This window comes from Cryobacterium sp. PH31-O1 (genome assembly GCF_030063455.1).
In the GTDB taxonomy this organism is placed as follows: domain Bacteria; phylum Actinomycetota; class Actinomycetes; order Actinomycetales; family Microbacteriaceae; genus Cryobacterium.
The window spans coordinates 804,234-861,904 of the sequence record NZ_JASITB010000001.1; the positions used below are offsets into that span (position 1 = coordinate 804,234).

General features: G+C 64.5%; 51 protein-coding genes, 1 tRNA gene and 1 other RNA gene (2 of these 53 cut by a window edge). 26 read left to right on the plus strand and 27 right to left on the minus strand.

Annotated features, from left to right (window positions below):
* The 3 genes from QMK31_RS03855 to QMK31_RS03865 all read right to left on the minus strand — a co-directional run.
* Positions 1–86, minus strand: the start of a protein-coding gene (locus QMK31_RS03855; protein WP_283499600.1) for an ABC transporter permease. The gene continues 850 nt to the left of window position 1, outside the view; the window shows 86 of its 936 coding nt (coding positions 1–86); its start codon is at positions 84–86; the stop codon falls past the left edge of the window.
* Complete coding sequence (locus tag QMK31_RS03860; protein ID WP_283499601.1) at positions 83–1,399, minus strand: quaternary amine ABC transporter ATP-binding protein; 1,317 nt, start codon at positions 1,397–1,399, stop codon at positions 83–85. Before QMK31_RS03860 ends, QMK31_RS03855 begins: the two co-directional genes overlap by 4 nt.
* 329 nt (positions 1,400–1,728) lie before the next feature.
* Positions 1,729–3,135, minus strand: a complete 1,407-nt coding sequence (locus QMK31_RS03865) for a cation:dicarboxylate symporter family transporter (RefSeq protein WP_283499602.1) — start codon at positions 3,133–3,135, stop codon at positions 1,729–1,731.
* Between the two features lie 136 nt (positions 3,136–3,271).
* On the opposite strand from QMK31_RS03865, the gene QMK31_RS03870 reads away from it, so the two are divergent.
* Together QMK31_RS03870 and QMK31_RS03875 are read left to right on the plus strand one after the other, a co-directional pair.
* Positions 3,272–4,930, plus strand: coding sequence for a sensor histidine kinase (locus QMK31_RS03870; RefSeq protein WP_283499603.1), 1,659 nt, complete (start codon positions 3,272–3,274; stop codon positions 4,928–4,930).
* Positions 4,923–5,639, plus strand: coding sequence for a response regulator (locus QMK31_RS03875; RefSeq protein WP_283499604.1), 717 nt, complete (start codon positions 4,923–4,925; stop codon positions 5,637–5,639). The genes QMK31_RS03870 and QMK31_RS03875 overlap by 8 nt, the downstream gene beginning before the upstream one ends.
* Here QMK31_RS03875 and QMK31_RS03880 read toward each other — a convergent pair.
* Together QMK31_RS03880 and QMK31_RS03885 are read right to left on the minus strand one after the other, a co-directional pair.
* Positions 5,636–6,451 (minus strand): enoyl-CoA hydratase, encoded by an 816-nt coding sequence (locus QMK31_RS03880; protein ID WP_283499605.1) that lies wholly within the window; start codon positions 6,449–6,451, stop codon positions 5,636–5,638. The genes QMK31_RS03875 and QMK31_RS03880 overlap by 4 nt on opposite strands.
* A complete protein-coding gene (locus tag QMK31_RS03885; protein WP_283499606.1) occupies positions 6,448–7,599 on the minus strand; it encodes an enoyl-CoA hydratase/isomerase family protein in 1,152 nt (383 codons plus the stop codon). The genes QMK31_RS03880 and QMK31_RS03885 overlap by 4 nt, the downstream gene beginning before the upstream one ends.
* A gap of 250 nt (positions 7,600–7,849) precedes the next feature.
* Here QMK31_RS03885 and QMK31_RS03890 point away from each other — a divergent pair, with 250 nt between their 5' ends.
* Entirely contained in the window at positions 7,850–8,308 is a 459-nt protein-coding gene (locus QMK31_RS03890) for an SRPBCC family protein (RefSeq protein WP_283499607.1), read from the plus strand.
* Between the two features lie 315 nt (positions 8,309–8,623).
* Here QMK31_RS03890 and QMK31_RS03895 read toward each other — a convergent pair whose 3' ends face one another.
* The 5 genes from QMK31_RS03895 to QMK31_RS03915 are packed head-to-tail and all read right to left on the minus strand — an operon-like array spanning position 8,624 to position 13,576.
* Positions 8,624–9,547 (minus strand): hydroxymethylglutaryl-CoA lyase-like TIM-barrel protein, encoded by a 924-nt coding sequence (locus QMK31_RS03895; RefSeq protein WP_283499608.1) that lies wholly within the window; start codon positions 9,545–9,547, stop codon positions 8,624–8,626.
* Positions 9,547–10,785: a CaiB/BaiF CoA transferase family protein gene (locus QMK31_RS03900; protein WP_283499609.1), complete on the minus strand. Its 1,239-nt coding sequence runs from the start codon at positions 10,783–10,785 to the stop codon at positions 9,547–9,549. Before QMK31_RS03900 ends, QMK31_RS03895 begins: the two co-directional genes overlap by 1 nt.
* 46 nt (positions 10,786–10,831) lie before the next feature.
* Positions 10,832–11,872, minus strand: coding sequence for an ABC transporter substrate-binding protein (locus QMK31_RS03905; RefSeq protein ID WP_283499610.1), 1,041 nt, complete (start codon positions 11,870–11,872; stop codon positions 10,832–10,834).
* Positions 11,873–11,904: 32 nt separating this feature from the next.
* Positions 11,905–12,756, minus strand: a complete 852-nt coding sequence (locus QMK31_RS03910; protein WP_283499611.1) for an ABC transporter permease — start codon at positions 12,754–12,756, stop codon at positions 11,905–11,907.
* A 1-nt stretch (position 12,757) separates the two neighbouring features.
* Complete coding sequence (locus QMK31_RS03915; protein WP_283499612.1) at positions 12,758–13,576, minus strand: ABC transporter ATP-binding protein; 819 nt, start codon at positions 13,574–13,576, stop codon at positions 12,758–12,760.
* A gap of 167 nt (positions 13,577–13,743) precedes the next feature.
* Between QMK31_RS03915 and QMK31_RS03920 the strand changes: the two genes are divergently transcribed.
* Positions 13,744–14,505, plus strand: coding sequence for an IclR family transcriptional regulator (locus QMK31_RS03920; protein WP_283499613.1), 762 nt, complete (start codon positions 13,744–13,746; stop codon positions 14,503–14,505).
* Between the two features lie 29 nt (positions 14,506–14,534).
* On the opposite strand, the gene QMK31_RS03925 is transcribed toward QMK31_RS03920, so the two are convergent.
* Positions 14,535–15,302: a TY-Chap2 family putative peptide chaperone gene (locus QMK31_RS03925; RefSeq protein ID WP_283499614.1), complete on the minus strand. Its 768-nt coding sequence runs from the start codon at positions 15,300–15,302 to the stop codon at positions 14,535–14,537.
* Between the two features lie 110 nt (positions 15,303–15,412).
* Positions 15,413–16,447: a LacI family DNA-binding transcriptional regulator gene (locus QMK31_RS03930; protein WP_283499615.1), complete on the minus strand. Its 1,035-nt coding sequence runs from the start codon at positions 16,445–16,447 to the stop codon at positions 15,413–15,415.
* Between the two features lie 211 nt (positions 16,448–16,658).
* On the opposite strand from QMK31_RS03930, the gene QMK31_RS03935 reads away from it, so the two are divergent.
* The 5 genes from QMK31_RS03935 to QMK31_RS03955 all read left to right on the plus strand — a co-directional run bounded on the left by QMK31_RS03935 (position 16,659) and on the right by QMK31_RS03955 (position 22,529).
* A complete protein-coding gene (locus QMK31_RS03935) occupies positions 16,659–17,918 on the plus strand; it encodes a sugar ABC transporter substrate-binding protein (RefSeq protein WP_283499616.1) in 1,260 nt (419 codons plus the stop codon).
* A gap of 6 nt (positions 17,919–17,924) precedes the next feature.
* Positions 17,925–19,019 (plus strand): carbohydrate ABC transporter permease, encoded by a 1,095-nt coding sequence (locus QMK31_RS03940; RefSeq protein ID WP_283499617.1) that lies wholly within the window; start codon positions 17,925–17,927, stop codon positions 19,017–19,019.
* A gap of 113 nt (positions 19,020–19,132) precedes the next feature.
* Positions 19,133–19,924, plus strand: a complete 792-nt coding sequence (locus tag QMK31_RS03945) for a carbohydrate ABC transporter permease (RefSeq protein WP_283499819.1) — start codon at positions 19,133–19,135, stop codon at positions 19,922–19,924.
* 71 nt (positions 19,925–19,995) lie between these two features.
* Positions 19,996–22,020, plus strand: coding sequence for a glycogen debranching N-terminal domain-containing protein (locus QMK31_RS03950; RefSeq protein WP_283499618.1), 2,025 nt, complete (start codon positions 19,996–19,998; stop codon positions 22,018–22,020).
* A 182-nt stretch (positions 22,021–22,202) separates the two neighbouring features.
* Positions 22,203–22,529 (plus strand): cupin domain-containing protein, encoded by a 327-nt coding sequence (locus tag QMK31_RS03955; RefSeq protein WP_283499619.1) that lies wholly within the window; start codon positions 22,203–22,205, stop codon positions 22,527–22,529.
* Positions 22,530–22,884: 355 nt separating this feature from the next.
* Here the strand turns inward: QMK31_RS03955 and QMK31_RS03960 are convergent, their stop codons facing one another.
* From QMK31_RS03960 to QMK31_RS03970, 3 genes are all read right to left on the minus strand, one after another.
* Positions 22,885–24,609 carry a SulP family inorganic anion transporter gene (locus QMK31_RS03960; protein WP_283499620.1) on the minus strand — a complete coding sequence of 575 codons (1,725 nt, stop codon included), beginning with the start codon at positions 24,607–24,609 and terminating at the stop codon, positions 22,885–22,887.
* Positions 24,610–24,772: 163 nt separating this feature from the next.
* Complete coding sequence (locus tag QMK31_RS03965; RefSeq protein ID WP_283499621.1) at positions 24,773–25,792, minus strand: TerC family protein; 1,020 nt, start codon at positions 25,790–25,792, stop codon at positions 24,773–24,775.
* Between the two features lie 341 nt (positions 25,793–26,133).
* Positions 26,134–27,924 carry an NAD(P)/FAD-dependent oxidoreductase gene (locus tag QMK31_RS03970; RefSeq protein ID WP_283499622.1) on the minus strand — a complete coding sequence of 597 codons (1,791 nt, stop codon included), beginning with the start codon at positions 27,922–27,924 and terminating at the stop codon, positions 26,134–26,136.
* A 164-nt stretch (positions 27,925–28,088) separates the two neighbouring features.
* On the opposite strand from QMK31_RS03970, the gene QMK31_RS03975 reads away from it, so the two are divergent.
* Positions 28,089–29,435, plus strand: a complete 1,347-nt coding sequence (locus QMK31_RS03975; RefSeq protein WP_283499623.1) for a GAF domain-containing protein — start codon at positions 28,089–28,091, stop codon at positions 29,433–29,435.
* Positions 29,436–29,556: 121 nt separating this feature from the next.
* On the opposite strand, the gene QMK31_RS03980 is transcribed toward QMK31_RS03975, so the two are convergent.
* The 5 genes from QMK31_RS03980 to QMK31_RS04000 all read right to left on the minus strand — a co-directional run bounded on the left by QMK31_RS03980 (position 29,557) and on the right by QMK31_RS04000 (position 34,178).
* On the minus strand, positions 29,557–30,345 hold the full coding sequence (locus QMK31_RS03980; RefSeq protein ID WP_283499624.1) for a class I SAM-dependent methyltransferase: 789 nt from the start codon (positions 30,343–30,345) through the stop codon (positions 29,557–29,559).
* Positions 30,346–30,348: 3 nt separating this feature from the next.
* Positions 30,349–31,893 carry a putative bifunctional diguanylate cyclase/phosphodiesterase gene (locus QMK31_RS03985; protein WP_283499820.1) on the minus strand — a complete coding sequence of 515 codons (1,545 nt, stop codon included), beginning with the start codon at positions 31,891–31,893 and terminating at the stop codon, positions 30,349–30,351.
* Between the two features lie 182 nt (positions 31,894–32,075).
* Positions 32,076–32,450 carry a DUF7793 family protein gene (locus QMK31_RS03990; RefSeq protein ID WP_283499625.1) on the minus strand — a complete coding sequence of 125 codons (375 nt, stop codon included), beginning with the start codon at positions 32,448–32,450 and terminating at the stop codon, positions 32,076–32,078.
* A gap of 458 nt (positions 32,451–32,908) precedes the next feature.
* On the minus strand, positions 32,909–33,583 hold the full coding sequence (locus QMK31_RS03995) for a hypothetical protein (protein WP_283499626.1): 675 nt from the start codon (positions 33,581–33,583) through the stop codon (positions 32,909–32,911).
* A gap of 519 nt (positions 33,584–34,102) precedes the next feature.
* A tRNA-Lys gene (locus tag QMK31_RS04000) sits at positions 34,103–34,178 on the minus strand.
* A gap of 140 nt (positions 34,179–34,318) precedes the next feature.
* Here QMK31_RS04000 and QMK31_RS04005 point away from each other — a divergent pair.
* Both QMK31_RS04005 and QMK31_RS04010 read left to right on the plus strand, forming a co-directional pair.
* Entirely contained in the window at positions 34,319–35,113 is a 795-nt protein-coding gene (locus QMK31_RS04005) for an inositol monophosphatase family protein (protein WP_283499821.1), read from the plus strand.
* Positions 35,114–35,223: 110 nt separating this feature from the next.
* Positions 35,224–35,940: a GAF and ANTAR domain-containing protein gene (locus QMK31_RS04010; RefSeq protein ID WP_283499627.1), complete on the plus strand. Its 717-nt coding sequence runs from the start codon at positions 35,224–35,226 to the stop codon at positions 35,938–35,940.
* 49 nt (positions 35,941–35,989) lie between these two features.
* On the opposite strand, the gene QMK31_RS04015 is transcribed toward QMK31_RS04010, so the two are convergent.
* Entirely contained in the window at positions 35,990–36,727 is a 738-nt protein-coding gene (locus tag QMK31_RS04015; protein ID WP_283499628.1) for a trimeric intracellular cation channel family protein, read from the minus strand.
* A 54-nt stretch (positions 36,728–36,781) separates the two neighbouring features.
* Here QMK31_RS04015 and QMK31_RS04020 point away from each other — a divergent pair, with 54 nt between their 5' ends.
* The 3 genes from QMK31_RS04020 (at position 36,782) to QMK31_RS04030 (ending at position 40,068) form a co-directional block, all read left to right on the plus strand.
* Positions 36,782–37,225: an RrF2 family transcriptional regulator gene (locus QMK31_RS04020; protein WP_283499629.1), complete on the plus strand. Its 444-nt coding sequence runs from the start codon at positions 36,782–36,784 to the stop codon at positions 37,223–37,225.
* A gap of 116 nt (positions 37,226–37,341) precedes the next feature.
* Entirely contained in the window at positions 37,342–38,505 is a 1,164-nt protein-coding gene (locus QMK31_RS04025) for a globin domain-containing protein (protein WP_283499630.1), read from the plus strand.
* Positions 38,506–38,550: 45 nt separating this feature from the next.
* Positions 38,551–40,068, plus strand: coding sequence for a CYTH and CHAD domain-containing protein (locus tag QMK31_RS04030; protein WP_283499631.1), 1,518 nt, complete (start codon positions 38,551–38,553; stop codon positions 40,066–40,068).
* Positions 40,069–40,100: 32 nt separating this feature from the next.
* Here QMK31_RS04030 and QMK31_RS04035 read toward each other — a convergent pair whose 3' ends face one another.
* Entirely contained in the window at positions 40,101–41,078 is a 978-nt protein-coding gene (locus tag QMK31_RS04035; RefSeq protein WP_283499632.1) for a LysR family transcriptional regulator, read from the minus strand.
* A gap of 234 nt (positions 41,079–41,312) precedes the next feature.
* Between QMK31_RS04035 and QMK31_RS04040 the strand changes: the two genes are divergently transcribed.
* The 9 genes from QMK31_RS04040 to QMK31_RS04080 all read left to right on the plus strand — a co-directional run bounded on the left by QMK31_RS04040 (position 41,313) and on the right by QMK31_RS04080 (position 51,389).
* Positions 41,313–42,209: an FAD binding domain-containing protein gene (locus QMK31_RS04040; protein WP_283499633.1), complete on the plus strand. Its 897-nt coding sequence runs from the start codon at positions 41,313–41,315 to the stop codon at positions 42,207–42,209.
* A gap of 5 nt (positions 42,210–42,214) precedes the next feature.
* Positions 42,215–42,730, plus strand: a complete 516-nt coding sequence (locus QMK31_RS04045; protein ID WP_283499634.1) for a (2Fe-2S)-binding protein — start codon at positions 42,215–42,217, stop codon at positions 42,728–42,730.
* Positions 42,727–45,120 carry an aerobic carbon-monoxide dehydrogenase large subunit gene (locus QMK31_RS04050; protein ID WP_283499635.1) on the plus strand — a complete coding sequence of 798 codons (2,394 nt, stop codon included), beginning with the start codon at positions 42,727–42,729 and terminating at the stop codon, positions 45,118–45,120. Before QMK31_RS04045 ends, QMK31_RS04050 begins: the two co-directional genes overlap by 4 nt.
* A 10-nt stretch (positions 45,121–45,130) precedes the next feature.
* Positions 45,131–46,066, plus strand: a complete 936-nt coding sequence (locus QMK31_RS04055; RefSeq protein ID WP_283499636.1) for an XdhC family protein — start codon at positions 45,131–45,133, stop codon at positions 46,064–46,066.
* 30 nt (positions 46,067–46,096) lie between these two features.
* Positions 46,097–46,993, plus strand: a complete 897-nt coding sequence (locus QMK31_RS04060) for an AAA family ATPase (protein WP_283499637.1) — start codon at positions 46,097–46,099, stop codon at positions 46,991–46,993.
* The gene (locus tag QMK31_RS04065) at positions 46,986–48,278 is read left to right on the plus strand and encodes a vWA domain-containing protein (protein WP_283499638.1); all 1,293 of its coding nucleotides are present in this window, start codon (positions 46,986–46,988) and stop codon (positions 48,276–48,278) included. Before QMK31_RS04060 ends, QMK31_RS04065 begins: the two co-directional genes overlap by 8 nt.
* Positions 48,278–49,111: an SRPBCC family protein gene (locus tag QMK31_RS04070; RefSeq protein WP_283499639.1), complete on the plus strand. Its 834-nt coding sequence runs from the start codon at positions 48,278–48,280 to the stop codon at positions 49,109–49,111. The genes QMK31_RS04065 and QMK31_RS04070 overlap by 1 nt, the downstream gene beginning before the upstream one ends.
* A gap of 25 nt (positions 49,112–49,136) precedes the next feature.
* Positions 49,137–50,411, plus strand: a complete 1,275-nt coding sequence (locus QMK31_RS04075) for an XdhC family protein (RefSeq protein ID WP_283499640.1) — start codon at positions 49,137–49,139, stop codon at positions 50,409–50,411.
* Positions 50,412–50,657: 246 nt separating this feature from the next.
* A complete protein-coding gene (locus tag QMK31_RS04080; RefSeq protein WP_283499641.1) occupies positions 50,658–51,389 on the plus strand; it encodes a PIG-L deacetylase family protein in 732 nt (243 codons plus the stop codon).
* 222 nt (positions 51,390–51,611) lie between these two features.
* Here QMK31_RS04080 and ssrA read toward each other — a convergent pair.
* From ssrA to prfB, 5 genes are all read right to left on the minus strand, one after another.
* Positions 51,612–51,986: a transfer-messenger RNA gene (gene ssrA, locus QMK31_RS04085) on the minus strand.
* A gap of 112 nt (positions 51,987–52,098) precedes the next feature.
* A complete protein-coding gene (gene smpB / locus QMK31_RS04090; RefSeq protein WP_283499642.1) occupies positions 52,099–52,575 on the minus strand; it encodes an SsrA-binding protein SmpB in 477 nt (158 codons plus the stop codon).
* Between the two features lie 110 nt (positions 52,576–52,685).
* Positions 52,686–53,600 carry a permease-like cell division protein FtsX gene (ftsX, locus tag QMK31_RS04095; protein WP_283499643.1) on the minus strand — a complete coding sequence of 305 codons (915 nt, stop codon included), beginning with the start codon at positions 53,598–53,600 and terminating at the stop codon, positions 52,686–52,688.
* Entirely contained in the window at positions 53,597–54,766 is a 1,170-nt protein-coding gene (gene ftsE, locus QMK31_RS04100) for a cell division ATP-binding protein FtsE (RefSeq protein WP_283499644.1), read from the minus strand. Before ftsE ends, ftsX begins: the two co-directional genes overlap by 4 nt.
* A gap of 76 nt (positions 54,767–54,842) precedes the next feature.
* Entirely contained in the window at positions 54,843–55,955 is a 1,113-nt protein-coding gene (prfB, locus tag QMK31_RS04105) for a peptide chain release factor 2 (protein ID WP_283499645.1), read from the minus strand.
* Between the two features lie 40 nt (positions 55,956–55,995).
* On the opposite strand from prfB, the gene QMK31_RS04110 reads away from it, so the two are divergent.
* Both QMK31_RS04110 and QMK31_RS04115 read left to right on the plus strand, forming a co-directional pair.
* Positions 55,996–57,420: an MFS transporter gene (locus QMK31_RS04110; protein ID WP_283499646.1), complete on the plus strand. Its 1,425-nt coding sequence runs from the start codon at positions 55,996–55,998 to the stop codon at positions 57,418–57,420.
* A gap of 65 nt (positions 57,421–57,485) precedes the next feature.
* Positions 57,486–57,671 carry the beginning of a nitroreductase family deazaflavin-dependent oxidoreductase gene (locus QMK31_RS04115; RefSeq protein ID WP_283499647.1) on the plus strand. Its footprint extends 252 nt past the window's final position, so 186 of the gene's 438 nt are visible here — the first part of the coding sequence; the start codon lies at positions 57,486–57,488; its stop codon lies beyond the right edge, outside the window.

Genomic DNA, 57,671 nt, shown 5'->3' on the forward strand with positions numbered 1-57,671 from the left:
AAGACAAAAAGAAAATCAAAGGTTTCGGTGATGTAGTCAACGAACGATTCAACGAGGGAACCCAACGGCAGGCGAAAGTCGGTCATGCGCGGGCTCCTTCGGTGGCCAGGTGGGTGTCGTCGGCGGACTCGCCCAGAACGTCGGTGATCTGACTGATCGAGATCGTGGCCGGCGGCATCACAACGGGCAACGGACCGGTATTCGTGGTGACGTTGCCGATGGCGGCGAGCAGGGTGACCCGCGGAATCACGCCGAGCAGACGGTTTTTCTCGTCGACGACGGCGATGGGCAGTTCGCTCTCCACCGAGGGCTCAACCAGGTCGACCAGCGCGGTGTCGGGCAGCACCGCGGTGGCGTCATCCCGGATGATGCTGCGCAGGTCGGTCTCGCCCCGCTTGACGAGCTTGAGCACATCACGGTCGCGCACGATGCCGGCAAAACTGCGGTCGCGGTTGAGCACGAAGGTGACCGATGTCTGCAGGTCACGCATCGTGCGCAGCGCGGCCCGAGGGCCGGCCGTTTTGGTGATGACCGAACGCACCGGTTCCATCACGCTGGCGGCGGTCAGCACGCGGGCGCGGTCGACATCCTGCACGAACTGGGCCACATAGTCGTTGGCCGGGTCGGTGAGAATCTCCTCTGGCGTACCGATCTGCACGATGCGCCCGTCACGCATGACCGCGATACGGTCACCGAGAAACATGGCCTCATTCAGGTCGTGGGTGATGAAGATGATGGTTTTACCCAGAGCGGCCTGCAACTCGATGAGCTGCTCCTGCATTTCGCGGCGAATCAGGGGGTCAAGAGCCGAGAACGCTTCGTCCATGAGCAACACGTCGGTGTCGGCTGCTAAGGCACGGCCGAGTCCGACCCGCTGCTGCATTCCTCCCGACAGCTCGGACGGCAAATTCTCGGCCCAGCCGGCCAGGCCAACCAGATCAATGATCGTCTGCGCCTTGGCGAGACGTTCGTCTCGGCCCATGCCCTGAATCTCCAGGCCGTAGGCTACGTTGTCAATCACCGTGCGATGCGGCAACAGGGCGAAGTGCTGAAACACCATCGAGATGCTTTTGCGGCGCACTTCGCGCAGTTCCTTCGCCGAGATGTCCGTGATGTTGGTTTCGCCCACGGTCACCGTGCCGGAGGTGGTGTCCCACAGTCCGTTGAGCATGCGAATGAGCGTTGACTTGCCCGAGCCGGATAGGCCCATGACAACAAAGATCTCACCCTTTTTCACCTCAAAGGAGGCGTCGATAACGGCGGCAACCCCGAGCGATGAGAGTTCATCGCGGTTCTTGCCGGCTTTAAGCTTTTTGACGATCTCGTGCGGGCGACGCCCAAACGCTTTATACAGGTGGTCTGCCTTAACGGCAATGGGTGCTGTGTTGCTCTCGGTCACTCGTTCTCCGGCGCAGACCGAACGTAGTCGATTTCACGACTGACGAGGCAGAATGCTGTCTTGTCGGACGGGTAAGCATCAACCGGCCCGATCACGACATTCAGCGGGGGCTGGAGCGATCATGGGATCGCTTCCTTTGATGACAGACCATACGATCGCGACCGTTCCATCTCAAATGGTGGCTACGCGTGCGCGTCCTGGTGAAGGGGCTGTAAGACCGTAAACAACCCTAACACACCCGGATTTAGGCAATCCGAAACCGGTAAACACAGAGGTGCCGCCCGGGAGGATTCCTCCGGACGACACCCTTAGCGTGAGTCTAGTGCTCGCTATTTTAGCGGCGCGCGCTCCAACACTTCGGACTGCGCTGTCTTTTCGGCGGAGCGCTGCGTGTCGGCGGCGCTCACATGACCGTGGGTGAGCATGGTGCGCTCGTCGAAGGGTTCGAGCTTGTCGAGCACTCGATCAACCTGAACCCGGTCGATCTCCTTGGTCCAGGAGCCAATCATGACCGTGGCCACGGCGTTGCCGGTGAAGTTGGTCAGCGCGCGTGCCTCCGACATAAAACGGTCGATGCCCACAATGAAGCCAACCCCACCGACGAGCTGCGGGGCGTGGGCCTGCAGGCCGGCGGCGAGGGTGGCGAGGCCGGCGCCGGAGACTCCGGCGGCACCCTTGCTGGCGATGATCATGAAGACGAGCAGGCCGATCTGCTCACCGAGGGCGAGCGGCTGGCCGAGCGCGTTGGCGATGAACAGCGACGCCATGGTGAGGTAGATCGCGGTGCCGTCGAGGTTGAACGAGTAACCGGTGGGCACGGTTACGCCGACGACGGGCTTGGAGATACCGAGGTGTTCCATCTTGGCGATCAGGCGCGGCAGGGCCGCTTCAGAGGACGAGGTGGAGAAGATCAGAAGGTATTCCCGGCCGAGGTAACGCATCAGCTTGAAGATGTTCACGCCGGTGACGAGCTTGAGCAGTCCGCCGAGGATGACCACGATAAAGATGATGCAGGTGATGTAGAAAGCTGCCATGAGTGTGAACAGGCTGATCACGGCCTGGATGCCGGTAGCACCGACGACCGCGGCGATCGCGCCGAAGGCACCGATCGGAGCGAGCCACATGACCATGATCAGAATTCGAAAGACCAGGGCCTGCACGTGGGCGATGCCTTCGAGAATCGGTTTGCCGGCCGGGCCCATCTTCTGCAGCGCGAAGCCGGCAATGAGTGCCACGAGCAGGGTCTGCAGGATGTTGCCGCTGGTCAGCGACGAGAACAGCGTGGCGGGCACGATTCCGAGCAGGAACCCCTTGGTATCGGCAGATTCGGTGGCCTTGAAGGTGGCGTCCGTCAGGTTGATGCCCTCACCCGGGTGGATCATGTTTCCCACGACGAGGCCGATGCCGAGCGCGAAGGTGGACATGATCAAAAAGTAGCCGAGGGCCAGACCGCCGATCTTGCCGACCGTAGCTGCCTTGGCGATCGAGCCGATACCGAGAATGATCGTACAGAAAATGATCGGGGCGATCATCATCTTGATCAGTGCGATGAACAGGTCACCGAGCGGCTTGAGCGAAACAGCGAAGCCCTCCGGTCCGCCCCAGATGAGGCCGACGGCGATGCCGAGCACGACCGCCACGATAACGGCCATGTAGAGGTAGTGCGACGAGTCGATTCTCTTCTTGGTCTTGCCTGTTTTGTTAGATTTAGTACGGGTTGATGGCGTCGATGCCATGTCAGACTCCTATGTCTAGGCTTAACCTCACCCGTCAGGGGCTCCGGCTGCTGCAATGCGTACCAGACTGACTGAGGGCGCCCGCGAACACACGGTTGCGGTCATATTGTTCACGAACTCACGAGAGAGGCAGCTAGTGCGCAGGGAATGGAGCATCGCCCGACGGCTCTTTTTCGCGCACGCCCTGTTCATCGTGGTGCTCACCGTCTTCGTCGGAACGGCCTTCTTCGTCGATGCTCGCGATCGCGGCTACGACGAGACCAGCAGCCGGATGCTCGCAGTCGCCACGGCGATCGCCGACAGTCCCCTCGTACTCACCGCGAGTGAGTCAACCGATCCGAGCGCGTCGCTGCAGCCCTATGCCCTGCAATTGAGCGATGATGCCGGGCTCGATTTCATCACGATCATGGCCCCGGACCGCACGCGCTGGACCCACCCCACGCAGGCCGAAATCGGCAAGGACTACATCGGTACGATCGAACCGGCGCTGTCAGGACGGGCCTTCACAGAAATTAGCACGGGAACGCTCGGGCCATCCGTTCGTGCTGTGGTGCCGGTAACGGATGCCGACGGCTCCGTGCGCGGGCTCGTCGCGGTGGGCACCACTACGAGCAACATCACAATTGCCCTGAACGCCCGCCTGCCGTCGGTGCTCGGTCTTGCGCTCGGCCTGCTCGCATCGGGCTCGATGGTGACCTGGCTGCTCGGGCGGTATCTGCGCCGGGTGACGCTCGGCTGGGGGCCGGAGCATCTCGCGCAGGTGTTCGTGTACTACGACTCGGTGCTGCACTCGGTGAAGGAAGGGCTCGTATTGGTCGATCTGCACGGGGACCTCGTGCTGTATAACGACCAGGCGGCGCGGCTGCTCGGTATTTTGCCGAGGCCGACTGCGGGCAGCACCACGCCCCCGCCCGCCCTCGCCGAGCTGAGCCTGCCGCCGAGTCTCGGTGAGTTGTTGCAGAGCGGCCGTACCGCCCACGACGAGATCCATCTCACCGGCACCCGGGTGCTTGTCGTGAACCAGGAACCGGCCATGGCCCCATCCACCTCGATCGATGGCGGAAAGCCGATGGGTTTCGTGGCCACAATTCGTGACCACACCGATCTGCAGAACCTCGGCAGCGAGTTGCAGTCCATGCAGACACTCTCCGACGCCCTGCGGGCACAGACTCACGAGCATTCCAACCGGTTGCACACGATCGTCTCACTCATGGAACTCGGTCGCACGCATGAGGCCCTCGAATTCGCCACGGCGGATCTCGAGTTGAGCCAACAACTCGCCGACGAAATGGTCGGTTCGGTCGACGAACCCGTGATCAGCGCCCTGATCATGGGCAAGTCGGCGCAGGCCAATGAGCTCGGGGTCGCTCTGACGGTCACCGCCTCTGGCACCCTGACCCAGTCGGGGTTGTCGACCCAGGATCTCGTGACCGTGCTCGGCAACCTGGTCGACAATGCCCTCGACGCGGCGGTCGCCGGCACCGCCCCGCGGCGCGTGTCGGTTACGGTGTCTTCGACCGAGCGGGCCGTCACGATCGAGGTCGCCGACAGTGGGGCGGGTGTGGCACCCGATGTCATCGATGACGTGCTGCGGCTCGGCTTCAGTACCAAGGGTGGAGGCTCGGTGGGCCGTTCGGTCGGGGGCCGGGGGCTCGGTCTGGCGCTGGTGCGGCAGGCGGTGACGCGCCTCGGCGGCACACTCACCATCGGTCGACGTGAGGGCGCCGTCTTCACGGCGACCATTCCGGCCGTGGCGAGGTCGACCGATTCCGCGGTGGCGGTCGATTATGTCTGAGCCCGTGCTACCGCTCATTCGCGTGCTCGTCGTCGAAGACGAACCGCTCGCGGCCGAGGCGCACGCGGTCTACGTCGGTCGGCTCGCCGGTTTCGAACTGGTCGGTACGGCCGGCACCGGGCAGGATGCGTTTCGCCGGGTCGCGGCGGCTGCCGCGGCCGGCACTCCGATCGACCTCGTGCTCATGGACATGAACCTGCCAGACAGTCACGGGCTTGACGTGAGCCGGCGCATCCGTGCGGCGGGCCTTTCCACAGACATCATCGCGATCACCGCGGTGCGCGACCTCGACAATGTGCGTGGGGCGATCGCGGCCGGGGTTGTGCAGTATCTGATCAAACCGTTCACCTATTCGACCTTTGCCACGAAATTGACCAGTTACCGGGATTTTCGTTCGGAACTGAACGCGCAGGCATCCGTTGTGACGCAGTCAGCGGTCGATCACGCGTTTGCGAGCCTGCGCGCGCCGACCGATATTCCTCGGCCGAAGGGACTGTCCGATTCGACCCTGAGCCCGGTGGTCTCCTACCTGCAGGCGCAGGTCGCGCCGGTATCGGCGAGCGAGCTCATGGAACCGCTTGGCCTGTCGCGGGTGACGGCGCGGCGGTACCTGGAGTATCTCTCCGATGCGGGTCTCGTGCTGCGCACACCCCGCTACGGCACGCCGGGTCGGCCCGAGAACGAGTACAGCTGGAAGAGCGCGCGCTAGCGGTTCGTAAAGACCGGCGTGCGCTTCTCGACGAAGGCGGCCATGCCCTCGCTCTGGTCGTCGGTGGCGAACACCGAGTGAAAGAGGCGACGCTCCAAGTGGATGCCGGCGCTCAGCGTCGACTCGTACGCCGCGTTCACGACCTCCTTGGCGAGCATGGCGATCGGCGCCGATTTCGCCGCGATCTCCGTGGCGGTGGCGAGGGCATCGGCTTGCAGGTCGGCGACCGGTACGATGCGAGCGACGAGGCCGGCACGTTCGGCTTCGACCGCGCCGATGGTGCGACCGGTGAGGATCATCTCCATGGCCTTGGCCTTGCCGACGGCGCGGGTGAGACGCTGCGACCCGCCCATGCCGGGAATGACGCCGAGCTTAATCTCGGGCTGCCCGAAGGTGGCGGTATCGGAGGCGATGATGAAGTCGCAGAGCAGGGCTAATTCGCAGCCACCGCCGAGGGCATGCCCTGAGACCGCGGCGATCACGGGGGTACGCACGGCAGCGAGGCGGTCCCAGCCGGCGAACCAGTCCGCGAGGTACATGTCCATGTAACTCATGGTCGACATCTCCTTGATATCGGCGCCGGCCGCGAAGGCCCGCTCCGAACCGGTGATGATGATCGCACCGATCTCGGGATCGGCGTCGAGCCGGGTGGCAGCACCGACGACATCTTGCATGGTATCGAAGTTGAGGGCGTTCAGTGCTTTCGGGCGGTTGAGCGCAATGATGCCGACCCGGCCGTGGCGTTCGAGCAGAATATTGTCGTAGGTATCGGCGTTGATCTCGGTTGAGTTGGTCGGTGTCGTTTCGCTCACGCTATGGCCTCTCGTTCGGTTGATTCGTGCAGGGTCAGTTCGGGTGCGTTTACGCGCGGCAGATGCAACTCGCGCTCCCCCAGCGACGCGAAGTGCGCCTGCACGGCGGCGGTGGTCACGGCGTCGAGGGTACTCGGCTGCCAGGCGGGATTGCGGTCCTTGTCGATGACTTGGGCGCGAATGCCCTCGATCACATCGGGGCCGGCCACCATGCGCAGCGACACCCGGTATTCCTGTTCGAGCACCGCTTCGAGGCTGTCGAGGGTGCGCGCGCGTCGCAGCGATTCAAGCGTCACTGTGGCGGCGGTTGGCGACTTGGCCAGAATGGTGGCGGCCGCCTCGCGCGCGGCAGCAACGGGTGACGACTGCAGCCGCTCAATGATCGCGGGCAGGTCGTTTCCGGCGTAGCACTGGTCGATCCAGGTCCGTTCGGCCAGCAGCGGCGCCGGCGGAACCGTCGACGCGACGTGCTGGGCGATAGCTGCGGCAACAGGCATCCGCTTAAGAGCGTCGATGAGGGAGTCGAGCCCGGCCGAATCGACGAAGCTGTCGGCGAGGCCGAGCGCAATAGCATCCGCGCCGGTCATGGTCACACCGGTCAGGGCGAGGTGGGTGCCGAGCTCGCCGGGGGCCTGGGAGTATAGGTGGGTTCCGCCCACGTCGGGCACGAAACCAATTGTGGTTTCGGGCATGCCGAGTTTGGTGCGTTCGGTGACGACCCGGTGCGAGGCGTGCCCGCTCACACCCACTCCCCCGCCGAGAACGATGCCGTCCATGAGCGCTACATACGGTTTGGGGTAGCGCTTGATCTGCGCGTTGAGCGTGTACTCATCGGCCCAGAACTGCGCGTTCTCCTCGGGGTTGGTGCGCGCGTCGCGGTAGATCGAGACGATGTCGCCGCCGGCGCAGAGGGCGCGGTCGCCGCTGCCGGTTAGCAACACCGTGTGCACTTCGGGGTCGTCCGCCCAATCGTGCAGGGCGGCAGCGATCTCGCAGATCATTGGGTGGGTCAGGGCGTTGAGTGCCTTGGGCCGGTTCAAAATAATCCGGGCCAGGTGCCCGTCGCACTCAAGCAAGACGTCGGGCCCGTTCACAGCGGATGCCGACGGGCGGGGAGAAGGCGTGTCGATCGCGTTCCTGCTGGGCATAGATGACCTTTCCGCGACGATGCGGTGTCGATTGGGGGTTGGTGCAGGCATCGAGCTAAACCTGTGCCCAGTCTAACGACGAGAATTTGCGCGTCGCGTCCGCAGCCGGGGTACACGGCGCCGTCCCGCCTCGACGCTCGTTAGGTCTTGCATTCACAATGAGCTTTGGCACAATGCCAGCTCTCGCCTAATGCCAGTTCCCGCGTAACTGGCTAAAGTGAGGGCATTATCCGACCCATGGGAGCCGATCATGACCGACTACACCACCATCGAGCGAACGACGGTCATTCACGCGACGGCCGCCGCGATTCACCCACACCTCGTCGACTTCACCCAGTGGGTGGCCTGGTCGCCATGGGAGGGCATGGACCCCGACCTCAAACGTACTTATGGCGGCGAGCAGGGCTCGGTCGGTTCCACCTATGCGTGGGATGGCAACCGCAAAGCCGGTGCCGGAACAATGGTGGTCACCGCTGTTTCTCGCACCTCTGTCGACGTTGATTTGGCCTTCACCCGCCCCTTCAAGTCGAGCAGCACCGTGCACTTCGATCTGACCGAGCGAGATGCCGCCACGACCGTGGTCTGGACCATGCTGAGCCCCAAAACGTTTGCCTCCCGAGCCTTTGGCCTCGTGATGAACATGGAAAAGCTGATCGGTGCCGACCTGGACAAGGGCTTGGTTTCGCTCAAGCGCGTTGTGGAAAGCTGACGCAGCCCACGCAGGAGCGTCCTACCGAGTAAGTGATACGCCGGGCGTTCGCGCCAGGCGGTGCCTGCCGTGAATGCCGTTGTTTTTAAGCGAATGGCAAGAGCAAACACAGTCAGTCGCCGAGCGATAGCCCCTCACCTCTGCGCCATGGCTTGTCCGCCATTTCAGCGTCAGCCCATCATCACGGACTCAACAGTGAGTCCATAGCTCAGCAAGACAGATTTTTTTCAGCACGAGACGATAGAGCAGAGTTTCCGCACGGCTTTCTGGGAAAGTGCACTCGCAAACGTTTCGATCGGTGTCTTACGCGAGCCGCTACATCACCCAGTCGAATGCCTTGGCGGGAGAGCGCGCCCCCTGCGCTGCCTTCGAGCGATTCGGTTCGCCGAGCTCGGTGAGAAGCCCCTCGGTCAGACGCACGACCGAGCCGAAACCGGCGGGTGTGACCCACGAAGGTCGCGTAGCAAAGAGAACATCTTCACTCGCGGTGTTGCCGCTGGCTCCCGGCGCGAACGGGCATCCGCCCAACCCGCCGAGGGCACCATCCACCATGGTAGCGCCGGCCGAAATTGCGGCCAGGGTGTTCGCCACGCCCAGGCCCCACGTGTCATGCCCATGAAAAACGATCTCACGAACAGGCGTTTCCAGACGCACGCGGGTAATGAGGGACGACACTTGAGCCGGCACCGCTTGGCCGAGCGTGTCGCAGATCACCACGTGTGAGGCACCAAGCGCACGTTCGTCCCTGGCAATCTCCAGCACTCGCTCTGGCGCAACCTGGCCGTCGAACGGGCAGGTAAATGACGTCGCGATGCACAGCTGGATCTGTCCCGACACAGCGCGCGCAATCTCCACGGCCGCCGGCATAGCGGCCAGGCTCGCCTCGGTGGTGCGCCCGATATTAGCCTGGTTGTGGGCATCCGTTGCCGAGAAACAGTACTGAAAGTTACGCGCCCCGGCCGCCGCGGCGCGCTCCACGTGCCGCGGCGTGGCGACCCACACCCAACAGCGCGCCTGTTCGTCGGGCGTCAGTTCGGTCAGCACATCAAGGGTGTTGGCCATCGACGGCACGAGGTCTGGCCGGGCCATGGATCCGATTTCAAGCGACTCCACGCCGAAAGACAATAGCGACCGAATGATAGCCAGCTTGCGTTTCGTACTCAGCAGCCCCCCGGTGAGTTGCAGACCGTCACGCAGGGTGACGTCGCGCAGAACCGCGCTTGGCTCGAAAGTGAACATCAGGGGCGCTCCAACTCAATCATGATCAGCTCGATGTCTTCCTCACTCTTGCCCAATACCGTCGCCAGCACCTCACGCGTATGCTGCCCCAGGTCTGGCCCAAGGGTCCTGATATCGAGGGAGCGGTCGCCTATTACCGGAACAATTCCCGAAAACTCCACTCCAGACAACAGCTGTGCACCGTCGCAAACGTCAAACCGCTGGATCATATTGCGTGCCTGATACTGCGGGTCCGCGCAAATGTCTGCGGCCGTGTAAATGGGACCAGAGGGAACGCCCGCCGCCTCCAGAATCTTCAAGGCCGCCGCAGCCGTCAGCGTGGCCGTCCAGACCCCAATAGCCGCGTCCAGTTCGTCGCGCCGCAGCCACCGTGCCGCATTCGTCTGCAGCCCCGGGTCTGTTCCGAGGTCGTCGCGGCCAATTACCTGCATGTAGCGCCGGTAGATTGCATCAGCGTTACCGGCGATGACGATGCTCGCGCCATCGCCACACATGTACGCATTCGTCGGAGCGATGCCATCCATCCGACCGCCCACCCGCTCACGCGCCACGCCATACGCGGAGTAGTCGGGAACGAGTGACTCCATCATGGAGAGCATCGCCTCGTTCAGCGCCACGTCGATGACGCGTTCGTGCAGCGCGAGCGCGGCATCCGTTCTGCCCCGACGCACTTCGCGCTGAAACAGTGCCATGACTGAACCAAAAGCGGCGTAGAGCCCGGCGATTGAGTCGCCGATTGATACGCCCACCCGCACGGGCGCACGGTCGGGATCGCCCACCAGGTTTCGAAAACCGCCCATCGCCTCGGCGACGGCGGCGAATCCGGGACGTTGGGACAGCGGTCCGGTCTGTCCAAACGCTGACACTCGGGTGAGAATCAGGTCGGGGTTCACCGCGTTGAGAGCCTCCGCCCCCAGCCCCCACTTCTCCAGCGTGCCGGGGCGAAAGTTCTCGAGTACCACGTCGCACTGCGCAACGAGCTCAAGAACTGTGCGGCGGCCAAGGTCAGTCTTGAGATCAAGCACAATGGATTTCTTGTTGCGGTTGATGGTGCGAAACAGCATGGACGTGCTGCCGCCGTGCAGCCGCCAATTGCGAAGTTCGTCTCCCGTTCCTGGGCGCTCTACCTTGATTACCTCGGCTCCGAAGTCGGCCAGCATGCGCCCCGCCGTGGGTGCGGCAATGAAATTGCCGAGTTCCAGCACACGGATTCCGGCGAGCGGGGCTACATCGGTCATATCGACTACCTTTCCAACGGATGCCGCAGTACCGGCTGCACCGCGACTATTTTCCGCCGACGAACTCGTTGGTATAGGTGTCGCTGAGAGTGATCTCGGCGTCGCCAACCTCGGCATTGGCGATGCGTTGCGTGTCGAGCACGGCTTCGGCGCCGGCCTCGGAATTGCGGCCATCTTCGGTTAGCTGCGGTTTGAGCTGCTCGATGAGGGCAGCGTAGCGTTCCAGGTCGCCGCCGCTGAAGGATTCAGGCATTTCGGCCGCGATTTCGGCACCGGTGTGGTCGGCGATGTAGGCGAGGGTCTTGGTGAGTGCGTTGGCCAGCTTCTTTGCGGTCTCGGGATTTTCTTTGAGCCAATCGCTCTGACTGTAGAAGGACGACGACGGCCACATGTCGGTGTCATAGTGTTCTTCGACGCCAGCGGGCGAGCGCAGATCGGCCAGGGTCACCGTAGTGGAGTCTGTACGTTTGGCGAGCACCGAGATGTCGGGCTCCAGCATCACTCCGGCCACGACCCCGCCGGATTCCATGGCGGCCACAGCGGATGCCCCGGCCCCCATCGCGACAACGCTGACGCCATCCGGGTTCAGCCCGGCTTCTTCGAGCAGAAAACGCAGCATCGTGTGGGTAGACGAGCCCGGTGCGGTCACGCCAACGCTCTGGCCCATGAGGTCTTCAAGCGACGTGATCTTCGTGGTCGAGCCGGGCGCCACGACCAGCGCGAGCGCCGGGGACTTGCCCATCTGCACGAACGACGTGATGCTCTGCTTCTTCGCCTGCATCTGGATGGTGTGCTCGTAGTAGCCGCTCGCAACGTTAACGCTGCCGCCGAGCAGAGCGGTGAGGGCCTTCGAGCCGCCCTGCAGGTCTTGCAGGTCAACATCCAGGCCCTCCTCCTCGTAGTAGCCGAGCTGTTCGGCGAGGGTGGTGGGCAGGTACGTCAGCAGGGTCTGGCCGCCAATACCGATGGTGACCTTCGGCGCGGCACCGGCATCCAATCCCCCGTCTGCGGTGCTATTGCAGCCAGCAAATAGGGTGGCCGTGAGAAGCGCGGCGCCGACCAGAGTGAACTTTTTAGATAGCTGCACGATGTTCTTCTTTCTTGGGGAGGGCTACGGGGTTACGCGCCGGGCACCGGGCGCCAGCGCAACAAATAGCGTTCGAGGCGGTTCACGCCGAGGTCAACAAAAAGCACCACGATCATCAAAATGAACATGCCCGCGAAGACACCCTCGGTATCGAACACGCCCTGCGCCTGCGCAATGACGTACCCCACCCCGGCGGCGGCACCGAGGTATTCACCGACGACCGCACCAACAATGGCGAAGCCCACGCTGATATGCAGGCTCGAGAAAATCCAGGTGAGGGCGCTGGGAAGCACCACGTGCTGAATCAGGTGGCGTTCAGTGGCACCGAGCATGCGGGCGTTATCGAGCAGCACCTTGTCGACGCTTTTCACGCCCTGCAACACGTTGAAGAACACGATAAAGAACACGAGAGTAACGCCAAAGGCCACCTTCGATTCGATTCCGAGCCCGAACCACAGCAGAAAGATCGGCGCCAACACGACCCGGGGCAGGGCGTTGAACATTTGCACGAACGGTTCAAAGAGCCGTTCGAGAAAACGAACCCGTGCGAGCAAGAACCCGAGCACAAGGCCGAGCCCGGTTCCGATGATGAAGGCGTACAGGGCCTCCTGCAGGGTGATCCACAGGTGCGGAAAGATAAAGCCGCTTATGATCCAGTCCCAGACAGCCACGCCGATGGCGCTCGGCAACGAAAAGAAGAACGTATCGATCAGGCCCGCGCGCCCGAGTATCTCCCAGGTGCCGAGCACCACCGCGGTCAGGAGCAGTTGGTAGACGCGCATAAGGGCGGCGGGGGTTTCGCTGCGCGGGCGAGCCGGTGCGCGATGGTCACGAACAGCGGATGCGGCGGGCGCGGCATCCGCTCTGCCGGTGGTGATCGTCATGTCAGGCCGCCTTCGCCGCGTAGGTCTTAGCCACTTCGTCGCGCAATTTGCCCCAGATTTCGCGATGTAACTCGACAAACTGCGGGTCGTCGCGAATCTCCAGCAGGTTGCGCGGGCGTGGCAGGGTGATGTCGTAACGGGCCACCACGTGGCTCGCCGGGCCGGCGCTGAGCAGCACGACCTCATCGCTGAGGGCGATCGCTTCGTCGAGGTCGTGGGTGATGAAGATCACGGCCTTGCCAGACTCCTGCCAGATTTCGAGCAGTTCGTTCTCCATGATCTGGCGGGTCTGCACGTCAAGGGCGGAGAAGGGCTCGTCCATGAGCAGAATGTCGGGGTTCACGATCCAGGCCTGGGCAATCGACGTGCGCTTGCGCATGCCGCCGCTGAGCTGGTGCGGGTAGCGGTCTTCAAAGTTGGAAAGGCCCACCTTGGCGAGCCAGCGACGGGCCTCTGCGGCGGCCTCCTTCTTGTTGACTCCGCGCATAATGAGGCCAAGCGCCACGTTGTCGAGCACGGTTTTCCACGGCAACAGGGCATCCTGCTGAAACATGTAAGAAGCTCGGCGGTTCACGCCCATGACCGGGGCTCCGAAGCTGCGCGCCTCGCCCTCGCTCGGCGTCATCAGGCCCGCCGCCATGTTGAGCACGGTGGACTTGCCGCAGCCGGTCGGGCCCACGATCGACACAAACTTGCCCGGCATCACCGTGAGGTCAATGCCCTTCACCGCAAAATATGAGCCCCCCTGCGGTGTGACGAACTCCTTGGTGCAGCCGTCGAGCTGGATCGCCGGTGCGTGTGCTTCTTCTACTGACGTCATCGTCTTAGATTCCTTACAGGCCGGATTTTCAAATTTTCACTCACATTGTGAGTCGTAGACTCGCGATGTGGTTACATGAACCTTAGTAGCGGTTCACTCCCAACCGCAACGATGATTGACTTATGACAACGGATGCTGCGGCTCGCTCCGCGTTCAAAGGAGGCCTCGTGCCCGAAACAGCTGCGAACCGCATTCTGGTGCTCGGTAAAATCCGCCAGATTATGGACTGCTTCACGGCGGATCAGCCCACGCTCTCACTGAGCGCCATTCGCAAGAGCGCCGGCCTCCCCGAAAGCACGACGCAACGACTCGTGCAGAATCTGGTGTCTGAGGGTTTTCTCGACCGCGATGGCAGCGGCTATCGCATCGGCCTGGCCGTCGCTCGGTGGGCGATCAATGCCACCCAGGGCCTCGATGTCATCCAGGCATCCCGGCCAGTGCTGCAAAGCCTGCGCGAGCAGACCCAGGAATCGTCGGTGCTTTATGTGCGATGGCGGCACTACCGCACCGTTGTAGCTACGGCCCGCTCGCAGCGTGCCATTACTCGTGTACTCGAGGTGGGAACCGTCATGCCGCTGCACCTCGGCTCCGCGGGCAAAGTGTTTCTCGCCTTCGATGAGTTCGCCCGTCAGGAACTACTCACCGTGGCCCCCGACGAAGCGCTGCCCACCGAGCTGCTCGACCAGATTCGCTCTCAGGGGTGGGCGTCATCGTTCGAGGAACGCGAGCCCGAGGTGGCGTCGGTGAGTTCCCCCGTGTTTGATCACCACGGCAACGTCGTGGCCGTGGTGGGCATCGTGGCTCCGTCGTCGAGGCTCAACGAGGCCACCGCGGTGCCGATTTACACCACTCCCGTAGTAAATGCGGCAGCGCTCATCTCGAGTGCACTGGGGTTTGAGCTGCCGAAAGCCCGGGATATACAGCCCTAAATTCTGCCTCCTACGCCAACGAGCGCGTCTCAGGCCAGATATCGGCCGAGAACTCGGGCCGTGGTCAGGGTGAGATTGTGATCCAGCTCTTCGTACACCGGCAGAAGTGATGTTGCGCCGCTGCTCGTGTGCACGACGCCGGCCACATCAAAGATAGCGATCGGCTCCAGGTCGCGCAGTAAGACCCAGAACGGCTGGAAGAAATACACCGTGCCCGCGTTGTTCACCTGCTGTTCAGCGACGACTTCATAGGCGGAGCGCGCCAGCACCGCGGTAGGAAAGCCATTGAAATAGTGGGTCGGTTGCTCGACCAACATCGGTGCGGTAACGGCGTACCACTCATGCCGATCGTTCACGGCACCCACCAGAGCTTTGGTGATAACGCGGTAGGCCAGCGTGCGCGGCGTAGTGGCCGGCGCAGTTGTGGGAATGCCGAGCCCAGTCGCCTCCTCAAGACGTTTAAGCGTCCCGTGTGGGCTGAACGCGGCCATCATTTCGATCCAGCTGATCACGTGAACGAGCCCGTTTACCAGGTACTGGCATCCGCCCACGAGATCCCACTGAATGCTGAGGTCGCCGTGCTCATCGTGCACAATGATCAACCGGTCGCCCTCGTCGACCTCCACGCCGGCAATGCGCAGCTGCGGATGCCGCCGCACCAGTTCGCTGGCGATCCACCAGATCTGCGCGGTGAGAAACCGATCGGCGGGCGGATAGTATTCCTCCCCGACGTCACCACCAGCGTCGTTACCGGTGGCAAAGTTATTGCCAGAATTGCGTGATGCTGAATTGCTCATAGTTCAACTCCCCAGGTTACTTAGGATTACTCACCTACACTCCTCGAAGACAGCCTGCTGCGAAACCCCCGGTTCGGGCTTGGCTGAAAGAGCACGGCCAAAATGGCGCTCTACGGGATCACGGCAAAATCGCGCTCGACCAAGCGCGGAGTGATCATGCGGTGCTTGGGCTCAAGCGACTCCGGGGCGCCATGCACCTTGCCACCGAACTCGCCGGTCAACAGTTCCAGCACCCCGGCAGCCACCTCGTGCACCGACTGGTCGATGCTCGACAGCCCGATCGCGGCGGCGACGGGCGTGTTGTCGTAGCCCGTGACCGGCAGCCGCCCGGGGTTGGCGATCATGGCGCCGAGGGCTAGCGAGTCGCTGGCGCAGAGCACCGCATCGAGGCGGCCCGCGGTGCGTTGTAGTTCTTGCATGGCGGCGGTTCCCTGGGCGACGCCGTCAACGGTAACAACCTCAAGCCGGGTCAGCTCGTCTTCGGTCACATCCCCCCGCTCGATCATTGCATCGCGCCAGCCGCGTCGACGGTCCTCGCCGGTGCCGGACGGGCTGGGCCAACCGATGTAGCCGATGCGCTGCGCCCCAGCATCTTGCCTCGACCGAGTCGCAGCGTGCAGTCCTGCCCACCCGTCCACATCCACCCAGAGATGCTGCGGGTCTTCCATGTCATCGACCCCCCACGGTCGGCCGAAGGTCACGAACGAGATTCTGTTCTCGATCAGCCATTTGGTTCGTGGGTCCCCCGCAAAAGTGGAGGTGAGCACGAACCCGTCCACATCGGCTCCGTCGTTCAAGCGCTGCAGCTGTGTGATCTCATCCTCAGGGCTGGTGGCCGTAAAAAGAAGCACGCGCAGACCCTGCCGGTCGGCCTGCTCGGTTAGCGCGTGCAGGAACCGATCAAGCACTGACCCGGAGATGCCGTCGATCATCGGATCCAGCCGAATGCCGATCGTCGAACTACGCCGCGTGCGCAGCCGTCGTGCCGAGGCATGGGGGCGGTAACCTAACCGGGCAATGGCGGCCTGCACACGCTCGCGGGTATCGGCCTTCACGATCCCAGGTGAGTTCATGACGTTCGATACGGTCTGGCGGGAGACACCGGCAGCCAGTGCAACATCCGTAATCGTGGAAAATGTGGTCATAGCCGCTTCTCCCCCGAGTAAATGCGAGCGCACGGGCCCTCGCTATTTGTACGTTCCAACGCCGGTTTCCTTACAGTACCGCTTTTCTGGCGGCTTCAAAATTTCAATATTTGATCGATCCAAGAAAACATTTGATCGATCAAATAATGTGGGCTACTGTGACGCATACACAAGCAAGCGCGCAGCGTAGCGCTAACGAAGGAGCAACAGAATGCAACGACGCAACTCCCGCTGGCTCATCGGCGCCGGCCTCTTCACGGTCGGCGCCCTCACCCTCACCGCGTGCGGTTCCGGATCCGGTTTCAGCGACAACGCCGCCAACACCGACGGCGAGCTCACCAGCGATTCTTCCCAAGGCCTTAACATTTTGATCGGCTCAAGCGGCGACGCGGAGACGGCATCCGTTAACGCCGCAGTGGCCGCTTGGTCCAAGACCTCCGGCACCGACGCCAAGGTGAGCGTCGCCAGCGATCTCAACCAGCAGCTCGCTCAGGGCTTCGCCGCCCAGAAACCAGCCGACGTCTTCTACCTCTCAACGGATGCCCTGGCCGGCTACGCGTCGAACGGCTCGCTGCTCGCCTATGGCAATGACCTGGCCAACAAGGACGATTTCTATCCCAGCCTGGTCAGTTCCTTCACCTATGACGGCGACTTCTACTGCGCCCCGAAAGATTTCTCGACCCTGCAGCTGATCATCAACACCGACCTCTGGGCCCAGGCCGGGTTGACGGATGCCGACATCCCCACCACCTGGGATGGGCTCGCAACCGTGAGCAAAACTCTCACCACCGGCACTCAGGTCGGGCTCGCCGTCGGGGGTGAATATGCCCGTCTGGGTGCGTTCATGGCCGAGGCCGGCGGCAGCCTGATGAACGCCGACGGCACCGAAGCAACGGCGAACAGCGCCGAAAACGTGGCCGGACTCGAGTACGCGCAGACGCTACTGAACGACGGCGTTATGAGCTACGCCAGCGACATCGGTGCCGGCTGGGGTGGCGAGGCGTTCGGCAAGCAGCTCTCGGCCATGACCATCGAGGGCAACTGGATCACCGGCGCCATGCAGAACGACTTTCCTGACGTGAAGTACACCGTCGCGGAGCTGCCGGCTGGACCTGAGGGCAAAGGCACCCTGCAATTCACCAACTGCTGGGGCATCGCCGCCGACAGCCCCAATCAGGCTGCCGCCCTCGACCTCGTAGAACACCTCACCAGCAAAGATGCCCAGATCACTTTCTCCAAAGAGTTTGGCCCGATGCCGTCGATCATGTCGGCCGCCGAGGATTGGAAGAGCGCCAACCCCACGCTGGTGCCATTTCTCAATGGCGCCGACTACGCCAAGGGCGTGCCCAACGTGCAGGGCTCGGCAGATGTCGTAAGCGACCTGAACGCACAGCTCGAGTCGCTGAAGACCGGGGACCCCCAGGCAATCCTGGACTCCGTGCAGAAGAACCTCGAAGCGCTGGTGAAGTAGCCCACCATGTCGACGCCTGTTCGCACGTCTCGCCGCTCCAGCATTCGGGGCGGCGAGACCGCCTCGGGGTGGCTTTTCACGGCCCCGATGATCGTTCTGCTTGGCATGTTCCTGGTGGTCCCGGTTTTGATGGCCCTCTGGGTCAGCTTCTCCGACTGGAACGGCCGTGGTAGCCCCTTCTCCAGCACCGTGTCGTTCGTGGGCGTTGACAACTACTCCGCCCTGCTCGGCGGTGGTGGCCTGGCCGAACAGGATTTCGGCACGGCGCTTCGTAACAACGCGTGGTACGTGCTGCTCGTCGTGCCAATCCAGACCATGCTGTCGCTGTTCCTGGCGGTTCTGGTGAACCGGCAGATTTTGCGTGGCCGCGGCTTCTTTCGCACCGCGTTCTACTTTCCGTCGGTCACCAGCTCGGTTGCCATTACCGTGCTCTGGCTGTTCCTGTTCAGCTCCACCGGCGCCGTCAACAAGCTGCTGGCCTTTATCGGCATTAACGGACCGAACTGGTTCAACGATCCCAGCGGCGTGCTGCACAACATCCTCGGCGTGTTCGGCGTCGAGAATGGCCCGGCTGCGCTGACCGGAAATTCCTTTCTCGGAATCTCCTTCTGGGAATGGCTCGCCGGGCCATCCGTTGCGATGAGCGCTTTCATTTTGATGGCGGTGTTCACCACCAGCGGCACGTTCATGCTGCTGTTCATCGCCGCGCTGCAAAACCTCAGCGGCGACGTTGTCGAGGCCGCGGTGATGGACGGCGCCAACGGTTGGCAGCGGTTCTGGCGGGTCACCCTCCCCCAGCTGCGGCCGACCCTGTTCACCGTGCTCACCCTGGGTTTGATCGGCGCCTGGCAGGTGTTCGACCAGATCTACACCGGCACTCAGGGCGGGCCGGGCAAGACCACTCTCACCCCGGCTTATCTCTCCTACCAGTCGGCCTTCACCAATCAGGCCTGGGGCCAGGGCGCCGCGATCGCGTTCATTTTGTTCGTGATCATCGTGGTCTTCACCCTGTTTCAACGGTGGGTTCTTGCCGAACGCAAGGTATCCGCTCGCCGTATGCGCCCCTACTTGCAGTCCCCCACGTCCGGAGGTTTCAAATGAGCGCCACGCTGACCCCTTCCGTACGAACCCCCTCTCCGTCGAAGCGTCTCAAGTCGCTGAGCCGAGAACAGCTGCCCACCCGGGCCGTTGCCGGTCGTTCCCTGCTCTATGCCATGCTGATCGTGCTTGCCATCGTGTACGTTGCCCCGTTTCTGATTCAGGTTGCCACCTCGTTTAAAACGGATGCCGACGCCGCATCGAACCCGATGTCGCTGATACCAGCGACCTGGTCGTCGGCTGCGTACGAGAGGTTGTTTCTCAACTCAGACTTTCCGGTCTGGTTTAGGAACTCCGCCATCGTCACCGTCTTTGTCACCCTGGGCCGGGTGTTCTTCAACTCCCTGGCTGGCTATGCCCTGGCCCGGCTGCACTTTCGGGGCCGTAACGTGATCTTCGCCCTGCTCATCGCTGTGATGAGCGTGCCCGGAGTGGTGCTGCTGATCCCCAAGTTTTTGGTGATCAACCAGCTCGGCATTTACGACACCTATGTGGCCATGATCGTGCCGCTGCTCACCGATGCCGCTGGCGTGTTCATCATGAAGAACTTCTTCGAGTCCATTCCCGCCAGTGTGGAGGAGCAGGCCCGCATCGACGGGGCTGGCACCTTTCGGGTGTTCTGGTCGATTGTGCTGCCGATGGCCCGTCCGGCGCTGGTGACCATCATCATCCTCTCGTTTCAGGGCTCGTGGAATGAGCTGTCGCACTTCATCGTCGCCACCCAATCGCCGGAGCTAACCACGCTCACCAAGGGCGTGGCTTCGCTGGCCTCCGGGCAGCTGAGCCAGGGCACCCAGTACCCGCTGAAGCTTGCCGCGGCGGCGATCATGACCATCCCGGTGGCCGTCATGTTCTTTATCTTTCAGAAACGCATTATGAACACCACCGATGGGGCCGTAAAGGAGTAGCCGGGCTCGCCCGGCTCTTCCCCACTTAGCTCAGATCCACACCACAACACCTCTGGAGTCGTACCTCACTCATGCCCTTGCACCCCGTTCAGCCGTTACTCCATGATTCCGCCATCGTTCTGGCCGCGCCCACCCAGGCCTGGTCAGCCTCTGATGGGGGCACGACCCTACCGATCCACGGCCTGTACCACGCCGATACCCGGGTGCTTTCCGGCTGGAGCCTTCTGGTGGGAGGCGTGGCCGGCGAGCCCCTTGGCGCCGCGCCGCGTGGTGCCGACGAGCTCACGTTCAACGCACTGCTGCGGCACCTCGACGACCGCACCGCCGACCCGAGGCTGCGGCTGCAGGTGACCCGCACGGTGAAAGCGGGTCGGCTCACCGAGAGCATCACGATTGTCTCCGGCCTGCAGCACGACATTGACACCACCATCTCGGCGCGCCTGACCCCCGACTTCTCTGACATGCAGACCGTCAAGGCCGGCCTGGCCGGTGCTGCCGAGCGGGCCTCTTTTGCGTCGAACGAGCTGCCCGACGTTCCGGTCGTCGACCTGCGGGAGATGACCGACGGCATCCGTTTGTCGACGCCGACGGTAATGGCGCTGGTGCGCGTGAGCGGCGACGGCATGCTGAGCGCGGCGGCCGACGTGCACTGCGACTGGTCGGTGACCGTGCCGGCCCGGGGCAGTGTCACCGTGCAGTGGAGCGTCGACGTGGATCACTCCACAACCGTGGTGCAAGCGGCGGCCGGACTGCCGCAATGGGCGGGAGTGTCGGTGCAATCCGGCGATGCCCGCCTCGGTCGCTGGGTGCAGCGCGCTCTCGAAGACCTCTCGGGCCTGCGAATGGCCACAACCGATCGGCCGGATGAGCCGTTTTTGGCCGCCGGGGCACCCTGGTTTTTCACCCTGTTCGGCCGAGATTCAATCTGGGCCGCCCGTTTTCTGCTCCCGCTCGGCACGGACCTCGCCGCCTCCACCCTACGACTGCTCGCCGCGCTGCAGGGCACCGAGAACAACAACGCGACCGCAGAACAGCCCGGCAAGATCATGCACGAGCTGCGCCCCGACGCGTTCTCCATTCCCGGCGAAGGCGTTTCGCTGCCGCCGCTCTACTACGGCACCGTCGACGCCACCCCGCTGTGGATCTGCCTGCTCGCCGACGCCCACCGCTGGGGCATGGCCGACGCCGAAGTGGAGGCCCTGCTGCCGAACCTCGAAGCGGCCCTACAGTGGATGCGTGAATTCGGCGACAGCGACGGCGACGGGTTTCTCGAATACGTCGACATCACCGGGCACGGCCTGGCTAATCAGGGCTGGAAGGACTCCGGCGATTCCATCCAGTGGCGCGACGGCAGCCTCGCCGACGGTCCGATCGCCCTGTGCGAGGTGCAGGCCTACGCCTATCAGGCGGCAATCGGCGGCGCCGACCTGCTCGACGCGTTCGGTCGTGAGGGCGGCGACATCTGGCGGGCCTGGGCCGAGGCGCTCAAAACCCGGTTTCGGCAGTCGTTCTGGATCGACTCCCCGCAGGGCCGCTACCCGGCCGTGGCGTTGGACTCCGCCAAGCGTGCGGTCGACACCGTGACCAGCAATATCGGTCATCTGCTGGGAACCGGCCTGCTTTCCGCCGAGGAATCCGCCCTCGTCGCTGCGAGGCTCGTCTCCCCCGAGCTCAACTCCGGCTACGGCCTGCGCACCATGGCCACCGACTCTGACGGCTTCTGGCCCATGAGTTACCACGGCGGCTCGGTCTGGACCCACGACACCGCCATCGCCATCGCCGGCCTTGGTCGCGACGGCTTCGGCGCTGAGGCGGGCGTGCTCATCGAGGGCCTACTGTCGGCCGCCGAATCCTTTGACTATCGCATGCCCGAGCTCCACTCCGGCGACTCCGCCACGGCGGTCACCGTGGCTGGGCCCTACCCCGCTGCCTGCCGCCCGCAGGCCTGGTCGGCGGCATCCGCTATTGCCGTGCTTGGCACTGTGCTCGGCTTAGCGCCCGACCCGGCCACCGGCGAGGTTGTCTCTACGCCGATTAGCCCCCCAGTGGTGGGCGACGTCACGGTGCACGGGCTGAACAGGGCGCTGCGCGACTAGCCCCAATCACGCACAGCGCTCAGCCGCCTAACTTCGACACGAGACTCGGGTACGAAGAATCCGTCGCCGCTTGGTCTAGGGCGGTTTGGAATCTCCGGCTCGAAAGGTGGGCTATGCGAAAGTGCGCGTGCTCAACGTCCCCACTACCGCACGGCATCCGCTGGCGGGGCTAGTGTGTGGGCATGGACACTGCGACTGGGCCAATCACTTTCATTGCCGACATGATGGCCGGAACCATCGTGGAGCCGGGTCGGCCACACCACACCAAGGTGCTCAGCGCCCCGGGCGTGCGAGTGGTTGTGCTCACCTTCGAGGCCGGACATGTGCTCAAGGAGCATCAGGCTCCCAAAGACTTGCTGATGCAGGCCCTGGCCGGGCGGCTGCGCATTACGGCCGATAGCAAGGTGCACGAGCTGGCACCGGGCGCTCTGCTGCGACTCGAAGCCGGGCTGCCGCACACGGTTGAGGCCCTTGAGGAGTCCCGCCTGATGCTCACCATGATCGGGTAGCGCGCGGCGGGGGCGGCGCGGCGAACGGGCTGCGAAAAATCAGGCTGCTCCGACTCGAGGCCGGGCCGAAGCCAGCCCCCGGAGGACTACGGCCGCGCGCTTTCGCCCAACCGGGCAGACCAAACGGTCAGCTTGCGGCAAACGTGCGCACACCGTCGAGGGACAGCGCCCGCACGCAAACTCGGAGGTTCTCGCGACACTCCGTGATTTTGTTCCCGCTCAGGCGGCGTGTTGCGAAAATCTCCGAACTTACGTGCAGCGGAAGGGCTTCTCCGGTTCGATCATTCCGGCGTTCACCTAGCCCGCCGCTTTCTGCTCCGCCCCGAGTGGGCAGCAGGATGCGTACAGCTCCCGTTCACGGCTCGTCGTCCCAGATCGTTCCGTCGAGGTCTCCGCGCAGCGTTCCGGTCACCTGGTCAACGGCAGCCCCCACCGTTCCGGTGAACCGCGCCGGGGGAAACCGGTCGCTCAAGCCATACTCACGGAGCTTGTCTTTCACCGGTCCTTTCATCTCCGCAAAGATGAGGGTGGTGCCGCGGGAGGCGAGAAAATCGTCCAGCTCGAGAAGCTCATCAATCGCCGTCGTGTCGATCTCGGTGATGGGCTCAGCCGCGAGAATAACGGTGTGGATGTCGCCCCCGGCCGCGATGACGGTGGCCCGCACGAACTCGTCGAAGATACCGCCGTTAGCGAAGAAGAGCGGGGCATCGAAGCGCACAATTATGATGCCGGGCAGCCGTTCGGCCTCCGGATGCCGGGAAAGATCATGGTAACCACGCCGGCCGTGCACTCGGCCGAGCTCAGCGCGGTACGGTCGCCAGGCGTGCCCGACGAAGGCGCCGAGTGACAGGATGATCGCCACCGCGATTCCCTCGATTACCCCGACGGCGAGAACGCCGATGAAGGCCGCGAGCGAAAGTGCCGCATCCACCCTGTTCATTCTCACGAGTGCAAAAAATCCTCGAACGTCGATCAGCCCGGCCGCGGCAACGACCACCACAGCGGCGATGGCGGCCGAGGGGAGATACGCCGTAACGCCCGGCGCGAGCAACATGAACACCACGATGAGCAACGCCCCGACCACGTTCGTCAGTTGGGAGCGCGCCCCGGCCTGTTCGGCGACGGGAGTGCGTGAGGATGAGGCTGAAATGGGGAAGCCGCCGAGCAGCCCGCCAGCAATGTTGGATACACCGATGCCAGACATTTCCTGGCTGCCGTTAACGCTTTCACCGCGTCGCGCGGCAAACGTGCGCGAGATCACGGCGGTATCGGCGAATGCAATGAGGGCTATTCCCAAGGCCGGGACGATGAGGGCAACAACGTCTCCCCAGGCCAGGCCGCCGAGTGCCGGCGTAGGGATCCCATGCGGCAGTGCGCCCACGACGGGCAGGTCGTTCTGCAGTCCCAGAATGACCGTCACGGCCGTCGATCCCACGACGGCGACCAGCACACCCGGCACTCGGGCCTTGCGCCACGACAACACCACGATGACGGCCAGCGCTCCGACGCCGATGAGCATCGCGGTCAGATCCACTTTGCCGCGGGCGATCCCGTCGACGATGCCCACGGCATCGCCGAACGGGGAATCCGCCGATACCGAGAATCCGAGAAGTGCCGGCAACTGCGACACGATCACGAGCAGCGCCAGCGCGTTCAGATACCCCACCCGAATGGGCTTTGAGAGTAGGTCCGTCACAAATCCAAGGCGCAGAAGACCGCCAAGCAGAAGTATCACGCCCACCATGATCGCGAGCAGCCCGGCGAGCGCGACGGCCCGCGTGCCGTCGCCCATCGCGAGCGGCAGAATGGCTACGGCAATGATCGGAGCCAGGGCAGAGTCGGGGCCGAGAACGAGGATGCGCGAAGGCCCGAAGGCGGCGTAGGCGAGCAGCGGAATGATCGTGGCGTAAAGCCCGGCAGAGGGAGGGAGCCCGGCCACCTGGGCGTAGCCGATACCCACCGGAATAAGGAGTGTCGTGAGCACGAGTCCCGCACGCAGATCCGGCAGCAGCCAGGCGCGCCGGTAGGTGAGCGCCGTGTCGATCCCCGGTACCCATCGCCGCAGCAGATTCGTGCCCAACGCGTTCCTTTCCGGAGCCTCGCTGTGCCCAAAATACCAGCACGTCACATACCGAGCAGACCGTTGGCAGCGGATGCGTCAGCCCGGCCAACGGTGGAGTCTCGATTGCCCGCGATGACCGATGACGACGAACGTGGTGTTGGGGCGCATCAGCTCCAGCGAGCTAGCGGTTTGCGCGCGATCGAGCCGCTCCTGGCCGATCGACCTCGGCTAGTTCCGCCTCGGTAGCCATCCGAAACGGCATGACAGAGGCAACGTGAACCGCCTGGCGAGACTGACCCCGGGTCGCCCACAAACTGGCGCCGATCGACACCGTGAGAATGGCGGCGATGACCGTCAGAGACACCGTGGTAGGGATATAGAACACGTCCAGTAGAAGCATCTTAACCCCCACCCACACCAGCAATACCGCCAGGCCTATCTTGAGATAGATGAAGCGGTTCATCAGGTCAGCGAGCAAGAAGTACATCGCCCTCAGACCGAGAATCGCGAACGCGTTGGCCGTGAAGACCAAAAAGGCCTCGTTCGTCACGGCGAAGATTGCGGGGATCGAGTCCACAGCGAAGATAATGTCGGTGACCTCGACCAAGACGAGCACGGCCAGGAGGGGCGTGGCCAACAGCACTCCCGCTTTTCGAACGACGAGCTTCTGGCCGTAGAAGGCATCCGTCATGGGGATATGGCCTCTAAACCATTTCAAAGCCCACGACTTTTCGGGGTTGAAATGCTCGTTGCGATGACGAAGCATGCGTATTCCGGTGAACACCAGGAATGCCCCGAAGATGTAGAGCACCCAACTGAAGTTATTGATCAACACGGCTCCAGCGGCGATGAAGATTCCGCGGAAGACGAGGGCGCCGAGCACGCCCAAAAACAGAACACGATGTTGGAATTGCGGCGGAACGGCAAACGCGGCGAAGATGATGGCCCAAATGAACACATTGTCGACGGCGAGTGACTTCTCGATCACGAAGCCGGCAAAGTACTGCTGGCCGAACTCAGCGCCGTAGAGCCACCAGACGATTCCGCCGAAGGTCACCCCCGACAGCACCCAGAATATCGACCATCCGGCCGCCTCCCGCACGCCGATCACATGCGCGGTGCGATGTGCGATCAGATCGACCGCCAGCATAACCAGAATCACGCCGATGACAGCGAACCAAGCCCAGACAGGAACGTTCATAACTACTCCAGAATCTTTTCAACTCTGGAGGTCTCGTCGGCCCGTTGCCGGGCCCAAACCGCACCGAGCCGCGATGTCGCGACCGTATTGACGATGGGTCTCGTGGGGACTACTCCCCTCCAAGAGCTACAAAAACAGAGTTCTGGTATTTGTGCAAGGAGAATTGGGCTTGACGCCCTGAGACGCAGGGCTTTCCCAGTCTCCGGCCGTCACGGTGCGTCAGGTTAGCTCCGGCTTTAGAGCCTGCTGGGTCGAGCAGATCGAGTGCACACGTGGGTGGCACCTGGTCTCGATCAGCTCGACCAGCGGATGCGCGACGACCGTCCGACCGTGGCACGCCCCTATCGGGTGAGGTAGGACTCCTGCAGTTCAAAAACCGGGGTGTCGAGGCCTTCCATGCGGGCCTTGATCTGAAGAGCCAGATAGTTGGAGTAGTGCCGGCTCTGATGCAAGTTGCCGCCGTGAATCCACAGCTGATCCACGTTGGTGGGCTTCCACATGTTACGCAGCTCCCCCTCCCACGGTCCCGGATCCTTCGGCGTGTCTGAGCCGTAGCCCCAGCACCGGCCCACTCGGTTGGCGACCTCGGGTGAAACCAGGTCGGCCAGCCATCCGTTCATGGACCCATAGCCGGTGGCGTAGACGATCAGGTCGGCCTCCAGCTCGCTGCCGTCAGCCATGATCACCGAGTGTGGGTCGATGCGGGCGAGTTGGCCCGACTTCACCTTCACGCGGCCGTCAATGAGCAGCTGCGACGCGCCCACATCGATGTAGTAGCCGGAGCCGCGGCGCAGGTACTTGAGGAACAGCCCGGACCCGTCGGTACCAAAATCCAGATCGAAACCCACCGCCGTGAGCTGGGCATAGAATTCGGCGTCGCGTTCGGCCATCTTCTCGAAAACAGGGATCTGGGCGGCGGGCAGAATGCGGTAGGGCAGCGACGCGAACAGCAGGTCGGCTTTTTCGGTCGTGACACCGTTGGCCAGGGCCCGCTCGGAATACAGGTCGCCGAGGGCCAGGTCCATGAGCGCCTCGCTGCGAGCGATGTGCGTAGAAGATCTCTGCACCATCGTCACCTCGGCACCGTGCTCCCACAGGTCGGCACAGATATCGTGGGCCGAGTTGTTGGAGCCGATCACGACAGCCTTCTTGCCGGCCCAGTCACCGCCGCCCTCGTGCTTGGACGAATGGTGCTGCTGCCCGGCAAATGTTTCGGCGCCGTCGAAGGTCGGCGTGTTCGGGTAGCCAGAGACCCCGAGGGCGAAGATCAGCTGTTTGGGTCGCAACGTCACCTTCTGGCCCTCACGCACAACCTCAACCACCCATTCCTGGGTTACCTCGTCGAAGGTGGCCTTGGTGCATTCCGTGCTCGACCAGTAGTTGAGCTCCATGATGCGCGTGTAGTGCTCCAACCAGTCACCGACCTTGTCTTTCGATGCGAACACCGGCCAGTCCTCGGGAAACTTCAGATACGGCATGTGGTCATACCAGACCGGGTCGTGCAGGTGCAGGGACTTGTAGCGATTGCGCCACGAGTCACCGGGCTTGGCATTCTTCTCGATCACGATCGTGGGCACCCCGAGCCGGCGCATGCGAGCAGCCAGGCCGATGCCGCCCTGCCCGCCCCCGACAATGACGCAATACGGCTGCTCGTCGTAGCCGAGCGACGCCTCACGGGCGTTCTTCTTTTCGAGCCACGAGAGCCGGCCCTTCTTTATCTCATGGCTGACCCCCTGCTCGCGGTTTGTGCCCTTCTTCTCCTCGAAGCCCTTGAGCTCCTGCATGGTCGTCAGCAGCGTCCAGCAGCGTCCGTTTCGCAACCGAAGGTGTGCGTAACCGCGGGCCTGTGCGGTTTCAAAAGTCACCCAGGCCTCGGTAGCCTCGCCATCACCGGTGGCGTCCTCGCCGCGGGTCCAGTCGCACGGTTGCACGTGCTCCAACTGGGCCTCGAGCATGCGACGAATGTCTTCCTTTCCCTCGAGGGTCTTAAGGTTCCAGGTGAACGAAACGAAGTCACGCCAGTAACAGTCCTCCTCGAAGATTTCCAGGGCGGTATCGATGTTGCGCTCCCGTAGTGCGCTGTCCAGCGCGGCCAGCCACCGGTCGACGATTTCATTTGCAGATTCAGGCATTTTCACTCCTTTGTGGGCGCTGAGTGAGGTCTTCCCAGTACGGCGCACTAGTGTGTGCAGATACTGATTCGGGCGTGACCTCACGTTCAAGTAGAGACCCGCGGGGGTTACAAGGGCGTTACACCCACTGCGGCTGACTCGTCGGGTCAACCTAGGGAGAGCGGATGTCGCAGGGACAGCCAGTGGGTTCGCGCTTCGCGCCGCCCGACCTGCGCTTCTCGTCGCCGCGGGAATACGCCACGCTGCTACGCCACGCCCATGACCAAGCGCTCTCCGGTGCAGCCCGGCCCAACGTCGACCCGGCACTCTGGGCTTCCTGGCAGCGCGCATTGGCTGGAGGCATCGACCCCGAAACGCATCTGCCGCCGCACCTGCACGAGGTCGCGGACATGCTGCACCTGCGCCGCGAACACCGCCTCGCGGCCGTGATGCCGGCCCTCAGCGAGTTGCTCGCCGACGAGAGCGCCTCGGGGCGGCACCTGCTCGTGCTCACCAACGCGCACGGCGAGGTGCTCTGGCGGGTCGGTAGCCCCGCGGCGCTGCGGCAGGCCGACGGTCTGGAATTCGTAGAGGGTGCCGACTGGTCCGAGGCCGGTATTGGCACGAACGCGATCAGTGAGGTCGTTCTGAGCGGCCGTTCCGCGCAACTGTTCTCCGCCCAACACCTGGTGCGTACCCACCATGAGTGGGCATGCACGGCATCACCCATCCGTGACCCCAACACCGGGCAAATTCTTGGGGTCTTGAACGTGTCTGGCCCCCTCGACACCGTCACCGCGGACAGTGTGCGCATGGTGCAGTGCGGGGTACGACTGGCCGAAGAGCTCCTGCGTAGCCGCACGGCGTTGGTGCCGGAACCCGCGGTGCCGCCCCTGACCCGGCCGAACCGCCCCACGGCGTCGCTCCCCCGACCAACACTGCACAACGGGATCTGCCTGAACCTATTCGGCGATCATCCGGCAGTGGTGCTGGCGAACGGGCAACGAGTTGCGCTGTCCCTGCGCCGAGCCGAAATTCTCGTCCTGCTGAACTCGCGTCAACGCGGCTGGAGCGCGGAGCAGCTGGCCTATGAGGTGCACGGTGAGATGGGCGCTGCGGCGACCATCCGCATCGAGATGCACCGCATCCGCGTTCTGGCCCCCGGCCTGTTGGAGTCTCACCCGTACCGCTTAGCGGATGCCGCGCACGGCCGATCCGACGCCAGCGGCGTGGTGCAGAAGCTGCGCAACGGTCAGGTCGCCGAGGCGCTCGATGCCTACGTCGCACCGCTGCTGAGCAGCTCCGGGGCATCCGCTGTCGAATCACTGCGGCTCGAACTGAACGCCGCCATGGGCGCGGCAGTTCGGGCGAGCGGCAGCGCCGAGCTGATCAAGCGCTGGTGTGAGACCGATATGGGTTCAACCGACGACCTCGCTGTCGACGAGTTGGGCCGGCTGCTTGGGTACACCGACGCGGCCTTTCTCGCCTTCCGGGCCCGTTCCGAGCGGCTGGACCGCGAGCTGGGCCTGTAGCACGGCGAAAATTCGAGCGCGGGGTTCACGACGGCGAGCACCAGCCAATGGTCAGGAAGGCTGTGCGCCCGACCTGTGCGCGCGAGCTGTGCGCGCGAGCGGGCGGTTTCGCGTCAGGCGCTTAGGCGCCGGCCAGAACTGCGAAGTATCCCGGAACCTGTTGGGACAGACCGGCGGCGTTCATCGGGACCACTTCGATGTCTATCGGTCCATCCGTGATCAACGTCCACTCTGAATCGGAAAACGTGCTGCGCCGTTCCTGGGCACCGAAACGCCCGGGGCGAGGCAGGTTTTCCAGGGCGCTTTGCAACTGACGTGGAACGCTTCGCCGCGTGGCACCCAGCTCCTGCATGTAGGCGAGGCTGGTTCCGTGAAAGTTCGTTTCGGCGAGGAACACTCGCCCGCTACTCCCAATGACGGTTCGTAGGTTATCGGCCAGGCTGGCCTGCTTGTCGGCTTTCAGAACGTGAAAGACTCCGCGAACAAAAATGTTGGCCGGCCCGATGCGTTCCAATAGCTGCGCTCCCGCGCCCAATTCGGCAGCGTCCATGACCATGTAGTCGACATTCTGGAGGCCGTCACTTTCCCTCCTCGCCAACTCGACCGCACCGGCGGAAACATCGATGCCGAGCACCCGGGGAAAAAGACCAGCAAGCCAGCGGGTGCAAGATCCATTGCCACACCCGACGTCGACCACAGGAAGGGCGGGATCAAAGTGGGCTACCACGTCGGCGGAGTACTGCGCATACTCGGTCTGGGATCCGGAGTCCCAGAGAACATCTCCCGAACGACCGGTGGTCTGAATTCCGCGCCAGTAGCCATCCCACGCTACCGCCGGGTCCCTCGGTGCCCGGGAAGCGAGACGTATTACCGTTGGAACAAGTAACATCCGGTCCCAGAGCTTTGACATACCCTAACTATATCGACGCTGCGCTAGGCTCTCGAGCCGATCCAGTACCTGCTCTGGCGGTTGCGGGCGACCGTAATAGTAACCTTGCCCATAGAGGCAACCCATCGCCTGCAACTGCTCCGCTTGCTCGGCGGTTTCGATGCCTTCCACGATCGCCTTCAGTCCCGCAGCAGAGATCAGCTGAAGAATCGCGGCAACGAATTTCTGCTGCTGCGGGTCCGAACCGATGTCCTGAATCAGAGACTGGTCAACCTTCACCGTGTCAGCGGGAAGCGACCGAAGATAGCTGATAGACGAATAACCGGTGCCGAAGTCGTCAATTTGCAGCCCCACGCCCAGGTCCCGCAGCCCGCCCAGAACCTGTTCTTCCGTCGTTCCCCTGGACATCAACACGGTCTCGGTGATCTCCAAAACCAAACGCTGCGGAGCCACGTGGTTCCGGTCCAGCGTTTCCCTGATGTCCGCCAGCAGATCGCTGCGAAACAGTTCGGCGGCGGAGAGATTGATGTGCAGACAAAAGTCCGTGAGGTTTGGCGCGGTTTCGTTCCAGCGCCTCAACTGGGCGACTCCTTCATGCAGCACCCAGCGTCCCAGCTCCAGGATCAGGCCGGATTCCTCAGCAATGCGGATGAAGCTGTCCGGCATGATGAGTCCGCGTGCGGGATGATGCCACCGCAGCAGGGCTTCGAGCCCGGTGACCCTGCCCGAGGCCAATTCGACCACCGGCTGGTACTGCAGTGCGAGTTCGCCTCCGGAAACAGCATTGCGCAGTTCGGCGGTTATTCGTGAGCGTTCCTGGACAGCAAGGAGCATGTCGGGGTGGAAAAGCTGCACGTTGTTGCGACCCTGGCCCTTCGCCTGATACATAGCGATGTCCGCATCGCGCATCAGCGACTCGGCCGAATCTCCCGGGGCACTAATGCACACCCCGATGCTGGCCATCGCCCATACCGTTTCGGAGCCGATACGCAAGCTGTCCTGCAGCTTCTCGGAGGCCCGGTGCGCAATTTGCAGGATCTCGTTTTGCGTGGACTCGGTGATGACGACGGCAAATTCGTCCCCGCCCAGACGGGCCACGGTATCGGTGGCCCGGACGGCGGACAGGAGACGCGTGGCGACCTCGACCAGCACGGCGTCACCGGCGCCATGGCCCAGGGTGTCATTGATGGCCTTGAAAGAATCCAGGTCCAGCACCAGCACGGCCGGGGCTTTCCCACTGGCCGTACTGTTTTGGAGTGCCTCCTGGATCCGCTCGTTGAGCAAAATCCTATTCGCGAGGCCGGTGAGGGCATCCGTCTTGGCCATCTGTTCCAGCTCGGCCTGTGTTCGCCGCAACATGGCGGTACGGTCGGCAACCCGCTGTTCCAGATCCGAATAAATATGTTCGAGTTCCTCCGCGAGCAGGTTGACACCCGCAATGACAGCATCAATGTCATCCCTATTTTCCGACGGTGTCATGCGCGTGCTCAGGTCTCCGGCAGCCAACCGAACAATCCCGTCCACCAACTGCCGGAGGCGCGGGTCTTCACCGCTGTTTTCCGAGATCATGGAGTTCAATCGGGCAACCCGCGACGGAAAATCCGGTCCTGTGCCCCCGGCTGAAGCACTAGCGCCGGCGCCGGTGTCGACCTGAATCGATCTGTCTTCACGTGCTGAGCCCTCCGGTCACCAGTCATCTCGATGTGCCGGTGGGTTGGCCCTCATCGCGGCAAGCGGCACTTCCGGAAAGGTCAGTCACCGGTGCTCAGCCAGTCCAGGGCCTGGCTGCGCGAAGTAAAGAAACGAGTCGGGCACGGCGGAACATGCACCCCGAGGAAGAAGTTCGCCAAGACCCGGTCGACAGGCGATGTGCCCAACAGCGCAATGCGTGAGGCGCTGCAGGGAATAGACCACACAGCCCTGGCCTGGCGGCTAACCGAACCGACCGCTTCCATATCGACCAGCATGGGATGTTGTTCCTGCTGGCAGAGCTCGTTGACCTTCGCCATCGCGACCCGTGCGTCGTCAACCTCAATGTTGACGCCGGGTAGCCAACGCAGGTGAAGAAGACCGTTGTCGCTGAGCTCAAGGCTTCCCTTTGGACCGTCCGCGGCTATCACATCCACGACTACGTCCTCCCCTTAGCACGCCGCCGAATCATTCAGCCGCTAGTCAAAGATAGCCGTGTTCATCAACTTCTCAAATTAGCCGCACAGCCTGGGTGCGCGTGGTCGTGCTCACCTTCGAAGCGTGGCACGTGCTCAAGGTGAATCAGGCTCCGAACATGCTGCTCCTGCAATCCCTGGCCCGGCACCCTGCTGCGCCTCGAGGCTGGAGTACCACACACGGTCGAGGCCCTCGATGAGTCCCGTCTGCTGCTGACAATGATCGTCTAGCGCACTCCACCAAAGACGCAGCGACCGACAAGCGGAGCGCCCCCACGCAAACTCGGAGACTCTCGCGACACGCCGTCATTTCGTGCCTGCTGAAGCGGCGTGTTGCAAAAATCTCCGAACTTACGGGCAGCGGATGACGAGAATCATCCCGCGGCGGTCCCCGGGCGCTGAACCCGGCGTGCTAACGGCTACTTGAGAGCGAAGCCGCCCTGACAGGTGATATTTGTGCCCGCGAAAACTTTGATTTTCGACGGGTTGCTGCAGCCCGGGGTGCCTCGCCAGCCCTGGAATCTCGATCCGGGGCGGGCCTGGGTGTTGAGCTTGACGACTGTGCCGGCGGGGAAGAACGAGGAGCACGCACCGGCGCCACTGCCGAGGGTGACCGTGCAGTTGATCCCGGCCGGTTGCGAGGTGATAAGGCCACTGCCATTGCCGGCCGGCAAGATCGATATGCTGCCGTTTGCCGCCTGGAACTGAGTGCGCACGGTGACGATCGCGTAGGCGGTGACACCTCCGGCTGTGCCGATAATGAGCGCGGACTGGGGGTTGGTGACGACCAGGGTCGTTACCGGAAAGCTCGCCCGGGTCGCGCCGGCGGGAACGGTGACGCTGGGGGGAACGGTCGCCGCTGCGGTGTTATCACTAGACATTGCAACCACCAACCCGCCGGAAACGGCCGCCGAGGTCAGGGTAACGGTGCCGGTAACCGGTGTACCACCGGCAACGTCGGTCAGATTGAGGGTCACTGACGACAGGGCGGGTGCCGAGGTTGTGGCAGAGCCGGCAGCGTATGACGCTGACGGGGCCAGTGCCGCGGTGAGCGCTGCGACAGCGATCAGCACGGCGGTCAGGGTTGATTTCACGGTTGTTCTCCTTAATCGGGTGGTCCAGAAGCCGGAGGGGATCTCGGCCATCGATGCCCCCGATGCCCGCTCCCGTGCCCGTCGTTGACGCGCCGCGCGAGAATCACCGGTATAGCGAGAAGCCGATAAAGCAACTTCAGTAAACAGCGTTGCGCGATCTACCGCTAGTGCCCATTGGTCGCAGTGCCTGTCGCCTGGCGCTGAGGCTCGCGTCAAGCTGCCCCGGCTCTTGCGGTCGCAGCCCGAGGGTGGTCCAGGCGCTCAGCCCAGGTCAGGTCAGGTCAGGTCACAATGACGACTTGCCCAGGTGGGTCTCGCTGTGGCCTCCGAGCACGTGAGCGCGGAGCGCGGAGCACGTGAGCGCGGAGCGCGGAGCACGTGAGCGCGGAGCACGTGAGCGCGGAGCACGTGAGCGCGGAGCACGTGAGCGCGGAGCACGTGAGCGCGGAGCGCGTGAGCGAGTACAAAAACGGCCCGATCCGCGTCTTTACGCTGGTCGGGCCGTGTTTTAGCTGGATCTGGTGCACCCCCCCGGACTTGAACCGGGAACCCACTGATTAAGAGTCAGTTGCTCTGCCAATTGAGCTAGAGGTGCGTATTTCGCCGCGAAACAACCCGCGGCAACGTGTAACCCTAACACCCTGAATGGGCTCGCCGCCAATCGAGCGGAGAAACCGAGCGTGGCGCGGCGCGATGCCCATTATTACTATTCTTGACAGGGTGACTGAGCCTCGAATGTACACCCTCGCTGACGACCTCGATCTCGCCCTGAAGCTGGCTGACGCGGCCGACGCGATCTCTCGGGCGCGGTTCACTGCGCTCGACCTCGTCGTGACAACCAAGCCCGATCGCACCCCGGTAACGGATGCCGACCAGGCCGTCGAGCGAGCAATTCGCGCCGTGCTGGCCGAACAGCGTGCCGATGACGGAATTCTGGGCGAAGAGTTCGGCACCGCCGGATCGACGGCGCGCCAGTGGATCATCGATCCGATCGACGGTACCGCCGGCTTCATGCGCGGCATTCCCATCTGGGCCACCCTCATCGCCCTCGCCGTCGACGGCGTTCCGGTGGTGGGCGTGGTGAGCGCGCCGGCTCTCGGCAAGCGCTGGTGGGCATCCGCTGGCGCTGGCGCCTGGTCGAGCGATGAGCGCACTCCGCATGCCGCCCCGACGCGCCTCACTGTCTCCGGCGTCGACACGCTCGCCGAGGCCTCCATCAGCTATGGCAGTTTGCAGCAGTGGGACCAGGCCGGGCACCTCGACGCGGTGGTTAATCTCTCCCGGCAGGTTTGGCGCACCCGTGCCTACGGCGATATGTGGTCGTACATGCTGTTGGCCGAGGGCCACTTGGACATCGCGGGAGAATTCGATCTGCAGCCCTACGACATGGCGGCGCTCGCCCCCATCGTGCAGGAGGCCGGCGGAGTGTTCACCTCGATCGACGGCCAGCCCGGGCCATGGCACGGCAGCGCCCTGGCCACAAACGGCCTGTTGCACGCGGCGACGCTGGCCGTCGTGAATCCCGCGTAGCCGGGCATCCGTTGAACGAAATAGCGTCTCGAAATCAGTGCCGCTGTGAGTTTTCTCTTTCCCAACGGATGGGGATATAACGATCTCGGATTCGGGTCTATGATCCTCGGATGAAAACCATTAGTCGGGCTTTGCTGGTGAGTGAAGCCTTCGTCAGATTAGCGGACGCCCTGGTGGGCGAGTATGACGTTTTAGACGTTCTGCACACCTTGGTGGAGCAGTCAGTTCTGCTGCTCGACGCAGAAGCAGCCGGGCTTCTCCTCGCCGACCAGGACGGCATTCTGCAGGTTCTCGTGTCGACCAGCGAAGAGAGCCAATTCGTAGAGGCCCTGCAGACCAAAGCCGGGGTAGGCCCGTGCGTTGACGCTTTCCATACCGGCGTCGTGGTGACAATCGACGATATCGCGTCAGCGGAGGGTGCTCGGTATCCGGATTTTCAGCAGGCGGCTCTAGGTCAGGGGTTTAGGTCAGTGCACGCTATTCCGATGCGCTTTCGCCCCAACACCATCGGCGCCCTCAACCTGTTCCGCAGCACCACCGGGAGTTTGACCGCGGAGGACGCTGCAATCGGCCAGGCCCTCGCCGATGTCGCGACCATCAGCATTCTGCACGAGCGAACGGCACGAGAGAAAGCGGTCGTGAACGACCAGTTGCAGAGGGCTCTCAACAGCCGGGTTCTCATCGAACAGGCCAAAGGCGTCATCGCCCAGCGCAGTCAGGTCAACATGAACGACGCCTTCAACCTGCTGCGCGCCTACGCACGCTCCCACAACGAGTCCATGCAGGAAAGCGCTGAGAAATTTATCAGCAACAGCATTCTGCTGTAGCGAACGACCGGGGCGTCACTCGGGTTTACGTTCGGTTTCGACCGACGGTTCACTGACCCGGCATGTCGGGATTGATGCCGTTGCGGGCGTTGCGCGCATCGAGGCGGCGCTGTCGCCAGGCCCGCGGGTTCAGCAGCAGGATCGGTTTGGGAATGCGCAGCGCGTAGCCGGTCGGCAGAATCCAGCCGTAGCGTTTGGCCAGAAGCGACAGCCCCGCACCGCTGAGAATGGCCACACCGGTGCCGATGGCCACGAACCCGAGCTGGCTCAGAATGACCATCTCGGTACTCGCGAGCAGCGCGCTCGTGGCGTAAAGGGTATTGCCGCCGAAGATGGTGGGCACCTTGAGCAGCATAATGTCGCGCACCATGCCGCCGCCGACCGCGGTGATCATGCCCAGCAGAATGGCGGGCAGCCAGCCGAGGCCGGCATCCAGGGCTTTTTGCGCGCCCACCGCCGACCAGCAGCCCACGGCGAGCGCGTCGAGGAGCAGCAGCACACGCCGGGTCCAGCGGCCGTTGAAGGTGACGAAGTAGGCGATAACCCCGCCGAGGATGGCGCAGATCAAGTAGGCGGGGTCGAGCAGCGCGGCGGGGCTGCCCTGTTGCAGCAGGGTGTCGCGAATCATACCGCCACCGAGGCCGCTCATAATGGCGAGCACCACGAAGCCGACGATGTCGAGGCGGGCGGTGCGGGCGGCGACCCCACCGAGAATGGCGTTGGCGAGCACACCGGCCAGGTCCACGAAGCGGATTACCTCAAACAGCGTCTCCGAATCAGTGTTCACTTGCCCCATTCTCACCTATATCTGGGGTGCAATGGGCGCGCCTACAGTGGAGGCATGAGGATCAACGCTTTTTCCGACGTCTGCCTGCGGGTCGTCATGCTGCTGTGTGCGGCCCCGGAGAGCGTGACTTTGACCTCGCGGGTGGTCGCCGCCGAGGTAGGCACGCCCTACAACCACGTGAGCAAGGCGTTGTTGCGCCTGCGCGAGCTCGGCCTGATCGAGGCCATTCGGGGGCGGAGCGGCGGCGTGCGCATCAGCGCGCTCGGCCGCGCCGTCACCGTCGGTGCCCTGCTGCGCCAGCTCGACACCCGCACCGACCTCGCCGCCTGCGAGTCCCCCAACGGCCCCTGCCCCCTGCTGAGCGGATGCGGCCTGCGCGGCAGTCTGCGCCGCGCCCGAGAGGCGTTCTACCGCGAGCTCGACGGCCTCGTTATCTCGAAACTCCCGCACGGAAAATCGACTGGACCGGTCCTCGTCGAACTCGGGTTGGTGCGGTAGGACTAAAGTCCCTAATTTCTACAACTTGTAGAAAGCATCCGCTAAACCGGTATATGAAATGCTACTTTTATAAAAGACCCCCACAAACGGGTGTCGGTTCTACAGAAGGAGTATTCATGCTTTCGCCCCAGTCCACACCCCTCATCGAAGCCACCCTGCCGCTGGTCGGCGAGCGGATGCCCCAGATCGCACAAAACTTCTACAACCGCATGCTCACCGCGCACCCCGAACTCTTCGACGGGCTGTTCAGCCGGTCCAACCAGAAGAATGGCTCGCAGCAGCAGGCCCTCGCCGGCAGCATCGCCGTCTTCGCCTCCCACCTGGTGGCGAATCCCGACACCACGCCGGAGGCCATGCTCTCCCGTATCGCTCACAAGCACGTCTCCCTCGACATTCAGCCCGAGCAGTACGACATCGTCTACAAGTACCTGTTCGAGGGCATCGCCGACGAACTCAGCGACGTCATCACGGCTGAGATCGCTGCCGCCTGGACCGAGGTCTACTGGCTGATGGCCCACGCCCTGATCAAGATGGAGAAGGGCCTCTACGCCGGACTCGCCAGCGACAAGCCGCTCGCCCCGTGGACCGTGGTGAAGAAGGAAGCGGCCGGAACCGACGCCGTCACGTTCACCCTCGAACCGGCCGACGACACTCCGGTGACGCCCGCCCTGCCGGGCCAGTACGTCAGCGTCACCGCCACCATGCCCGACGGTATCCGTCAGGTACGTCAGTACTCGCTCTCGGCCGGCACGGCCACGACCCGCGTCTTCACCACCAAGCTCGACGCTGACGGCGAGGTCTCCCCCGTGCTGCACCGCGACGTGCAGGTCGGCGACACGCTCATTCTCTCCGTTCCGTGCGGCGATATTACCCTCGACCACGGCACCGGCCCGCTGATCCTGGCCTCGGCCGGAATCGGTTGCACGCCCAGTGCCTCCATCCTGCGTTCCCTGGTGGACAGCGGCTCGAAGCGTGAGGTGCTCGTGCTGCACGCCGAGAGCAACCTCGAGCGCTGGGCGCTGCGCGACCAGATGAACGAAGACGTCGCTCTGCTCGAGGCGGCCGAACTCGAGCTCTGGCTCGAGATCCCGAGCGCGGGCCACCACGAGGGCTTCATGTCCCTTGAGAACGTGACGATCCCGGAGGACGCCTCGGTGTACCTCTGCGGTCCACTCCCGTTCATGCGCAGCCTGCGCTCCCAGGCGCTGCAGTCTGGCGTGCCGGCCGATCGCATCCACTATGAGATCTTCGGCCCCGACCTGTGGCTCGCCAACGCCTGACGCACTCATTGTTCAAGCCTGGTACGCCCGCGCTAGGTTGGAACCGTGGACGCTAACGGTGGTATCGAGATAGAACGCAAGTTTGACGTCGACGAGCTGGCGGTGTTACCCCGTCTGACCGAGCTGCCGGGCGTGCAGGCCATGGCCGAGCCGATGGTTCATGACCTGGCAGCTGTCTACTTCGACACGAAGGACCTCGTACTCACCGCGGCGCACATTACGCTGCGCCGACGCACCGGTGGCGACGACGCCGGGTGGCACCTCAAACTGCCACTCGACGGCGGGCGCCGCCGAGAAATCCACTCGCCACTGGGCAAGCATGCCCAGGATAAAGCGGATGCCGTCCCCGAATCGCTTGCCCAGCTCGTGCGGGTCTACGTGCGTGACTCCCCGCTCGTTCCCGTGGCACGCCTGAACACCACCCGCGTGGTGCACGGCCTGATCGGAGCGGGCGGCGAAACCCTCGCCGTGGTCTGCGACGACCGGGTGCAGGCCGAACGGCTCGTTCACGAACCAGCATCTGCGGCCTGGCGTGAATGGGAGCTCGAACTCGTCGACGCACCCGAGGACCTGCTCGACGCGGGGCAGTCCGTGCTCGCGAGCGCCGGCATCCTGGTGTCGCAGCACGCTTCGAAGCTGGCGCGTGCCCTCGGCGACCGGTTTCCGGCGACACCAGCACAGAATCAACACCGCCCAACGCCCACGAGGCCGGCCGCAAATGTGCTGCTGGCCAGCCTGCGCGAGCAGATCGGCGTCATTCGCATGCAGGATCCGGAGATTCGCCAACACCGGGCCGGAGCCGTACACGCCATGCGGGTCGCCACCCGTCGGCTGCGTTCGGTGCTGGCCACCTATGAATCCCTCATCGACCCGGCCGTCGTGCAGCACCTCCGCACCGAACTCGGCTGGCTCGCCGCCGTGCTCGGCGGCTCCCGCGATGAAGAGGTGCTGCACCGCCGCCTCGCCGGCCTGCTCGACCACGAGCCGCCCGCCCTGCTGCTCGGCCCAATCCGGGAACGCCTCGAAACCCGCTCGGCGACGGATGCCGGCAGCGCTGGTCGCACGCTCATCGCCGCCCTCGACACCCACCGCTATTTTCGGCTGCTCGACGCCCTTGACGCCCTGGTCGCTGCGCCCCCGTTCACGGCCGCGGCCGGCCAGGACGCCCGCGTGCTCGTTCCGGCCCTGGTCGCGAAGGAGTGGAAGAAACTGCGCAGCGCCGTGCGCCGGGCCGCCAAGACCATGCCGGGGCCGGAGCGCGACCTCGCCCTGCACGAGGTACGCAAGCGCTCCAAACGGCTGCGCTACGCGGCCGAGACGGCGCATCCGCTCAACCCCAAGCGTGCCGCACGGGTGAGCCGATTCGCGCAGAAACTGCAGACCATTCTCGGCGACCAGCACGACAGTGTCATCGCCCGCGACCGCCTGCTGCGCCGCGGCGGGGTCGAAGCCTACCTCCGCGGCGAGAACACCTTCAGTTATGGCCGCCTGCACGCCCTGGAGCAGCAGAAGGCAGCGGGTGCCGAGGCACACTTTTGGCGTGCTTGGCGATGCCGCCCCTAATCACCCGAGAGTCGGTCCCCCAGGGCGCGGAATCAACTCCAGAGGGCCACGTGCACCTTGGAGCCGCGCCGGGCGACACCGCGTGAGCCGCCGGGCGCGAGCATCGCCGCGGTCGCCTCAGCGGTCGTGACGAAGCGTTGCAGTGTTCGCGCGGCGGCCGGCGCCCGGCCGTGATCGAGGGTGCTCGCGCACCACAACCCGGCGATCGGCGTGTTCGGCACCGACAGCACGACGAGCGACCCGGCCGTCACCTCGGCCCGCACGATATGCCTGAACGCGAGCATGATCCCCTCGCCGGCGCGAACGGCGGCGAGCGCATCCGTTTCGCTGCTGAGCGGCACGGTCTCTGGAACGCCAACCCCGGAGACGAGAAATGTGGCTGCGAGCCAGCTGCTTTCTGCTGTGAACTCCTCGATCCCGGCCTGGCCGGTGAACCAGGGCTCCCCCAGCAAAGCGGCGAGCGGCACGGACAGCTGCCGGCCAAGCGGATGCTCCGGCGCGGCGACCAACACCCGTTGATAGCGCAGGAAGGGCACCACTTCGAGCTGCGGTCCCTGAGGCGGACGGGAGCCGAGCGCCACGTCGTAGGCGTGATCCTGTAACAACGACGCCACGTCATCGGCGCGCTCGACAACCACGTCGATACCGCCGGCGTGGCCAGGCATCCGGCGGGTGAAGGCGTCGAGCAATCGGCCAGCCGCGTGTTCGGCGAAGCCCGCGGTGGCGACGACGCGCAGGCTCGCCGCAGACTCCGCGGCGTGAGAGACCTCCCAGCGCACCTGGTCGGCCAGGCCGACGATCTCCTGGGCATGATCGGCCAGTGCCCGACCCCCGGCCGTCAAGGCGATGCCAGATCCCGCCCGCACAATCAGGGCATCGCCGAGATCAAGGCGCAGTGCGGCAAGCGACGACGACACCGCGGGTTCGCTGATTCCGAGCGTGGCCGCAGCGGCACGCAGCGACCCGAGACGAGCCACCAAGGCAAAGGCCCTCAGCTGATTCAGCGTCATTGCCACAGCTCATAACCTTTCGCTTAGGTCGATATTGGCAGCCTCGGGGGCGAAGGAGCAAGGGGCCAGCAGGTCGGGAAGGATGCAGGCGCAACGGAATCAGGCGCGCAAGCTCATAACCTTTCGCTTAGGTCGATATTGACAGGCTCGGAGGCTGGGAGCAGGCTGTGGCGCACAACGGTGCTGCGCGACGATGCGTGGGGCCATGGAACCTTCTTTCGTGAGGAGAAGCCCGTGCAGATTCCGGCTCCGTTCGATTATGTTCGCGCCAGTTCGGTCGATAACGCCCTGGCTCTGCTCGATCGCCATGGGCCAGAATCCCGCGTGGTCGCCGGCGGACACAGCCTGCTGCCCATGATGAAGCTACGCCTGGCCCGGCCGGATTGGCTCATCGACATCAACGATCTGTTCGAGCTCGATTACCTGTTGGTCGACGGCCCGGTGCTGCGCATCGGCGCCATGACCCGGCACACGACCCTGCTCGAATCCGACGACGTGCGCCGACTGTTTCCCATCATCAGCGACGCCGAACGGGTCATCGCCGACCCGATCGTGCGCAACCGCGGCACCATCGGCGGCTCGCTCTGCCAGGCAGACCCGGCCGAGGACCTCTCCACGGTGTGCCACGTCCTCGAAGCTGTCGCGGTCGTTCGCGGGCCGGCCGGTGAGCGGATGCTGTCTATGGCCGACTTTCACCGCGGCCCGTACGAGACGGCGGTCGCCCAGAACGAACTGCTGATCGAGGTGCGCATCCCCATTCGCACCGGCTCCGCCAGCGCCTACGAGAAGGTGGAGCGTCGAGTCGGCGACTGGGCCGTCGCCGCAGCGGGCGCAAGCGTGACGCTCGCCGCCGACGGCACGATCAGCCAGGTGGCCGTGGGACTGACCGCGGTCGGGCTCGACCGCAACGTGACCGAGGTCGAAGCCGTGCTCATCGGTCAGGCCCCCACCGAAGCACTCTTCGTCGAAGCCGGGCTGTTGGCCTCACGCAGCTGCGATCCCCTCGCCGACCAGCGCGGCCCGGTCGATTACAAGCGGCACCTCGCCGACGAACTGACCCGCCGGGTATTGCGGGCGGCCTGCCGCCGCGCCGCGGCATCCGCTTCAGACACGACAACCCAGGAAGGCTGAGCCCGATGCAGATCAGTATGACCATCAACGGCACCGACGTCACCCGCGAGATCGAACCGCGCGTGTTGCTCGTGCATTTTATTCGCGACGACCTGCGGCTCACCGGAACGCACTGGGGCTGCGACACCACCAATTGCGGCACCTGCGTCGTGCTGATGGACGGCCAGCCGGTGAAATCTTGCACAGTACTGGCCGCCATGGCCGACGGTCACACGATCACGACCGTGGAGGGACTCGCCAACGGCGCCACCCTCGACCCGGTGCAGCAGGGTTTCATGGAGGAGCACGGCCTGCAGTGCGGCTTCTGCACCCCCGGCATGATGCTCACCGCTCGCGCCCTGCTCGACCACAACCCGCACCCCGAACCGCTCGAGATTCGCGAGGCCATCTCGGGCCAGATCTGCCGCTGCACCGGCTATGCCACCATCGTGCGGTCGATCCAGTGGGCCGCGGCGCATCCCGCCGGTGCAAACGCAGAGACTTCACCAAGCGAATCAACCGAGCATGAGGTGCGCGCATGACCATCCTCGAGGACCGCCCGTCGAACCCGGCCGCCGGCGACCACGATCGGCCCATCGGCCACGGCCGCATGCAGCGCAAAGAAGACCCGCGATTCGTGCGCGGCAAGGGCCATTATGTCGACGACATCGTGCTTCCCGGCATGCTGCACGGTGCCATTCTGCGCGCTCCCGTCGCCCACGCCCGACTGGTGTCGATCGACACGACCGAAGCGCTCGCCCACCCCAAGGTACTCGCGGTCATCACCGGCTCCGACCTGCAGGCGCTCGGCCTGGCTTGGGCGCCGACCCTCTCGATGGATATTCAGGCCGTGCTGGTCACCGATAAGGTGCGCTTCCAGGGCCAGGAGGTCGCGTTCGTCGTCGCCGAAGACCGTTACGCCGCCCGCGACGCCCTCGAGCTGATCCAGGTCGAGTACGACGTACTTTCGCCGGTCGTTGACGCCCGCAAGGCCATGGACCCGGACGCCCCGATCATTCGCGACGACCTCGAGGGCCGCACCGACAACCACATCTTCGACTGGGAAGCCGGCAACAAAGCCGAAACGGATGCCGTCTTCGCGAGCGCCGACGTAGTGGTGAAACAGGAGATCGTTTATCCGCGCGTGCACCCGGCGCCGATGGAAACTTGCGGCGCTGTCGCCGACTTCGATGCCGTCGAGGGCCGCCTCACCCTGTACGAGACGACGCAGGCCCCGCACGCCCACCGCACCCTGTTTGCCATGGTCTCCGGCATTCCGGAGCACAAGATTCGGGTGGTCTCCCCCGATATCGGCGGCGGCTTCGGCAATAAGGTTGGCATCTACCCGGGCTATATCCTCGCCGTGGTCGGCTCCATCGTCACCGGCAAACCGGTGAAATGGGTCGAGGACCGTTCCGAGAACCTCATGAGCACCTCGTTCGCCCGCGACTACATCATGCAGGGCGAGATCGCTGCGACCAGGGACGGCAAGATCTTGGCGCTGCGCACCAACGTGCTCGCCGACCACGGTGCGTTCAACGCCACCGCCCAACCCACCAAGTATCCGGCCGGGTTCTTTCACATCTTCACCGGCAGCTACGACCTTGCCGCAGCCCACTGCACCGTCACCGGCGTTTACACCAATAAGGCCCCGGGCGGGGTGGCCTACGCGTGTTCCTTCCGGGTAACCGAGGCGGTCTACCTGGTCGAGCGGATGGTCGACATCCTGGCCCGCAAGCTTGAGATGGACCCAGCCGAGTTGCGTTTGAAGAACTTCATTAAAAAGGAGCAGTTTCCGTACCCGAACAAGACCGGCTGGGAGTACGACTCGGGCGACTACGAACCCACCATGCGGCTGTCGATGAAGATGGCCGGCTACGACGAACTGCGCCGAGAGCAGAAGGAGAAACGCGAACGCGGCGAACTGATGGGCATCGGCATCTCGTTCTTCACCGAGACCGTCGGCGCCGGACCCCGCAAGGACATGGACATTCTCGGCCTCGGCATGGCGGACGGCGCCGAACTGCGCATCCACCCCACCGGCAAGGCCGTTGTGCGCATCTCGGTGCAGAGCCAGGGGCAGGGCCACGAAACGACCTTCGCGCAGATCGTGGCGGAGGAGATCGGCATCCCGCCGGAAGACATCGATGTGGTGCACGGCGACACCGATCAAACCCCGTTCGGCCTCGGCACCTACGGCAGCCGATCGACCCCGGTCAGCGGCGCGGCCGTGGCGCTCGTTGCCCGCAAGGTGCGGGAGAAGGCCCGGTTCATCGCCGCGGCCATGCTCGAGACCCGGCCGGAAGACCTCGAGTGGGAGAAGGGCCGCTGGTTCGTCAAGGGCGACCCGAGCGTGGGCAAAACCATCGCGGAGATCGCGATGGGTGCGCACGGCACGGTCGCGCTGCCAGAGGGTATCGACGGCAACCTCGACGCCGAGGTCACCTACGATCCACCCAACCTGACCTTCCCATTTGGCGCTTACATCTGCGTGGTCGACGTCGATCCGGGAACCGGGCACGTCAAGGTGCGCCGGTTCATTGCCGTCGACGATTGCGGTACCCGCATCAACCCGATGATCATCGAGGGCCAGATCCATGGCGGTCTCACCGACGGTGTGGGCATGGCGCTGATGGAATTCATCGAATTCGATGCGGAGGGCAACTGCCTCGGCGGCTCCTTCATGGACTACCTCATTCCTACCGCCATGGAGGTACCGGACTGGGAGACCGGCTTCACCGTGACCCCGTCGCCGCATCACCCGATCGGCGCCAAAGGTGTCGGCGAATCGGCGACGGTCGGTTCGCCGCCGGCCGTCGTCAACGCCGTCGTTGACGCCCTCTCCCCGTTCGGCGTCGTGCACATGGACATGCCCTGCACGCCCGCCCGGGTGTGGGAGGCCATGCAGGGCCGCACGAGACCGCCGGTCTAGCATGCCCACCGTGTACACGACCCTTGAGCGCGAGCTCACCGAACGCCGCGAACCGTTCGTGCACGCGACGGTGGTGCGCGCCCAGCGCCCGACGAGCGCGCACGCCGGCGACACGGCGCTCGTGCGCGCGAACGGCGAGATCGACGGGTTCGTCGGGGGAACGTGTGTGGAGGCATCCGTTCGGCTGTACAGCCTGCAGGTTCTCGAAAGCCGCCAGCCGTTGCTGCTCAAGGTGGTTGCCGGCGTGCCGTCGAGCACCGTTGAGGACGGCGCGGTCGAAGTGTCCAACCCCTGTGTCAGCAATGGAGCCATCGAGATCTTTCTTGAACCATGCATTCCTCTGCCCCGACTTATCCTTGTCGGCTCGACCCCCGACGCCGAGGCACTCGCCGCCCTCGCGCCACTGGTCGGCTTCGACCTCGTGCACGCGGATGGCGGCTCCGCTGCCCCGCAGGTCGGCGACGCCGCCCTGATCGTCGCGTCACACGGCCGCGACGAGGAGCCTGCCCTGCTCGCCGCCCTGGCCGCCGGGGTGCCCTATGTTGCGCTCGTGGCGAGCCCGAAGCGGGCAGCGGCGGTGCTCGCCTCCCTCGACGTCTCGCCGGAGCAGCGCGCGCGGGTATTCAGTCCGGCCGGCCTCGACCTCGGGGCACGCACGCCCGGGGAGATTGCGGTGTCGATTTTCGCGCAGCTGGTGCAGGAACGGGCCGGGCGCGGGCATCCGTTGGTCGTGGCGGGGCCTGAACCAGCTGGGTCTGAACCAGCTGGGTCTGAATCGGCGGCGGCTGGTACCGCAACTTCGATCGACCCGGTTTGCGGCATGGCGGTGGCCGCGCTGCCCACGTCGCTGCACGTCGATTACGACGGCTCGATAGTGTATTTTTGCTCGGCGGGCTGCCGCACGGCGTTTCTCGCGCATCCGGAGCAGTATGCGACCGCGCGGTAGCGGCCCGGCTGGCGGTCGGCGGTGCCGGCGGTGGTGACCATACCCGAACTGGTGCCGTCCGTCGCCGCGCTGCAGCGTGCCCTCGATGCCGAGGACTATCTCGCCGACGAGGGACTCGCTACCGCCGTGTTCCTGGCCGTGCGCATGCGGCAGCCGCTGCTGCTCGAGGGCGAACCGGGGGTCGGCAAGACCGAGATCGCCAAGGCGCTCGCCCGGCTGCTCGACACCGAACTGTTCCGTCTGCAGTGCTACGAGGGAATCAGCGCCGGGGAGGCGCTCTACGAGTGGAACTACCCACGGCAGCTGCTCGGCATCCGGTTGGCTGAAGCGCGCGGGGTTTCCCCGGCCGAGACCGAGCTGTTTGGACGGGATTATCTGCTGCGCCGCCCGCTGTTGCAGGCGATCGAACATCCCGGCCCGCGGCCGGCCGTGCTGCTGCTCGACGAGATCGACCGGGCCGACGCCGAGTTCGAAGCGTTCACCTTCGAGCTGCTCGCCGAGGCGGCGGTCACCATTCCCGAGCTCGGAACCGTCACGGCGGCGCATCCGCCAATCGTGATTCTCACGAGCAATCGCACCCGCGACCTGCACGACGCCCTCACCCGGCGCTGCCTGTATCACTGGATCGATTACCCGGGGCCGGAGCGCATCGCGCAGATCGTGCGCCGCCGAGTGCCGAGCAGTTCCGAAGCGCTGGCGACCGAGGCCGCAGCGGCGATCACCCGGTTGCGCTCGCTCGACCTCGTGAAGCCGCCTGGCATCGCCGAGGCCATCGACTGGGTGAGCGCCCTCACAGTACTCGGCATCGCCCAGCTCAGCGGCCGCGCGGTCGAGCAGACCTGGGGCTCAGTTCTGAAGAATCGGGACGACCTTGATTTAGCTGCCGCCCGCGGCGGCGTCTGGGTGGCGGAGGCCGCGCATGGCTGACCGCGGCCTTCAGCCACCGATCACCGCGGCCGCCCTCGCCGCTGGCTTCAGCACGGCCCTGCACCGGGCCGGCCTGCCGGTATCGCCGGACCGGGCAGCGCGGCTGGCCGAAGCACTGCGACTGGTACCGCCTACCGACCGGGCCGCGCTGTACTGGGCCTGCCGGATCGTGTTCGTCTCGCAGCAGCAGTACCTCGCCCGATTCGACGCGGTGTTCAGCGCCGTGTTCGACGGCCGGCTCGACCCGGCCGAGAGTCGCGGTGACCCGAACGCTCCCCCGGCGATCGGGTCAGAGACCCGCACCAAGGCCGCCCCGCCGATCAACCGACCGGTCGGCGCGCCCGAACCACACCCCGATCGCCCGCCAGCCCCGCTGCCCGGCACCGACTCTGCCGACGGCGAGAGCGACGACCCGAGGAGCGACGCCATCCTCGCCCTGGCCTCGAGCGATGAACACCTGCACGACATGGCGTTCGCTGACCTTGACCCGGAGGAGCTTGCCCGGTTGCGGCAGCTCGTCGCCCGCATCGTGCTGTCGACGCCGACGCGGCTCAGCCGCCGAACGCATTCGTCGCCGCACAGCCACGACCGGCTTGATGTGGCGCGCACCGTGCGTGCCGCCCAACGTACCGGCGGAGATCCGATCATCCTGCACTACGCCCATCGCCGCCCGAGACCGCGCCGACTCGTGCTGCTCTGCGATGTGTCGGGTTCGATGGAACCGTACACCCGGGTGTTTCTCACGCTGCTGCAGGGCGCAGCCTCCGGCGCGAAAGCCGAAGCTTTCGTGTTTTCAACGCACCTCACCCGGCTGACCCGCCAACTCGCCCTGCGCGACCCTGACCAGGCGCTCGCGCAAGCCGCCGCCACCGCGACCGACTGGGCCGGCGGTACGCGGCTGGCGACCAGTATCGGTCGGTTCATCGATGACTTTGGGCGGCGCGGCCTGGCGCGCGGCGCCGTGATCGTTGTGTTCTCTGACGGCTGGGCGCAGGACGACCCGGCCGACGTGGACGCCCAGATGGCGCGCCTGCGCCGGCTCGCGCACCGCATCGTCTGGGTGAATCCGCGCAAGGCGGCCGCCGGCTATCGGCCGCTCGTCGGCGGCATGGCCGCGGCCCTGCCCTACTGCGACGCCTTCGTCAGCGGGCACAGCTACGCGGCCCTCGCCGAGGTGGCGGCGGCGATTCGCGGTGACCCGGTCGCATACGGCCCTGCAGCATCCGCTCGACGCGGTTCTGCCCACAATCGACCATCCGTAACCATCCAGCAGAGGACACCCTGATGCAACTCGACAGCACCTTTACCGTCATCGCCCCCGTCGACACGGTGTGGAACACCCTGATGGACTTCGAACGCGTCGCCGGCTGCGTGCCCGGTGCGCAGATTCTGAACAAACTCTCCGACGACAACTATCAGGTCGGCATGAAGGTCAAACTCGGCCCGGTGACCATGCAGTATCGCGGCCAGATGAACGTCGACGAACGCGACGCCGACGCCCACCGCGCCGTCTTCTCTGGCAAGGCGCAGGAGACCCGCGGGCAGGGAACCGCCCAGGCCACGGTCACGCTCGTGCTGGTCGAAACCGACGGCGTGACCCAGGGCACGGTCAGTGCTGACCTGTCCCTGTCGGGCAAGGCCGCGGCCATGGGCAAGGGCGTCATCAGCAGCGTCACCGAGCAAATGATGGCGCTGTTCGCCGGCAACCTGCAGGCGCTCATCGAGGGCGACGACGGCTCGGCCACTTCGACCCCCGTCGGCGACCATGTGGAAGACCCGGCCACTCTCGCCCAGGCCGCCCCACGGGCGGTCACCGACGTGTCGCACATTCCGCCAGGGGACGCACCCGCCGCCGACACGCTCCCCAACGTGCAAGCGGATGCGCCGCCGCATTCGAACCTGCCGCCACGCCCGGTCCCGCCCCGCGTCGCACCCGTCGGCGGGCACCGGGCCGCGCCGCACCGATCAGCCCCAGCCGCGGCGCCGAGCCTCGACGCGATGAGCCTGGTCAAGGGTGTCATTACCGACCAGCTGGGCGACCCGGTGAAACTTCTGGGGCTGCTGGCCACGGTAGCGTTCATCGCATACCGAATTGGTCGGCGCGCGTCCGGCCGCTGACCTGCGCGACCGAAGGGATACCGACATGCGTGAAGTTTTGGATACCCTCATTACCGGTTGGCAGACCGGCGCCACGGCGGGGCTGGCCACGGTCGTGCGCACCTTCCAGTCCGCGCCGCGCCCGGCCGGCGCTTCGATGCTGGTCAGCGCCGACGGTACCGTTGCCGGCTCGGTCTCGGGCGGCTGCGTCGAGGGCGCCGTCTACGAACTCGCCACGCAGGTGGCCGAAGACGGCGTGCCCGTTCTCGTGCGCTATGGCATCAGCGACGACGATGCCTTCGCCGTCGGGCTCACCTGCGGCGGCATTCTGGATGTTTTCGTCGAGCCCGTTTCCCGGGCTACCTTCGCCCTGCTCGAGGGTGTGCACGGAGACGTCGACGCCGGCCGGCCGGTGGGAGTGGCCACGGTGATCGAGCATCCGGATGCCGCCTGGCTCGGCCGCCACCTCGTGGTTCGGCCGCACGGATTCGAGGGCGACCTGGGCTCGGAACGCGCCAACCACGCCATCGGCGATGACACCCAGGGCTTACTCGCCGCCGGACGCAACACCACCCTCACCTACGGCCCCGACGGCGAGCGGCGCGGCGAGGGGATGCGGGTATTCTTCGCGAGCTACGCGCCCAGGCCGCGCCTGCTGGTGTTCGGTGCGATTGACTTCGCCACCGCCCTGGCCCGGCTCGCCACCTTCCTCGGTTACCGGGTCACGGTCTGCGACGCGCGCGGCGTCTTCGCGACCGCGGCCCGGTTTCCCGGCGTCGACGAGGTCGTGGTGAGCTGGCCCGACCGCTATCTTCGCGAGCAGATCGCCGGCGGGCTCATCGACCCGCGCACGGTCATCTGCGTACTCACCCACGATCCCAAATTCGACGTCCCCCTGCTCGAAGCGGCCCTGCACGGCCCGCCCGTGGCTTATATCGGTGCGATGGGATCCCGCCGCACCCATGCCGACCGTCTGGAGCGCCTGCGCGCTGTCGGGGTGACCGACGCGGAGCTCGCCCGACTGCGCAGTCCGATCGGCCTCGACCTCGGCTCACGCACCCCCGAGGAGACCGCCGTGTCAATCGCCGCTGAGATCATCTCGCTCCAGTGGGGCGGCAGCGGCGAGCCGCTGTCCACCCTGGTCGATGCCATCCACGGCGACTCTATCCACCATGACGACCTCGTCGATCCCAACGCGCCGGCTGACCCGACCAGGCGCACGCCCGCATCCTCATCCGCGAGTCCGACTATGCCTTCGAACGCAGGCACCCACAATATCGGTGCCGCGCCGGCTGGTGACCAACGAGTCCGAACGCAGTGACCTCCGAGCAGATAGTCCTGCGCGCCCAGCTAACACCACAGCCTTGAGCTGCGACTTGTCGCACCGTCCTTTACGCGAGACGACACGTTCAGCCCCATCCCTTCGCGAGGGGCCCGCACGTCCGTGGGGCCGAAGTAGTCGTCTCACCACCTCGGCCGGATGCTGGCGGCGATAGGCTCGTCGGATGGCTTTGGCATCCGCTGTCCCTCTGCAGTTCTCGACTGACGCAGACCGAGACTGTGCCCGATGAGCATTCTCGACTCAGTCACGTCGGTGCTGTTCGTACACGCACACCCCGACGACGAGACCATAGGTACCGGCGGGCTGATCGCGTATCTGGCGAGCCGCAGCATCCGCATCAGCCTGGTCACCGCCACGCGCGGTGAGCGCGGTGAAGTCGTTGCCGGTCCGCTCTCGGTGCTTGCGGGCACCCCGGCCCTGGCGGAAGAGCGCAAGCGCGAACTCGAACGCGCCGCGTTCACCCTCGGCATCAACGACGGCTTTTGGCTCGGCGAGAAACCGGCCCGCGCGTCCGGGCTGCCCGCACGCCGCTATCGCGACTCGGGCATGGAGTGGCTACGTCCCGGGCTGGCCGGTCCGGCCGCCGATTCAGAAGCCGATGCCCTCGCGCGCGCACCGCTCTCCGAGGTCACCGCTGACCTCGTCGCCGTTCTCCGACACGTGCGACCGAGCCTCGTCATCAGCTACGACGCCACGGGCGGCTACGGCCATCCCGATCACGTGCGCGTGCACGACGCCGCCCTCCGCGCCAGCCGCAGCCTCACGATCCCTTACGCCGAGATCATCGACACCCCCACAGCGGATGCTGAATGGTTCGACCTCGAGCCCCAACACGACTCTGTCGTGGCGGCCCTGCGCTGCCATGCGAGCCAGCTCACGGTCGACGGCGACTTCATCGTGCACTCCGGGGGCCAGCGCGACCCTATCCGCGCCGCGATCGGCCTGCGCCTGCGCTGACCACCACGCCCTGCGTTTGCAACTGCGGAGATTTCCGCGAAATCGGCCTGGAAATGCCGAAACCAAAGGCTCTGGGCAGGAATTTCCGCAGTTCTGAACGGCACCACCGCTATCGAGCCTGTCCCGGCACGATCAGGGTGCCGAATTGGTGCGCATAAACAACTGAGGCCGCCCAATTGGGCGGCCTCAGGAGTAAAGCTCAACAGCGTGTGACAGAACCGATGGTGGAGATGCGGGGAATTGAACCCCGGTCCACTGCTGTGGTCATATGCCTTCTACGGGTGTATCCAGTGAAATCGCTTTCTCGGCCCCGGAATTTGCCACTGGCATCTACTCCGACAGGCCCAGCCTTCGTTTAAGTCCCTCTACACCCCGTGGCTCAATGTAAAAGCAAGCTCCCTAAATGACGTCAGGATCCGGGTAGAGAGCATTCCCGGTCTGGCGGACTTCATTAGTGCTATCGCTTAGGCAGCGAGAGCGAAGTCAGTGCGGTTTGATTTGGCACTTATTGTTTTGCAGAGATCGTTTACGAGATAACCCTGCATCCTCGACCCGCTTCTCACAATTGCGCAAACAGTGTCGAAACCGATCATCCCCATACACACGGCAAGCCGACAGGCTTACGATGGGTTCGTGTCACACGCTGTTGAGTTACCAAGCAGCACTTTTCAGTGCAGCGCTCCATACTACGACAAAACCTGGAGGCTGCCTAGTCGCCGAGGTGCCGCTGCGCCGACATCGCCCGGTCCGATTCGCGCTTATCGGTACGTTCCCGCAGTGTCTGGCGCTTGTCAAACTCTTTTTTACCTTTGGCGACGCCGATTTCAACCTTGGCTTTACCGTCGGCAAAGTAGATGCGCAGCGGAATGATCGTGTAGCCACCCTCTTTGGTCTTGTGGCTGATCTTGATGATCTCCTTCTTATGCAGAAGAAGCTTGCGTTTGCGACGGGGCGGATGATTGGTCCACGAGCCACCGCTGTATTCCGGAATGTGTACGGCATCCAGCCAGGCCTCACCGCCCTCGATGAAGGCATAGCCGTCGACCAGGGTAGCCCGGCCGGCCCGCAAAGACTTGACCTCGGTGCCGCTCAGGACCATCCCGGCCTCGTAGGTATCACTGATGAGGTAGTCATGGCGGGCCTTCTTATTGCTCGCCACGACCTTTTCGCCACGTTCCCTGGGCATGTGCTCACCTCAATTCAAATACTTCAAGCGGATGCCGTCGGCCGATCCGGCAGACAGCCCACCAGTCTAGCGGGTGCCGGCCGCCACCCGGCCGCCGGCATCCGCTTCAGTTAGACCTTGAGGTAGCGGGTGATCGCGAAGTTTGCCGAGAACGCGGCGAGCACCGCGCCGACCACGAGCAGGATGGGCACCACGACGAGCGCATCGTCCATACCGACCAGGGCGAAGCCGGTGAGCCTCGACCCGAGATAGCCCTGCACGAAGAAGTAGACGAGCGCCACGATCGCACCCCCCGCCAGGAGCGAACCGAGCAGGGCAGCGAATACCCCCTCCAGAATGAACGGCGTCTGAATAAATCGGTTACTCGCACCGACCAATCGCATGATGCCGAGTTCCCGACGCCGGGAGAACGCCGACAAACGGATGGTCGTGGCAATCAGCAACGCCGCCGCGATCAACATCAACCCGGCAATACCAATGGCCGTGTAGCTGGCCACATTGAGCACGGAGAAAATCTGATCGAGGTATTTGCGCTGGTCAGCGACGTTTTCGACTCCGGCAACGCCCGACAGACTCTCGACCAGCACCGCGGACTGAGCCGGATCCTTCAGGTTCACCCAGAAGGTCTGGTTGAGCTGATCGGCGGTGACGTAGTCGGCGACCGGGTTGCCGGCGAACTGCTTCTTGAAGTTCTCAAAAGCCTGCTCGTGCGTCTCGAAATAATAGTTGTCGATGAACGACGCGAGGGTCGGCGATTTCAGTTGCGCCTCAACGGCGGCGATCTGCTCCGGTGAAGCATCACCGCCGGTGCAGGTCTCCCCCGGCGAAATATCGGAGCACATGTAGATGCCGACCTGCGCCTTGTCGTACCAGAAGTTTTTCATCTGGCCGATCTGCATCTGCATGAGCACGGCCGCGCCCACAAAAGTCAGCGAGATGAAGGTCACGAGCACGACGGAAACGACCATCGAGGCGTTGCGCCGCAGGCCGTTCGCGGCTTCGGAGAGCACCAGACCGAGCCTCATCGGGTCGGCCCCACGTTCTGCTCGCCCGTTTGGTCGGGTTTCTCTCCCGGCGCTCGTAGGCCGAGTTTCTCGGCGAGCGTGAGCTGTTCCGGGTCATCATTCGGGGGGACCGGCAGCACCGGGCGCGTCATCGGCGGCACCGGTGTGGCCGGGGCTGCCTCAACCGGCGGGGCGGCGAGCGATGCCGTTGCCGGGGCTTCGTAGGCCGCGGTTTCGTGGGCCGATGCCTCGGGGGCGGAAGCTTCGGGGGCCGGCGCAACCGGTCCCGTCGCCGCGGCGACCGCGGCCGCAGCGGCCTGGTGCAGCGACACGGAGGTCTCCGGAACCGGAGCGGAGGGGTGCGTCAGCGCCGGTTCGGGCTCGGCAGCAACGGCCGGCCGGGCGTAGACCGGCGCGACGGGCGACGGGGCGCTGCTGGGCGCATCCGCTGACGCAGTGGCAGTAGCAGCAGTAGCGGAGGAGGGAAGAATGGTGGGAATTGAGGCTGTGGCGTAGCCGCCCTGACGTTCGTCACGCACGATCTCGCCGTTGACGAGTTCGATCACACGGCGCTGCATCTTATCGACGATGCCGGCCTCGTGGGTAGCCATGATCACGGTGGTACCGCCAGCGTTGATGCTCGCGAGCAGCGACATGATCTCGGCGCTCGTGGTGGGGTCGAGGTTTCCGGTGGGCTCATCGGCCAGCAGAATCTGCGGCTTGTTCACGATGGCGCGGGCGATGGCCACGCGCTGCTGCTCACCACCGGAGAGTTCGTGCGGCAGGCGCTGCGCCTTTTCGGCCAGGCCGACCATCTTGAGGGTGTCTGGCACGGCTTCCTGAATGAAGCCCCGGCTCTTGCCGATCACCTGCAGGCTGAACGCGACATTGTCGAACACGGTTTTGTTCGGCAGCAGGCGAAAGTCCTGAAAGACGACGCCCATGTTGCGGCGAAAGTAGGGCACCTTGCGGTTGGAGATCGATCGCAGGTCTTGGCCGAGCACGTGAATGCTGCCGCTGGTCGGCTTCTCCTCCTTGAGCACGAGCCGCAGGCAGCTCGACTTGCCCGATCCGGAGGCGCCGACCAGAAAGACGAATTCTCCTCGCAAAATCTCGACGTCGATCGAGTTCAGTGCCGGCCGAGTGGTGCCGGGATACTTCTTGGTTATGTGATCAAAACGGATCATAGCTCTTAGAGCCTAGGCATCCGCGGGCGTTTTCCCTACAGCGACATACCCGCCGGGGCCAAGCCCCAGCGAGCCTTTAGTCTTCGGGTGCTTTCTTGCGCCAGCGGATGCCGGCCGAAATGAAGCCGTCCAGGTCACCGTCGAAGACGTTGCTCGGGTTGTTCACCTCGTACTCGGTGCGCAGGTCCTTGACCATTTGGTAGGGCGCGAGCACGTAGCTGCGCATCTGGTCGCCCCAGCTCGCGGTGATATTGCCGGCGAGTTCCTTCTTGGTGGCGGCTTCCTTCTCGCGTTCCAGCACGAGCAGACGCGACTGCAGCACCCGCATTGCGGCGGCCCGGTTCTGAATCTGGCTCTTCTCGTTCTGGCAGCTCACCACGGTGCCCGTCGGCAGGTGGGTGATGCGCACGGCGGAGTCGGTGGTGTTGACCGACTGGCCGCCCGGGCCGCTTGAGCGAAACACGTCGACGCGAATGTCGCCGTCGGGCACCTCAATCGATTCGGTCTGCTCGATCAGGGGCACAACCTCAACCGCCGCGAAGGAGGTCTGGCGTTTTCCGGCCGAGTTGAACGGGCTCATGCGCACCAGGCGGTGCGTGCCGGCCTCGACGCTGAGCGTGCCGAAAGCGTAGGAGGCGTCGACCTCGAAGGTGGCGCTCTTGATGCCGGCCTCTTCGGCGTAGCTGATCTCGAGCACGCTCGTGCGCCAGTTGTGCTGCTCGGCATAGCGCAGATACATGCGCAGCAGCATTTCGGCGAAGTCGGCGGCGTCCACTCCGCCGGCGCCGGCGCGAATGGTGATGACGGCGTTGCGTTCGTCGAATTCGCCGTTGAGCAGCGTCTGCACCTCCAGCTCGCCGAGCAGCTTCTGCAAACTCGCGAGCTCTACCGTTGCCTCGTCGGCCAGTTCCTGGTCGCCCTGGCCATCATTGGCCATTTCCACGAGGGTCTCGAGGTCGTCGAGCCTGGTAGAGATGCTCTCGATACGCGCCAGCTGCGACTGCCGGTGACTGAGGTCGCTGGTCACCTTCTGGGCGTGCTCGGTGTCGTCCCACAAATCGGGCATTCCGGCCTCACCGCTGAGGTCGTCAATGTCCGCGCGCAGTCGATCAATGTCGATCACCGAGCGGATGTCGCCGAACGTGGTCCGCAGCGCGGCGATCTGTACTGAGAAATCCAAGTCAATCATGTTCTGTTCAGCCTACCGGGCTGGCGTAGCATCGACTCTGATGAGCAATACGCAGCGCCCCCTCAACCTGCGATCCATCGCCCTGACAGCTTTTTTGCCTACCCTGCTGTTCTCGGTCGGTGAGGGCGCGATCATTCCGCTCATTCCGCTGGTCGCCAACGATCTCGGCGCCACGCTCGCCATCGCCGGGGTGATCGCCGCCATGATCATGTTCGGCGAACTCGTTGGCGACATTCCGAGCGGCTGGATCGTCGCGCGCATCGGCGAGCGCAACTCGATGATCTACGCCTCGCTGGTCACGATCGGTGCTGTGATCATCTGCATCGTCGCGCCGAACCCGCTCGTGCTCGGAATCGGAATCTTTTTGATCGGCATCGCCACCGCCGTCTTTGCCCTCGCCCGGCACGCCTTCATGACGAGCTACGTGCCGCTGGTCTACCGGGCCCGCGCCCTGTCGACGCTCGGTGGAGTGTTTAGGGCCGGCTGGTTCGTCGGGCCGTTCCTGTCCGCCGCGCTCATCCACCTCACCGGCAGCACCCAGGCAACATTCTGGGTGTTCATCGTGTGTTGCGTGATCGCCGTCGCGATGCTGGTGATTCTGCCCGATCCCACACGGGAACTGGCCGGTCCCGGTGCTCGGCCCGATGGCGCCGGGGCGGAGCAGGCCGGAGCAGACCAGGCAGGGGCAGAGCAGGCCGAGTCGGAGCAGGCCGGAGCTAAGCAGGCCGGGGCGGAGCAGGCGGCATCCGCTTTGCAGGCCGCCGCGCCGACCGATGCTGTCCCAATGGATGCCGTCCCAATGGATGCTGTCCCAATGGATGCCGTTCCCCCGGCCGCCGCGCCCGGCACCGCCGAGGGGCTGTTCCAGACCATCCGCGCCCACCGCGGCGTGCTCATGCGGCTCGGCACCGGTGCCGCTCTCGTCGGCGCGATGCGGGCCAGCCGCACGGTCATACTGCCGTTGTGGGCGGTCAGCATCGGGGTGAGCGCGCCTGATACCGCACTGATCATCGGCATTGCCGGCGGAATCGACTTTCTGTTGTTCTACGTCAGCGGCCAGATTATGGACCGCTTCGGCCGCATCTGGAGCGCGGTGCCGTCGATGATCGGCCTCGGCCTCGGCCACGTCGCCCTCGCGTTCACACACAACCTGCCGAGCAACGTGGGCTGGTTCATCGGCGTGGCGATGTTCCTCTCCCTCGCCAATGGCATCGGCAGCGGCCTGCTCATGACGCTCGGTGCCGACCTCGCTCCCCAGCGCCATCCGGCGCCGTTCCTCGGAGCCTGGCGGTTCACCGCCGACTTCGGCAGCGCCGCCGCGCCGCTCGCCGTGGCCGGCATCACCGCGCTTGCCTCACTGTCGATCGCCAGCGGCATCATCGGCGTGTTCGGCCTGCTCGGCGCCGTTCTCCTCGGCCGCTACATCCCCCGCTTCGCCCCGCACCGCCCGCGCAGCCTGCTCTAGCCGCCTCCCCCTCTCGCGGGACGGCCGGATGGAATTTTTTTTGCAGCACGGGCGTTGGGGAAACCATGCCCCTCATCGGAGAATACGAACCAAGCACAGCCCAGTGGGTGCGCGACCAGGTCGACCAGATCGAAAAGTCCGGCGGCACCGAGGGCACGACCCTGCGCGGCATGCCCGTCATCGTGCTGACCACGCTCGGCGTGAAGAGCGGCAAGCTGCGCAAGGCCCCCCTTATGCGCGTCGAGCACGAC

Coding starts and splice junctions, on each gene's coding strand:
- QMK31_RS03980 (WP_283499624.1), bottom strand. CDS start 30,345: ATGTCAAAGCTCTGGGACCGGATGTTACTTGTTCCAACGGTAATACGT.
- QMK31_RS04005 (WP_283499821.1), top strand. CDS start 34,319: ATGTACACCCTCGCTGACGACCTCGATCTCGCCCTGAAGCTGGCTGAC.
- ftsE (WP_283499644.1), bottom strand. CDS start 54,766: ATGATCCGTTTTGATCACATAACCAAGAAGTATCCCGGCACCACTCGG.
- QMK31_RS03910 (WP_283499611.1), bottom strand. CDS start 12,756: ATGACGATCACCACCGGCAGAGCGGATGCCGCGCCCGCCGCATCCGCT.
- QMK31_RS03935 (WP_283499616.1), top strand. CDS start 16,659: ATGCAACGACGCAACTCCCGCTGGCTCATCGGCGCCGGCCTCTTCACG.
- QMK31_RS03895 (WP_283499608.1), bottom strand. CDS start 9,547: ATGTTCACTTTCGAGCCAAGCGCGGTTCTGCGCGACGTCACCCTGCGT.
- QMK31_RS03940 (WP_283499617.1), top strand. CDS start 17,925: ATGTCGACGCCTGTTCGCACGTCTCGCCGCTCCAGCATTCGGGGCGGC.
- ftsX (WP_283499643.1), bottom strand. CDS start 53,600: ATGAGGCTCGGTCTGGTGCTCTCCGAAGCCGCGAACGGCCTGCGGCGC.
- QMK31_RS03900 (WP_283499609.1), bottom strand. CDS start 10,785: ATGACCGATGTAGCCCCGCTCGCCGGAATCCGTGTGCTGGAACTCGGC.
- QMK31_RS04070 (WP_283499639.1), top strand. CDS start 48,278: ATGCAACTCGACAGCACCTTTACCGTCATCGCCCCCGTCGACACGGTG.
- QMK31_RS03955 (WP_283499619.1), top strand. CDS start 22,203: ATGGACACTGCGACTGGGCCAATCACTTTCATTGCCGACATGATGGCC.
- QMK31_RS03945 (WP_283499819.1), top strand. CDS start 19,133: ATGCTGATCGTGCTTGCCATCGTGTACGTTGCCCCGTTTCTGATTCAG.
- QMK31_RS04080 (WP_283499641.1), top strand. CDS start 50,658: ATGAGCATTCTCGACTCAGTCACGTCGGTGCTGTTCGTACACGCACAC.
- QMK31_RS04110 (WP_283499646.1), top strand. CDS start 55,996: ATGAGCAATACGCAGCGCCCCCTCAACCTGCGATCCATCGCCCTGACA.
- smpB (WP_283499642.1), bottom strand. CDS start 52,575: ATGCCCAGGGAACGTGGCGAAAAGGTCGTGGCGAGCAATAAGAAGGCC.
- QMK31_RS04050 (WP_283499635.1), top strand. CDS start 42,727: ATGACCATCCTCGAGGACCGCCCGTCGAACCCGGCCGCCGGCGACCAC.
- QMK31_RS04010 (WP_283499627.1), top strand. CDS start 35,224: ATGAAAACCATTAGTCGGGCTTTGCTGGTGAGTGAAGCCTTCGTCAGA.
- QMK31_RS03925 (WP_283499614.1), bottom strand. CDS start 15,302: ATGAGCAATTCAGCATCACGCAATTCTGGCAATAACTTTGCCACCGGT.
- QMK31_RS03970 (WP_283499622.1), bottom strand. CDS start 27,924: ATGCCTGAATCTGCAAATGAAATCGTCGACCGGTGGCTGGCCGCGCTG.
- QMK31_RS03930 (WP_283499615.1), bottom strand. CDS start 16,447: ATGACCACATTTTCCACGATTACGGATGTTGCACTGGCTGCCGGTGTC.
- QMK31_RS04075 (WP_283499640.1), top strand. CDS start 49,137: ATGCGTGAAGTTTTGGATACCCTCATTACCGGTTGGCAGACCGGCGCC.
- QMK31_RS04045 (WP_283499634.1), top strand. CDS start 42,215: ATGCAGATCAGTATGACCATCAACGGCACCGACGTCACCCGCGAGATC.
- QMK31_RS03875 (WP_283499604.1), top strand. CDS start 4,923: ATGTCTGAGCCCGTGCTACCGCTCATTCGCGTGCTCGTCGTCGAAGAC.
- QMK31_RS03975 (WP_283499623.1), top strand. CDS start 28,089: ATGTCGCAGGGACAGCCAGTGGGTTCGCGCTTCGCGCCGCCCGACCTG.
- QMK31_RS03985 (WP_283499820.1), bottom strand. CDS start 31,893: ATGATCTCGGAAAACAGCGGTGAAGACCCGCGCCTCCGGCAGTTGGTG.
- QMK31_RS04020 (WP_283499629.1), top strand. CDS start 36,782: ATGAGGATCAACGCTTTTTCCGACGTCTGCCTGCGGGTCGTCATGCTG.
- QMK31_RS03965 (WP_283499621.1), bottom strand. CDS start 25,792: ATGAACGTTCCTGTCTGGGCTTGGTTCGCTGTCATCGGCGTGATTCTG.
- QMK31_RS03865 (WP_283499602.1), bottom strand. CDS start 3,135: ATGGCATCGACGCCATCAACCCGTACTAAATCTAACAAAACAGGCAAG.
- QMK31_RS03885 (WP_283499606.1), bottom strand. CDS start 7,599: ATGCCCAGCAGGAACGCGATCGACACGCCTTCTCCCCGCCCGTCGGCA.
- QMK31_RS03890 (WP_283499607.1), top strand. CDS start 7,850: ATGACCGACTACACCACCATCGAGCGAACGACGGTCATTCACGCGACG.
- QMK31_RS04025 (WP_283499630.1), top strand. CDS start 37,342: ATGCTTTCGCCCCAGTCCACACCCCTCATCGAAGCCACCCTGCCGCTG.
- prfB (WP_283499645.1), bottom strand. CDS start 55,955: ATGATTGACTTGGATTTCTCAGTACAGATCGCCGCGCTGCGGACCACG.
- QMK31_RS04065 (WP_283499638.1), top strand. CDS start 46,986: ATGGCTGACCGCGGCCTTCAGCCACCGATCACCGCGGCCGCCCTCGCC.
- QMK31_RS03950 (WP_283499618.1), top strand. CDS start 19,996: ATGCCCTTGCACCCCGTTCAGCCGTTACTCCATGATTCCGCCATCGTT.
- QMK31_RS03915 (WP_283499612.1), bottom strand. CDS start 13,576: ATGACGTCAGTAGAAGAAGCACACGCACCGGCGATCCAGCTCGACGGC.
- QMK31_RS04035 (WP_283499632.1), bottom strand. CDS start 41,078: ATGACGCTGAATCAGCTGAGGGCCTTTGCCTTGGTGGCTCGTCTCGGG.